Here is a 57671-nt window from a genome sequence, read left to right as displayed (position 1 = left end):
GCGGGCTGAAGCAGGTCTGGGAGTACAAGAACGCGAACGTGGACGGCTTCCCGAAGTTCATGGGGGACCGTGAGGCCGCCGAACGCCTCCGGCAGCAGATGACGGTCTACATCGGCGAGGTCAAGGGCAACCCCACCCCCGGCTACCTGGGCACACACCCCGGCAAGTGACGGACGAGGCTCACCGCGAGGAAGCTCGGCTGGTGGTGTGTCTTACCGTAGCGGCGTGGGTCGAGGGAGCGTGCCGCCTCGACTGCGCGCGGCTCCACCAGGCGTTCCAGCATGAACCCGGCGTCGAGGAGTTCGGTCAGGAAGGACTCCAGGGTCGTGCGACGGTAGCTGAGGGCGAACCGTTCGGTGAAGGGGAGTTCGACGCGTTCGGCGGAGAAGTAGGAGCCGCCGAAGTACAGCCAGTCGGCGGTCGGGTGGGTCGTGGAGACGAGGAGTCTGCCGCCGGGGCGCAGGACGCGGCGGATCTCGGCGAGGAGCTGTCCGCGCGCTTCGATGTGGTGGTGGACGAGCGCCATCACGACGAGGTCCCACGTCTCGTCGTCCAGGAAGGACAGGGGCTCCTCCAGATCGTGGCGGCGCAGCACGGCCCGGTCGCCGAGGCGGGCCGACGCGGCGCTCAGCAGTGATGCGCTGCCGTCGACGCCCATCGCGGTCGCGGCGCCGCGTGCCAGCAGTTCCGCGAGGAGGTGGCCGGCGCCGCAGCCGAGGTCCAGTACGTCCCTCCCCCGTACGTCTCCGGCGAGTTCCAGCATGGCGGGGCGGTCGGTGTGGGCGTTGTAGACGCTGTCCGTGGCCCAGGCCGCGAACAGTTCGCCCATCTCTCCGTGATATGCGGTTTCGGCGCTCATCCGGCCGATGCTCCCAGCGGCGGCGCCCGGTGTGCCAGGGGGTTTCAGGTGCCAGGGTGTTTCAGGTGCCCGCGGGCACCGGTCGCTGGTCCGGGCCGTCGTAGGAGGCCAGGGGGCGGATCAGTGCGTTGTGCGCGAGCTGTTCGGTGATGTGGGCGGTCCAGCCGGTGATGCGGCTCATGACGAAGAGGGGGGTGAAGACGGGGGTGTCGAAACCCATGAGGTGGTAGGCGAGGCCCGCCGGGTAGTCGAGGTTGGGGTGGATGCCCTTGCGGGAGGCCATCGCGTGCCGCAGGGCCGCGTGGAGGGTGGCCTTGCGGGTGACCTCGGGGTCGGCGGCGCGGGCGACGAGGCGGTCGAGGGCCTCCTGCATGACCGGGACCCGGGAGTCGCCGTGCTTGTAGACGCGGTGGCCGAACCCCATGATCTTCCGCCGGGCGGCGAGCGCCTCGTCCAGCCACTCCTGCGCGCGGGCGGGATCGCCGATCTCCTCCAGCATGTGCATCACGGCTTCGTTGGCGCCGCCGTGCAGCGGCCCCTTGAGCGCGCCGATCGCGGCGGTGACCGCGCTGTAGAGGTCGGAGAGGGTGGAGGTGACGACGCGTGCGGTGAACGTCGAGGCGTTGAAGCTGTGTTCGGCGTACAGGACGAGGGAGATCTCGAAGCAGCGGACGACGTCCGGGGCGGGGACGCGGCCGAAGCACATGTGGAAGACGTTCTCCGCGTACCCGAGTTCGGGGTCCGGCGGGATCGGTGCGAGACCCTGGCGGCGGCGCTGGTCGGCGGCGACCACGGTCGGCAGTTTCGCCAGCAGGTTCAGGGACTTGACGACACCACCGACCTCTTCCGTGGGGTCCTGCGCGCCGAAGAGGCTGACGGCGGTCCGCAGGACGTCCATCGGGTGGCAGGTCTCGGGGAGGCGGGCGAGGAGTTCGGAGGTGGTGCGGTCCAGGGGGCGCAGCGCGCGTTCACGGGCCCGGAACTCCGACAGCTGCCGGGCGTCGGGGAGTTCGCCGTACCAGAGCAGGTGGGCGACCTCCTCGAAGGAGCGGTGTGCGGCCAGGTCCTGGACCGGATAGCCGCGGTAGGTGAGGGAGTTGGTGGCCTGGATGACGGTGGAGATCTCGGTGGTGTCGACGACGACACCGGCGAGGCCGCGGTGGATCGCGGGGGCGGTGGTCATTGAGTGCCTGCCTTCAGTGATCAGGTGCCGGGTGGGAGGGTGAAGTCGAAGACGGCCGAGTCGAAGGCCGAGTACGCCTCGTAGCCGAGGAGTTGGTACAGCCGGGAGCGGGTCTGCATACGCGGGAGCAGGGCCTCCTGGGTGCCGTCGGCGGCGAGCGTGCGCAGGCCGTCCTCCACCGCGCCCATGGCCAGGCGCAGCAGGGTGACGGGGTAGAGGGCGATGTCGTAGCCGAGGTTCTCCAGGGTGCGCGCGTCGAGGAGGGGGCTCCTGCCGAACTCGGTCATGTTGGCGAGCAGGGGTACGTCGACGGCTTTGCGGAACGCCTCGAACTCGGCCTCGTCGGCGAGGGCTTCGGGGAAGACGGCGTCGGCTCCGGCGTCGACGTACGCCTTCGCGCGGTCGATCGCCGCCGTGAGGCCCTCGACCGCGCGGGCGTCGGTGCGGGCCATCAGCAGGAAGTCCGGGTCGCGACGGGCGTCCACCGCCGCGCGCACTCTGCGGACCATCTCCTCGCACGACACGACCGACTTGCCGTCGAGGTGGCCGCAGCGTTTGGGGTTGACCTGGTCCTCCAGGTGGAGCCCGGCGAGGCCCGCGTCCTCCATCAGCTGGACCGTGCGGGCCGCGTTCATCGGCTCGCCGAAGCCGGTGTCGGCGTCGATGAGGATCGGCAAATCCGTGACGCGGGTGGTCTGTTGGGCGCGTGCGGCGATCTCGGTGGACGTCGTCAGGCCGATGTCCGGGAGGCCGAGGTCGGCGGCGAGGACGGCGCCGGAGAGGTAGGCGGCCTCGAAGCCGGCGTCCTGGACGAGGCGCGCGGAGAGCGGGTTGAGGGCACCGGGCATCGTCAACAGCCTTGGCTGTGCGAGGCGTTGCCGTAGAGCCCGGCGGCGTTCGGCGGGGGTGGTGCGGGTGTGGAGCATCAGAACAGGCCCTTCGGGAGCTGTGCGTCGTACGCGTGCACGGCCTCGGTGTCGACGGACGGGAAGAGGCCGTCAAGGTCGGCCGCGCCGAGTTCGGGGAGGTGTTCGGCGGTGGTCAGGAAGGTGTCCTGGTCGGCGGGGGTGACGAGGTTCTCGGTGAGGGTGCGGAACTTGCCCATGTAGTCCGGGCGTTGGAAGGGGCGGGCGCCTGCCGGGTGGGCGTCGGCGACGGCGAGTTCGTCCTCGATCACCGTGCCGTCGTCCAGGGTGACGACCGCGCGTCCGCCGAAGGCGTGCCCCTGTTGGTAGCGGCGCGTCCACTCGGGGTCCTCGACGGTGGTGATGCGCCGCCACAGTCCGACGGTCTCCGGGCGGCCGGCCCGCTCGGGCGCGTAGGAGCGCTCGTGGTGCCAGGCGCCGTCCTCCAGGGCGACGGCGAGGATGTACGGGACGGAGTGGTCGAGGGTCTCGCGGCTGGCCGAAGGGTCGTACTTCTGGGGGTCGTTGGCGCCGGAGCCGATGACGTGGTGGGTGTGGTGGCTGGTGTGCAGGACCACCGAGCGGACCTTCTCCAGCGGGCCGGTCTTCTCACGCAGCCGCCGCGCCAGGTCGATGACCGCCTGGGCCTGGTACTCGGCGGAGTGTTCCTTGGTGTACGTGTCAAGGATGGCGCGGCGCGGTTCGCCGGGCTCCGGGAGCAGGACGGTGTAGTCGGCGTCCGGACCGTCCAGCATCCAGGCCAGGAACCCGTCCTCGCCCTCGTAGACCGGGGACGGGGAGGTCTCGCCGCGCATCGCCCGGTCGACGGCCTCGATCGCGGCCTTCCCGGCGAAGGCGGGCGCGTACGCCTTCCAGCTGGAGATCTCCCCCTTGCGGGACTGCCGGGTCGCGGTCGTGGTGTGCACGGTCTGCTGGACCGCCTGGTACACGGTCTCCGTCGGCAGCCGCAGCAGTGCGCCGAGGCCGCACGCGGTCGCCGCGCCGAGGTGGGCCACGTGGTCGATGCGGTGGGCGTGCAGGCAGATCCCCTTCACCAGGGCGACGTGGACCTCGTACGCGGCGACGACGGCGCGCAGCAGGTCGGCGCCGGTGCGGCCGGTGTGCTGGGCGACCGCGAGGAGGGGTGGGATGTTGTCGCCGGGGTGGGAGTAGTCGGCGGCCAAGTAGGTGTCGTGGAAGTCGAGTTCGCGGACGGCGGTGCCGTTGGCCCAGGCCGCCCACTCGGGGGAGACACGGGTGGGGGTGCCGAAGACCGAGGCTCCGGGGGCGGTGGCGGGGTGGGCGGTCGCCTGGGATCGGGCCACGGCGACCGGGCGGCGCAGGAGGGAGGCGACGGCGACCGCGGCGTTGTCGATGACGCGGTTGACGGCCATCGCGGCGCTCTCCGGGTCCGGTTCCCCGGTGGTGGTGGCGACGGACGCCAGCTTCCAGGCGAGCTGGTCCTCGCGCGGGAGGCGGGCGGCGCTGGGGTGGACTCGGACGCGGTGCTCGATCACGGGGCTCCTCGGGAGGCGGGCCTGCTGACGTGACCGAGCCTTCCCGTCCGGTGCGCCCGGGACCACCGCTCCAACCTGCGGAATCCGTACAGGCCGGGCCTGTGGATCTGCGAATGTTGCGGATTCTGCGGATGCTAGGTTCGCAAGGGTCGGGTCGTTCGGCGGAAGGTGCGTCATGGCGGGCAGGCAGTCCGGCCGCAAGGTCTACGCGCACGCCAAGCTGCGCCGTCTGCGGCGTGAGCACGGTATGAACCAGGTCGACATGGCCGGCGCGCTGGGCATCTCGACGAGCTACGCGAACCAGCTCGAACAGAACCAGCGTCCGCTCACGGCGTCCGTACTGGTGCGGATCGCGGAGGTCTTCGGCGTCGACGCCGAGTTCTTCTCCGAGGCGGACGAGGACCGGCTCGCCGCCGATCTGCGGGCCGCGCTCGCGGACGAGGCGTGCGGGGTGGCGCCGCCGTCCGTCGAGGAGATCACCGAGGCGGCCCGCGACCATCCCGAGGTGGCCCGCGCGCTCGTCGCCCTGCACCGGCGTTACCGCGACACGGCCGAGCGGGCCGCCGTGCTCGCCTCGCCCGGCGACGGCGTCCCGCTGCCGCCGTCCGAACCGCACGACGAGGTCCGGGACTTCTTCTACACGCACCACAACCACTTCGAACCGCTCGACACCCTGGCCGAACACACCGCCGAGGCACTGGAGTTGCGGCCGGGACGGTCCGCCGACCCGCTCACCGCGCGCCTCGCCGACCGCCACGGAGTGCGGGTCGTCCAGGCCGGACCGGGCCGCTCGGCCGACGCGCGCCGCTACGACCCCGACGCCGGACTCCTCTTCCTCTCGCCCTGGCTCAGGGACGGCCAGCGTGCCTTCCAACTCGCCACCCAGCTCGCCCTGTTGGAGCACGGCCCGCTCCTCGACGCGCTTTCCGGCACCGCCTCCTCCCCCGAATCGGCGGCCCTGACCCGCATCGGTCTCGCCAACTACTTCGCCGGCGCGCTCCTCATGCCGTACACGGCCTTCCACACCGCCGCCGAGGAGGTCCGCTACGACATCGAGCTGCTGTCCGCGCGCTACGGCGTCGGCTTCGAGACCGTCTGCCACCGCCTCAGCACCCTCCAGCGCACCGGCCGGCGCGGCGTCCCCTTCTCCTTCCTGCGCGTCGACCGGGCCGGGAACATCTCCAAACGCCAGTCCGCGACGGACTTCCACTTCTCCCGCCTCGGCGGCACCTGTCCTCTGTGGACGGTGTACGACGCGTTCTCCGCGCCCGGCCGCATCCTCACCCAGGTCGCCGAAATGCCCGACGGCAGACGCTACTTCTGGATCGCCCGCACCATCACCCGCGGCGGATTCGGCCACCACGCCCCCCGCGCGGAATTCGCCGTCGCCCTCGGCTGCGAACTCCGCCACGCCCACCGGCTCGTCTACACGGAGGGCATCGCCCTCGCCGACCCCCACGCGGCGACCCCCATCGGCCTCGGCTGCCGCATCTGCGAACGCCGCGACTGCGCCCAGCGCGCCCGTCCCCCGGCGGGCGGCCGGCTCACCATCGACCCCGACCGGCGTACGTACGTGCCGTATCCGGTGGAGACGCGCCCCTCATGACGACCACCGCCGCGCGGAGGCCGCATCCGGCTCACCGTCCTGGCCGGGGAGAGCCTGTATCCGGGCGGGGACGTGCTTGTGCCAGGGGGTGCCGGCGATGGGGTCGCGCCAGGTGAGGGTGTTGAGAGCGACGCCGGCGCGTTCGGTGGCGCCGTCGTCGGTGGTGCGCAGCAGGGCCGGCCGGAGTGGTCGGTGAGGGTCTCTTCGGCGAGCGATGACGTTGCAGGCACCAGCCCGCCGGGCATCCGCGCGCCCGTGACGGGGGTGGTGCGGGCCTTGTCGCCTCACGCGTGGAGGGATGTGGACGGCGCGGCCCGAACCGGTGACGCGGTCAGCCGAGCGGATTCGCGGTGTCGCGCAGGGCGGCGAGAGCCGGGCCGTACATGCGGGCCTTGATGGTGCCGAGCGTGGCGCCGTCCTTGCCCGCCTGTGCCCGGGCGATCTCGATGGCGGTCGTGCGCACCGCGTCCTCGGTGACGGCCTGGTCCACGATGCCGGCGGTCGCCGCGTCCACGCCCCCGTAGCGGCGGGCGGTGAGCATGGCCTCGTGGGCGGTCCGGGGCGTGAGCCGGGACTGGATGAGGGCGGCCATGCCGGGGGTGAAGGGGATGTTGATGTCCGCTTCGGGCAGGCACCAGTAGCCGCGGTCGGCACGCATCACACGGAAGTCGTGGGCGAGGGAGAACATCGCACCGGCGGCGAAGGTGTGCCCCTGGAGCGCGGCCACGGTGACGAGCGGCAGCGAGAGCATCCGCGCGAACAGTTCGTGGACGGAGACCACGTAGTCCTGGTGCCGGTCGGAGTGCGCGAACACCCAGTCCAGGTCGAGGCCGTTGGAGTAGAACTTCCCGGTGGCCGCGGTGACCAGGGCGCGGGGGCCTTCCGTCTTCTCGACCTGGTCGAGAGCGGTGTGGACGGCGGCGATCCAGTCGGGGTGGAAGCGGTTCTCTCCGTCTCCGAGGTCGAGGACGAAGACGTCGTCGTGGCGGTCGAGCGAGGGCATGGCGGCTCCTTGGTTTCGGTGGGGGAAACGGCGAACGGTCAGTTCTGGTGATCCGTGGTGGGGCGGTCACGCAGGGCGTGGACGAGCAGGTCGTGGATCTCTTCGGCGGCGGCCTCCAGCGGGGCGGTGCTCTGTTCGGCCCGGCACATGATCACCGCGCCTTCGACGGCGGCGATGACGAACGCGCCCAACCTCCGGCCGCGTTCCTCGGTCAGACCGTGCCGGACGAACAGGGCCGCGAGCGCCTCCCGCCACCGGGTGAAGACGGTGGCCGCGGAGCGGGCCGGCTGAGGCGCGTCGTCGTTGGTCTCCACGGCCACCGCCACGATCGGGCAGCCCGCCCGGAACCCGCTCTCCACGAGCCGGTCGCGCCACAGCGCGAAGAACGCGTCGACGGCCGCGACCGGATCGTCCGCCTGTGCCGCGGCGTCGATCAGGTCTCCGATGTAGTCCCCCGCCAGCGCCACCGCCTCGTCGATCAGCTGCGCCCTTCCGCCGGGGAAGTGGTGGTAGACCGACCCGCGCGGGGCGCCGCTGTGCGCCAGCACCCGGTCGATGCTCGTCGCGCTCGCGCCGTACTCGCGCAGCAGCGCGGCGGCGCTGAGAACCATGCGGTCACGACTGTCGCTCCTGCGCGGACTCACCCGCCCACCAGCCTTCCCGGAAATGGAGGCACGAGGCCGCCCCAGCGGCCTACCTGCCAGTAACTTATGCCATCTGACATAGAAAACACAACGGCCGGGGCGAGCGTTCCGCAACAGTCGCCACATCTCGACGGGCGAGGTCACGACCCGGTTAACCCGAGGGATATGCATTGCCTGTTGTACATCACTCGCTATACATTCGCCGTCAGCTTGGCTCGAAAGCGGCCAGAGGCTGCGACGAAGGGGTGTCCCGATGTCTGCACGACACATCCGAGGGGCCGCGGTGCTCGGTCTCGCGCTGGCCGCGTCCACGCTCACAGCGTGTTCCGGCGGCGCGTCGGACGATCGCCGGCAGGTGTCCGCCGGCGATCTGGTCTCCTCGCTCCCCGCCGCACAGGGCGACGTCGAACGGATCACCTGGAACCTCACCGGCGGTGAGCCGGAAACGCTCGACCCGGCGAACGCGGCGACCCCCCAGAGCGGTCAGGTGGTCCGCAACCTCTGCGACTCCCTGCTGACCCTGGACGCGAAGTTCGACCTCAGGCCCAACCTGGCGAGTTACGAGCAGCGGTCACCGACCGAGCTCGTCCTCACGATCCGCCCGGGCACCACGTTCTGGGACGGTTCCGCCGTCACCGCCGAGGACGTCGCCTTCAGCCTGCGCTGGGGAGCGGAGCCGTCGAAGATCACCAGCTATCTCTTCGCGAGTGTCGACTCCATCAAGGCGACGTCCGCCGACAAGGTCACCGTCACCTTCAAGCGGCCGGACGAGATGTTCACCAGCGAGCTGGCCAACATGGTGGTCATGAAGAAGTCGTTCGCCGAGAAGGCGGGCGCCGAGCTCGGCACTCCGGCCGGCGGCCTGATGTGCAGCGGGCCGTTCAAGCTCGACAAGTGGGTCAGCGGCGACAGCATCGTGATGAGCCGCAACGACGCCTACTGGAACCGCGACCGGCGCCCCTTCGCCAGATCGGTGAAGTTCACGTTCATCACCGACGCCACGTCCCTCGCCCAGTCGCTGAACGCCGGCGAGATCGACGGCGCCTACGAACTGTCCGCCTCCTCGGTACCGGCTCTGCGGAAGTCCTCGGCGGGACGGCTGGTCCTCGGGCCGTCTCCCCAGTCCATGAACATCTACGTCGCACGCCCGGACGGCGTCATGGCCGACGGCGGACTGCGTACCGCCCTGCAACGGATGATCGACCGCGAAGCCCTCGCCGCAGCGGTCTACCACGGGGCGGCCACTCCCCTGTACACCATGACGACGCCCGCGACCTGGCCCAACGCGCAGCGCGCGGCGTACGAGAAGGCGTACAAGTCCTTCGAGACCACCCGGTCCTACGACATGGACGCGGCGAAGAAGCTGGTCGGGCAGTCCTCCTACAAGGGCCAGGAGATCGTCCTGGCCGTCTCCGCCGGCGACGACGCCCAGGCGCGCACCGCGCAGTTGCTCCAGCAGCAGGGCCGGCAGGCCGGTCTCAAGATCAAGATCCAGAGCATGCAGCCACTGGTCTACGCCCAGGCGGGCTACGACGCGTCCAAGCGGCAAGGCATCGATCTGATGCTGTCGTCGAACTTCAGCGCCGCCCCCGACCCTCTGGAGACGATCGGCTTCACCTACCTGCCCGAGGAGACCTACAACTACACCGGATACGACGACCCTCGGGCCACCAAGCTCTTCGACCAGGCCCGAGGCACCTTCGACGCCGCACGCCGGGCCACGACGATCATCGAGATGCAGGCCCTGTACGAGAAGGCGGACGCGGTGATCCCCCTGGTCTCCACGAACACGACCACCTTCCTCAACAACCGCCTGACCGGGGCCGTCACCTCGTTCGCCTACTGGTCCATGCCGCAGATGGCCTACGTCGGCGCCGCGAAGAAGTAGAGGGGACGACATGTCTCTGTCCTCATCCGTCGGCGAGGTCCCCGCCCGACCCCGCGTCTTCCGGCGCCGTCCCCTGCTGTCCCTCGCGGCGACCTACCTCGTCGCTCCGGCCGCCACCGTCCTGTGCGCCTCCTTCCTGCTGTTCGCCGTGCTCGCCCTGGCCCCCGGCGACCCCGTCGCCCAACTGCTGGGACCGCACGCCTCGGACTCCTCGCGCGCCGCGATGCGGGCCAGGCTCGGTCTGGACGACCCGATGCCGGAGCGCTACTGGCACTGGCTCACGGGCGCCCTGCACGGAGACTTCGGCACCTCGCTGACCTACCGGCAGTCGGTCTCGGATCTGCTCGCGCCACGGCTGCTCACCACGCTTCTGCTCGTCGGCATGGCCGCCGTCCTCATCCTCCTCGCCGGCCTGGTCCTCGGCGGGATCGGCGGGACCAGCCTCCGCTGGCGCCCCCTGGTCAACGCCTTGACCGGGCTGGGCATCGCCGTTCCGGCGTTCATCGCCACGACCATCCTCATCAGCGTGTTCGCGGTGAACCTCGGCTGGTTCCCGACGAGCGGCGCGGGCAACGGCTTCACCGACCGGCTCTGGCATCTCACGCTGCCCGCGGTCGCCCTGTCCATCGGATACGCCGCCTATCTGGCCCAGTTGACCTCCAGCGCGATCGGCGAGGAGGCGCGGGCCGACCACGTCCTGACGGGCCGGGGCCGGGGTCTGCCCCGCTTCTGGGTCTTCCGGCGGCACATCCTGCGCAACGCCGCCCTGCCGATCATGACCGCGTCGGGGCTGACCGTCGCCGGTCTGGTCGCCGGTTCGGTGGTGGTGGAGCCCGCCTTCGGCATCGACGGCATCGGCTCCCTGCTGATCAAGAGCGTCTCCGCCAAGGACTACCCCGTGGTGACCGCCGTCAGCGTGCTGATCGTCACGGTCTTCGTCGTCGTCACCACGCTGCTGGACGCCGGTCAGCACCTCCTCGACCCGCGCCTGAGGAAAGGACGCTGACGGATGGTCACACTCACCACCACGCTCCGCGTCAGAAGCACCGGCCACCGGCGGTTCGGTGACCCACTGCTCCTGGTCTCCGCCGCGCTGGCCGCCGGGCTGGTGCTCCTCGCGGTGATCGGCCCCTGGATCGCGCCCTACGATCCGGCGGCCACGGACGTCCTCGCCGCGAGTCAGGGGCCGAGCGGCGCGCACCTGTTCGGGACGGACTCGCTGGGCCGCGACATCTTCTCCCGCGTGCTCACCGGAGCCCGGCTGAGCTTCGCGGGCCCCGGCATCGTCGTCCTGGGGAGCGCCGGTCTCGGCACGCTGCTGGCGCTCGCGGCGGCCTGGTACGGCGGCTGGGTCGACCGGTTGCTGAACCGGGCGCTGACCCTGCTGTTCGCGATCCCCGGTGTGCTGGTGGCCGTCATCGCCGCGGCGGTGTTCGGCGCCGGCTTCTGGGCACCGGTCCTGGCGCTGACCGTCGTCTACACGCCCTACGTGGCCCGAGTGGTGCGCAGTGTCGCGGTGCGGCAGCGTCAACTGCCGTACATCGAATCGCTGGAGCTCGCCGGTCTGTCGACCTGGCGGATCTGTGGTCGGCACCTGCTGCCCAACGTGGCGCCGATGGTGCTGGCCCAGGCGACGGTCGGCTTCGGGTCGGCGCTGATGGACTTCGGCGCGGTCTCGTTCCTGGGGCTCGGCATCCAGCCGCCGACCGCGGAGTGGGGCGTCATGGTGGCCGACGGCCGGTCCGAGATCCTGGACGGCGCCGTGCAGCAGAGCATGGCGGCGGGCCTGTGCATCGTCGTCTCCGTGGTCGCGTTCAACCTGCTGGGCGAGCGCCTCGCCCGGCGATTCGGAGGTACACGATGAACAGCGCGCCCCTGCTTCGGATGCGGGACGTCGGCATCACCACCGGAGGCCGCGGGAATCCGCGCGCGCTGGTCCGCGACGTGAATCTGACCGTGGCGGCCGGGGAGACCGTGGGGCTGGTCGGCGAGTCGGGCTCGGGCAAGTCGATGCTGGTCAAGTCCGCGATGCGGCTGCTGCCCCGGCACACCGAGGCGCACGGGCACCTCGACTTCGAGGGGCGTTCCGTGTTCGGCTTCTCGCCGCGTGAACTCGCCGCCTACCGCTCACGCGACGTCGCGCTCATCCATCAGGACCCGCGGGCCCACACCAACCCGCTGCGGACGATCGGCGACTTCCTCATCGAAGGCGTCGTGGCGGGCGGACTGTTCAGCCCCCGTGAGGCCCGGCGGCGTGCGTGCGAGACCATGGCGAGCATCGGTGTCACCGACCCCGAGCACCGTCTGACGCAGTACCCGCACCAGCTCTCCGGTGGCCTGCTGCAACGCATGATGATCGTGGCGGCCCTGCTGCACTCCCCCAAGCTGGTCTTCGCCGACGAACCCACCACCGCCCTGGACGTGACCGTGCAGTCGGAGGTGATGGCGATCCTCCAGGAACAGATCCGCGAACGAGGGCTCGGTCTGCTGTTCATCTCCCACGACCTGGATCTCGCCGCCGCCGTGACCGACTCCCTGGCGGTCATGTACGCGGGGACGGTCGTCGAACGAGGGGCCACCGCGGAGGTCCACTCCCGTCCCCTGCATCCGTACACGGCCGGGCTGCTCGCCTGCCGGCCCAGCGCGACGGCGGTCACCCGGCTCCAGCCGATCCCCGGCCGGCCGATCTCGGCGTACGAGGCGGGACCCGGTTGCGCGTTCGCCGCACGCTGTCGCTTCGCCACCGAGGAATGCCGTACGGACCGGCCGCACCTGCGCACGGTGGAGGACCGCCTGGTCGCCTGTCACCGCGTGGAGCGGATCGGCGCCGAACTCACCCGGGCGGTGCACTCATGATCCGGGCAGCCGTACCGGCCGACGGCGACGATCCCGTGCTCGTCGTGGATCGGCTGCGCAAGGAGTTCCCGGCACAGTCCCGTGGCGGCAGCGCCTCCGTCGCCGTCGACGACGTCAGTTTCACCCTGGAACGCGGAGGCTCGCTGGCCGTCGTGGGCGAGTCCGGTTCGGGCAAGACCACCACCGCGCGCGTCGTCGCCGGTCTGGAGCGGGCCACCAGCGGCACGGTCACCGTCACGAGCGGCGGCCGGCCGGTCGTCCGCCCCGTGCAGATGGTCTTCCAGGACCCCTTCGCCTCCCTGGACCCGCGCCAGCGCATCGGCTCCGGCCTGACGGAACTGCTGCGCGTGCGCTGCGGGTTGGGACGGGCGGCGGCTCTCGAACGGACGGCGGGTCTGCTGGCCGAGGTCGGACTGGACGAGCAGCACGCGTCCCGGCTCCCGCGCGAGCTGTCCGGCGGTCAGCGCCAGCGCGTGGCCATCGCGCGGGCGCTGGCCCTGCGACCGGAGATCCTGATCCTCGACGAGGCCGTCGCCGCCCTGGACGTGAGCGTGCAGGCGCAGGTGCTGAATCTGCTCCGTGGGATACGCGAACGTTCCTCGGTGGCGTTCCTGTTCGTCTCGCACGACCTGGCCGTGGTGCGCCAGGTCACCGACCACTGCCTGGTCATGCGGCACGGTCGCGTCGTGGAGCAGGGCCGCACCGCCGACGTGCTGGACCACCCCCAGAACCCTTATACGCAGGAGCTGCTGGACGCGGTACCCGGCCCCGGGTGGAAACCCCGGCGCCGAAGCGTCTGACGTCAAAACCGCCGTGAGAGGCCGAGAACATGGAACTGAACGCACATCACCGGTACCTCGTCGACAAGACCATCCCCGAGGCACTGGACTACGCCGCCCACCAGTGGCCGGACAACCTGGCGCTCACTCATGTCGAGGGCGGCGGCCCCACTCTGACGTGGGCGGAGCTGCGTGAGCGGATCGCCCGGGTGCGCACCGGGCTCGAACGCCTCGGCGTCTCCCCCGGTGACAAGGTCGGCATCATGCTGCGCAACCAGGTGGAGTTCCCGCTGACCTGGCTCGCGGTCATCGAGGCGGGCGCGGTCGCCGTGCCGATGAACCCCAGGTACACGCCGCGGGAGATCGACTTCGTGCTGAGCGACGCGGGCGCCCGCTGGCTCGTCGCCGCCGACGACGTCGTCACCGCCGCACCGGCCGAGGGGCACATCGGTCCCGTGCCGAGCGAGCGGATCGTCGCCGTCGGCGGACCGGTCGAGGGCGTGCACGGCTTCGCGACGCTCGCGGCGCAGGAGCCGGCGCCGCGTACTCACCGGGCCGATCCCGCAGAGGTGGTCAACATCCAGTTCACGTCCGGCACGACCGGGCTGCCCAAGGGGTGCCTGCTCACCCACACCTACTGGACGCAGCTCGGCGTCCACGGCGCGGCGATCGGCGGCGCACCCCAGCGGATACTGGCGGACCACCCCTTCTACTACATGCAGAACCAGGCGTACCTGATGATGGCGCTCACCGGAGGGGGCGGTCTGTACGTCACCGCAGGGCTCAGCCGGCGCAAGTTCATGAACTGGCTCGTCGACCACCGGATCGACATGGCGTGGATCGACGAGGGCATGCTCGACTTCCCGGAGAGCGAGGCCGACGGGCGCCTCGCCCTGAAGCAGGCGCCCGTGTCGGCCCTGCCGCCCGCCCTCCACCAGCCGCTGGAGGAGCGCTTCGGCCTGCGGGCGCGCGAGCTGTACGCCAGCACCGAGGTCGGCAACGGCACGTACGTCCCGTACGAGCGGACCGACACGGTCGGCACCGGCTCCATGGGGTGGTGCTTCCCGCACCGTGAGTCGAAGGTCATCGACGGCAAGGGCGACGAGGTCGCACCCGGCGGTTCGGGCGAACTGTGTCTGCGGGGCCCCGGCATGATGCTCGGCTACCACAACCGGCCCGAGGCCAACGCCGAACTCTTCCTGCCCGGCGGCTGGTTCCGCACCGGCGACATCGTCCGCAAGGAGACCGACGGACAGCACTTCTACGAAGGCCGCGTGCGCGACGTCATCCGCCGCAGTGGGGAGAACATCGCCGCCGCCGAGGTCGAACTCCAGATCATGGCCCTGCCCCAGGTGGACGAGGTCGGTGTGATCCCCGTTCCCGATGCGCAGCGGGACGAGGAGGTCAAAGCCGTCATCGTGCTCAAGCCGGGGGCGAGCCTCACCGCGAAGGAGGTCGAGACGTGGTGTCTCCAGGGGCTGGCGCGCTTCAAGGTCCCCCGTTACATCGAGTTCCGGGACGCCTTGCCGCACACGTCCAGCGGCAAGATCGCGAAGGCGGAACTCCGTGCCGAACCGCACGGCGACAGCGTCGTCGACCTGCGTGCCGACTGAATCGGGCCGGTCCGCCTCTGCGGCAACCGCGTTCAGCGCGCGGGGAGTTGTGCGGCGGGCAGTACCCCGAGGAACCGTTCGAGCGCGGCCTTCTGGCGCTCGGGCGTCCAGATCTCCGGGTGCTCGACCACGGACAGGGCCATGCCGGAGACCCACACGCGCACCATGTCCACGGTGCCGCCGAGTTCGTCGGCCGGTACCAGTTCCTCGACTCCCCGCACCAGGACCGCTCGCATCGCCGACTCCATGCGGTCGAGGTTCCGCCGGATGACGGGCTCGGCGACCTGGCGCGTCAGCAGCGCCACCCGTGCGCGCTCCTGCATCAGCGCCTCCTCGGTGTCGGGCAGGAACCACTCCAGGGCGGCCCTCAGCCGCTCACGAGGGTCGGTGATCTCCGCCAGCTCGTCCAAGGCGGTGTCGGCGTCCGCCCGCACATGGGCGAGCAGGGCGTCGAGAAGGGCCTCGCGGTTGGCGAAGTAGTGTGTGATCAGCGTGATGGACCCGCCCATCCGCCGCGCGATCTTCCGCAGCGTCAGCTCGGCCAGTCCCCCTTCGCTCAAAGCGTGCACAGAGACCGCCACAATGTCGCGCACGCGCTCTTCCGGGTCCACATACCGCGGCACCCGAACCTCCCCACCGCTCAGCCCGGACCACGGTCCGGCACACCCTGCCCACCCTGTTGTATAACAAGCGCATCATATCCTGGAGGCAAGCCGTGAGTTTCACCGTCGTCGAAACCATGACGCCCGAGCCACCGTCCGAGTACGCCCAAGAGCACATGGTCCCCATGCGCGACGGGGTCGAACTCGCCACCGACGTGTACCTTCCGCAGGACGCGACGGCCCACTCTGCCATCCTGGTGCGGACCTGCTACGACAAGTCGAGTCGCTACACCGCCCTCACCGCGGAGGCCGAGTACTACCGCGCGCGAGGCTTCGTGTTCGTCACCCAGGACGTGCGGGGCAAGTTCCGCTCGGCCGGCGACACCCTCCCCTACGCCCATGACGTCGCCGACGGCTACGACACGGTCGAGTGGATCACCGGGCAGCCCTGGTCCAACGGCCGTGTCGGCGTGACCGGCCAGTCGTACTACGGCTTCACGACGTGGGCCGCCGTGGCGAGCGGTCACCCGGCCATCGGGGCGGCCGTCCCGATGGTGACGGGCATCGACATGGGCGCCGGGCACGTGGGAGCGCAGTGGGGCGGGCGTGTCCCGTCCCTCGCGGGGCTCAACGACCTCCTCCAGATCTGGACCGACCACAACGGCTACCTCGCCGAGATCGACTGGAGCGCGGACACCGTCGAGAACGTCATCGCCGCGGCCCGCGACCGGATCGGCGCGTGCGGGGCGGCGACGGACATGCTGGAGCGTTCCGTCGGCCAGGGCTGGTACAACCCGTTCGGAGACAGGCACCCCCACCACACGACGTCCGTTCCGATCCTGCACTGGCAGAACTGGTACGACCCCGGCCTGGCGCCGCTGGGGCTGAGCGACTGGCGGTACTTCCGCTCCCTGGCCGGCCGGCGCGACCTGCACTTCCTGCGCGTCGGATCGGCCGACCACTCGGGCTACCTGCTCGAAGACGTGGGCGCCGGGGACGAGCGCAACCCGTACCTCAGCGAGACCGCGCTCGCCGAGAAGATCGAGTCCGAGTGCGGCGAGGTGGCGGACTTCTTCGACGAGCACCTCAACGGCGTACGGCCGGCCCGGCCCAGGCCGCGCGCCCGGTGGCACGTCGGGCACGTCGGCTGGCAGACCTCGCAGGAGTATCCGCCCCCGAGCGAGCCGCTCACCTTCCATCTCTCCGCCCACGGCACGGGGACGCACGCCCTCGCCCCGCGGCCGGACGAAGAGGCCACATCGCTGACGTGGACCCACGACCCCGACCACCCGGTCCCCTCGACCACCGACATCGAGTCGATCTGGTACCTGCTCGCGGCGTACCCCGACGAACGCGCCCTCGCCGACCGGGCCGACGTGCTGACCTTCCGGACGGAACCGCTCACCGCGCACGTCGACTTCGCGGGCCAACCGGTCCTCACCGGACAGTTCTCGTACTCGGCACCGTCGACGCACGTCTTCGCGAAGCTCCAGGACGTCCACCCCGACGGCACCACCCACCCGATCTCGTGGGGCCGGGCGGTCCTGTCCGAGCGGGCGGGGAACACCCTGACGCTGGCCATGGACGACAACGCCTACCGGCTCCGCCGGGGACACCGCCTCCAGTTGCAGATCCAGTCGAGCGACTTTCCGCACCACGCCGTCCACCCGGGCAGCGACGCGAACCCGTGGCTCGACACGAAGAAGTCGTCCAGCACGCAGAGCCTGCGCGTCGGAGGCGACGGGGGCGCCCGACTCGTCCTGCCCACCGTCACCGTCGTCGCGCCGGGAGACGGCCGTCAGGCGTAGGGCGATGAACTCCCGTGCCGGGTCGGCACGGCAACCACACTGGAAGCAGGAAGAGGGGCGCACGATGACGCAGGATCTGATCTGGCACAGCGCACAGGAACTCGGGGAGCTCTACCGGGCCCGGAAGGTGTCCCCGGTCGAGGTGGTGGAGGCCGCGCTGGCCCGGATCGAGCAGGTGGAGCCCGCTCTCAACGCCATGGTCACGGTGACGGCGGAAGCCGCCCGCGTGCGGGCTCGCGAGGCGGAACGCCGATTCGCGGCCGGTGAGGACCTGCCCCCGCTCTACGGCGTGCCCATCACCGTGAAGGACCTCACCGACACCGCAGGTGTCCTCACCACCTACGGCTGCAAGGCCTTCGCCGAGCACGTTCCGCAGGAGGACGCGCTCGCGTGGGCGCGGCTGAAGCAGGCCGGCACGATCCTGCTGGGCAAGACGACCACACCGGAGTTCGGGCTCCTCGGCGTCACCGAGAGCAAGCTGACCGGCACGACGGGCACGCCCTGGGACACTCGCCGCGCGGCCGGCGGCTCCAGCGGAGGCGCCGCGGCCTCGACCGTGGCCGGCTACGCCCCCGTCGCCTGGGGTTCCGACGGCGGCGGTTCCATCCGGGTGCCGTCCTCCCTGTGCGGGGCGGTGGGCATCAAGCCGACGACCGGGCGCATCCCCCACGCGGACAACACCGAGCCCGACGCGACCGAGGGCCCGATCACGCGCCGCGTCGTGGACGCCGCCCTGCTGCTGGACGCCACGGTCGGACCGCACCCCCGCGACCGGTTCGCCCTCCCCTCCACCGGGGACCGGTACGCCGACGCCGCCACCGCGGCCGGTGACCTCACGGGCATCCGCATCGCGGCCAGCTTCGATCTCGGCCAGGGACCGATCGATCCCGAGACCCGCCGTGTCTTCGCCGCCGCCCTGGAGGACCTGCGCGCCGCCGGCGCCGTCGTCGAGGAAGTCGCCGTCGAACTGCCCGACCCGCTCGACTACTTCATCGCGTACTGGGGGCCGGAGTACCTCACGTACGTCGACCAGATGCGCGAGTACGGCCTGGAGATCTGGCCGACGATCGAAGCCATCGCCGACAGCGCGCGCTCTCTCGGTGTCCTTGAGATCAATGCCGCCGTACGGCAGACCAAGACGCAGATCTACGACGCGTACGCCGGAGTGCTCGAACTCTTCGACCTCTTCGTCTGCCCCACCACTCCCGTACCCGCGTTCCCTCACGCGGGTGACCTGGGAGGCCCCTCCGTCGTGGACGGCACCACCCTGAAGAACCCCGGTCTCCACCTGCACAGCATGACCGAGTCACCGAGCCACGCCGGCCTGCCGGCCATGTCGGTACCCTGCGGATTCACCGCCGAAGGGCTCCCCGTGGGACTCCAGTTCGTCGCACCGCTCTACGCCGACGCCGCCATGATCTCGGCCGCCGCCCGGTACGAACGGTCCACCGCCTGGTGGACCCGTCACCCGCAACTCTGAACACGCGGACGTCCCTCCCGGCGGCCGAGTCCGGGCCGGGAGGGACGTCGTGTGCGGAGCGGTGACGCGGGAGCGGCTACGAGTCGAAGCCGAGGCCGAGCCGGTCCAGTACCCGCAGCCACAGGTTGCGGCGGCCGTGTCGGTCCTCCGCCGCCATCGAGCGGCGGGTGATCTGGATGCCGATCCAGGCGACCGGTTCCGGCGGGAAAGGAAGCGGCTTGCGCCGGACCATGGCCGTCCGCGTCCTTTCGGTCTCCTCGCCGTCGAGGAGATCCAGCATCACGTCCGCCGCGAACCGTGAGGCGGCCACTCCGAGCCCCGTGAAGCCGAGCGCGTAGGCCACCCTGTTCTTCCTCGCCGTGCCGAAGAACGCGCAGAAGCGGGTGCAGGTGTCGACGACTCCGCCCCATCGATGGGTGAAACGCACGTCCTGGAGCTGCGGGAAGGTCTCGTAGAACTGCCGGGCCAGCAGGTGGTGCGTCGCCCGGCGGTCCTCCAGGTCCGGGTGTGTCCGGCGGCCGTAGTGGTAGATCGCGTCGTAGCCGCCCCACAGAATCCGGTTGTCCGGGGTGAGCCGGTAGTAGTGGAACTGGTTGCCCGAGTCGGACACCCCCTGCCGTCCCGACCAGCCGACGGCCTTCAGCTGAGCGGGGGTGAGCGGCTCGGTCGCCAGGACGTAGTCGTAGACCGGCACGGTGGACAGTCTCAGACGACGCAGCAGCGGCCGGAACGCGTTCGTCGCCAGCACCACCTTGTCGTCCACGACCTGGCCTTTCGACGTCTCCACCCGCAGCGTCGAGCCCCGTTCCCCGATCCCGGTCACCGGAGTGTTCTCCGCGATGCGCACGCCGAGCCCTTCGGCCGCCTCGGCGAGCCCCCGGACCAGCCGGGCGGGGTCGATGAGGACACAGTCCCCCGTGGTGACGCGCCCTGCCAGGTAGGTCGGGGAATCCACCAGCGCGCGTACGTCGTTCCGGTCGAGGAAACCCGGGGTCCCGGGCTCCAGTCCCTCCACTTGGTGGGGCCGCGTGGCCACCCTCAGCATGCCCGTGCTCTCAAGACGGCAGTCGATGCCGTACCGCTCGACCGTCTCGATCAGCTCCGCCAGGTTCTTGCGCCCCAGCCGCTCCAGCTCCGCGAACTCGTCCGGCCAGCGGGCCATGCCGTTGTGCTCGCCGTGCGTGAGGCTCGCCTCGCAGAACCCCCCGTTGCGGCCGCTCGCCGCGTCACCGATCCGGCCGCCCTCCAGCAGGAGGACGTCCCGATCCGGCTGCCGCTCCTTGGCCCGCAAGGCGGTCCACAGGCCGGTGAAGCCACCACCCACCACGACCAGAGAGGCCCGGTGCCCGCCGGACAGGGAACTCCTCGGTGCGAGCCCGTCTCCGGTGTCGAGCCACAGCGGCACGGGGCGTGCCGCGTCGAGGATCGCGTCGATGTGCTGATCATCCATGGTTGTTGCCTCCTGGCCCTCGGACAGGCGCGACGGCACCCGGCGGCGCAGGCCGGACGAGCGCAGAAAAACGATCGATATACATCACATGCAACTTAAAAAGCGCCCACGTCGCCCCGGGAATCGGCCTGCCGAGGCCGGCCCGGTGAGAGCCGGATCTGCGGGTCAGGCTCGGATTCGGTCGCTGGGCATCGCGGCCAGGTGGTCGATGATGTCGGCGAACGCCCGGGCGACAGGGGCGAGGTCCGGCTTGTACACCTTGTCGAGGGTGTCGGCCCTGTCGTAGAGGTACAGGGGGCCGCTGATGAGGTTGATGACCGGGACGCCTGCCTGGTAGACGAGGTCGGCGTCGGTGGGGAGTTCGCCGACGAGGGGGAACAGTTTGTCGGCGGGCAGGCGGATGGTGCGTTCCAGGCCGTGGGTGGTGACGGCGTTCTCGATCACGGTCTTGAGGGGCGGGCTGACGTTCTCGAAGATGCCGCGGTATTCGGGGCGGTCGTGGATCTGGAGCCGGCCGTCCGGGCCGATCTCGGCCTGTTTGGCGATGTGTTCCAGAGTGACGTTGGCGACGATCCGGCGCGGGCCGACCGGATGGGTGATGAAGGTGTCGACGAACTTCTCGTGGGCCTGGTAGCCGGTCCAGTGGCTGTCCATCAGGACGAACATCAGGGTCTTGGGCCGCTCGGCCTGCGGAACCTGGCTGAAGTAGGAGGCCAGAGCGAGGACTTCGGCGGTTCCGGAGGCGTCCTCGACCCCGCCGGCCCAGGCCGAGTCGTGGTGGGACTGGATCATGACGGTGTCGGTACCGCGTCCGGGCAGGTAGCCGATGACGGTCCGCGCGGGGGTCGGGACCCGCTCTCCTTCGAGGCGCAGAGTCGCCGTCGTGGCGCCGGACGCCAGCAGGTCGCGGAGCCGGGCTCCCGTCGTCCTGGTCACCCACAGCCCGGGGACAGTGACGCCCTCCGTGTACTCGGGGCGGATGTCGTGGGAGTCGAAGTAGTCGGCCAGAACGCCGACGAACCCGGCGGCACCCGCGGCCATCGCCCGTTCGAGAACGGCGGCGTAGGTGCTGAGATACGGGTTGGCGGTCTCCATGTCGGCCGGGTCCACGCCGCCGTGGGGATCGTAGAAGAACTCGCCGACGGCCAGCAGCGCGCTGCGGGGCAGTACGAACCGCAGATCGAACAGCACGATCCCGCCCTTGGCGTCCACTCGGGCGAAGTCCTCCTCCTCGCCGTCACCGACATCGACGATCGGTGCCGTGAGGCCGTCGGGACCGGTCGAGAACGGGCCGTTGCCGCCCTCGGTCTCGAAGGAGAACACCACCGGTGAGTGCGGGATCGACGTCCCGCCGACCGTCAGTTCCGATCGGACGGCACTCCAGTGGAAGGACTCCGCCTCCTGCACCTGGACGTCGGTGAGCCCGAAGCCCCGGAAGGCGTCGAGCAGGTAGTCCGCGGACCTGCGATCGTCGACAGTCTGGGTACCGCGTCCCGAGAACGCCGTGAGGTCCTCGACCCACGAGAAGATCGTCTCGTTGTCGGGCATGATCGCGGAGCGCGATGTGCCGTCGGATGCGCTGCCCGAGTTCCGCATGGTCATGTGCGCTCTTCCTTTCGGTGGTCGCCTCCAGGTGGGCAGCGGTGGCCACCAGCACCCTCCGGCCAACATATATCAGTCGCTACACAACGAACAGGGTCTCGGTCGGGTATTCGACCCGGGGCTCGACCGGGCGAGATCACGGAGCGCTTGTTTCGGCTTCGATGTCTGCATAATGTGAAGCGATCGATGTACAACGGCATGCCGGGGTGCGCCGATCACCGCTTGCGCGTGACGGTTTCCCCTGCGCTCTTCCGCCGGCTCCCGGGCGGATCGATTCCCGGCGCTCCTCTTCCCCTGTGACCGGTGCTCGCGAGAAAAGAGCCCTGATGACAAATCAGTCTCCACCCCCGGTGAGGGCGGTCGGCATCGGCGTGGGTGCCGCGCTGGTGACGGGCGTCTCTCTGGGCAACCTCGGAGCCAACGTGATGCCCGTGGTGCTGCCGGGCGTGGCCGACCGGTTCCAGCTGTCGAACACTGCCGTGGGCCTCATCGCCACCATGCAGTTGCTCGCGACAGCGTTGGCGACGCTCACTTTCGCTTCGCGAGCGGCCCGCCCCGGGCGGGTGCGCGTCGCCAGACTCGGGATCACCACCACCGCGGTGGGATTCGCCCTGGCGTTCTCCGCATCCGACCTCGCCGTTCTGTCCCTGGGCAACATCCTCGCCGGCGCCGGTCTCGGCGTGGCCTACGCCGCCGGAACAGCAGCGATCGCCGTGACGGGCGACAGCGACCGCTCCTCGGCCGTCGCCGTGGTGGGCGGCACCATCGTGCTCGCGGCACTGGTCATCGCCCTGCCCGAAGCCAACGCCGCCTGGGGTGATCAAGCGGGCTTCGCGGTCATGGCCGTCTGCTGCGTCCCGGCGTTCTGGCTGGTTCGTTTCCTGCCGGACGCGGCCGAGCAGGGCGCGGAGCCGACGTCGAGGGCGCCGGTCTCCGTGATGTTCCTGCTGGCGGTGGCGCTGCTGGGGGCGAGCGACCAAGGTGCCTGGTCATACAGCGCGATCCTCGGGGAGAGAGAGGCCGGCATGTCGGCCGACAGCGTCTCGGTCGTGCTGTCGATCGCGTCCGTCGTGTCCCTGGCAGGCGTGGGGATAGGCGCCTTCACCGTCCGCAGGGCGGGACGGCTGTCCTCCGTCGCCGTATTGATCGGTGTGGAGGCCCTCGCCAAGCTGGTGATCGCCGCCGTCCCGTGGTGGCCGAGCTATGTCGCCGCCGCGATGATCTGGCAGATCTGCTTCGTGGGCCTGCTCGTCCAGCTCCTCGCCGTCGCGGCTTCCGCGGACAGCAGCGGCCGTTGGGTGGCGGCCTCGGGCGGCGCGCTGGCGATCGGCACCGGGCTGGGCCCGGCACCTTCCGGCTGGTTCCTCGACGTACTCGGAGCCGAGGCGTTCGGCCTCGTGCTGGCCGTGACCACCGCCGTGGCAGCCGTTCCGGTGCTGCGGACCATCCGTCAACTGGAACTCGGTTGCGATCGGCCCTTGAAGGTCGGGGTCCGACAATGAGCGCTGCCGGGACGGCATCGCTATCCGACCCATCCCCGTGAAGGCGGCTTCGAGCAGTGCCTTCCGGACCTGCTGCCCACGTCGCGAGCCCGGTGCACCACCGAGCAGCCTGCCGGACGGCGTGCCGGAGGCCGTCGGTGATCCGGGAGACCGGCCTTCCCACCATGTGTGCCGAGCACTCCGTGAGGATCGCGCGCTCCGGCACTTGCTCCATCGCCGCCTTGGCACGGTCGGCTTCGTGTCCCGACTGCGACGGTGCGTCGACTTGCTCCCGACGCGTGAATCCGGCCCGCTCGCCAGACCTCGAAGGTCCGCGAGAACCGGCCCCCGCCCCACCAGGCCGGACCCCTGCGAACCGCCTGGCTGAAGTGGCCGGAGCGCGGGAGTCATCAGGCGGACAGGCGTTCGAGCACCTCGGACGCCGTCTGCCGGCCGCTCTCGTAGGACAGGTCGATCTGAGGGGTCACGACGCCGGCCCAGAACAGCTTGTCCTGGACGGGCTTGTAGATCTCGTCCTCGTCGGGGACGTCGAGCGGGTAGGCGCCCCGGGAGAACGGGTCCTTGACCCAGTCGTGCTCGATGACCCTGCGGTACGTCAGCCCCGGCTGGTCCGCCGCGATCCGTACCGCCTTCAGGACCTGCGCGTGACGGGCCTCGGCGGGCATGGCCAGCAGCTCACGTGCCGGGTCCCCTTCCGACCACCCCGCGACGATCTGCCCGGCGAACCCGGGGACGTCCGCCGAGGCGTTCCAGAGAGTGGCCGGGTTGGCGGGAACCCGTTCGACGTAGTCCGCGTCCATCGGCAGGACCGGGGCCGCGAACTCCATCAGGACCTTGCACGCGGGGTGGTACTCGGCGGTGCGCATCGCCTCGGTCTTCGCGGCGGGAAGCTCGGGCGAGAACTCCACGTCACCGCCGCGCAGCACCCCCAGCGGCAGAGTGATCACCGCTGTCCGCGCCTCGAAGGCCACGGCCTTGCCGTCCTTCTCCGCACGCACCGTCACCCCGTCCCCGCCGTACTCGACCTTCCGGACCACCGTGTTCAACTGGATCGACAGGCCCTTGGACAGGGGCCGCAGGATCTGGTCGTACCCGCCGATCACACGGAAATCACCCTCGGGTTCCGGAGTGATCCGCCGCCAGGGGGCGCTCGCGCCGCGGTACTCCACCGCGATCTTCATCTCGTGGGTGGCGACCTTCTCGCCCCGGATGAGCGGCCACGTACTGACATCGGGACCGTGCACGAGTTCCGCACCCCGCTCCACAGGGATACTCGCCGCCTTCCGGTCCGTCCACATACGCCCGCCGATCCGGTCCCGCGCCTCGACCACGACGACCCTCTTCCCGCGGTCGGTCAACTCTCGGGCGGCGGTCAGGCCGGACACTCCAGCCCCGATGACGACGACGTCGAACCCGTCCGTTCCTCCGGCTGTCTGCCCGGAGCCCTTGCCGCACGACGTGATCGTCAGCGGGACGGCGACAGCAGCACCGCCGATGAAGATCTGTCGCCTCGTCAGCCCACGAGCATTCCTCTGCACGACTTCTCCGTTCCTGGTGACCACACGATCTTCGACCAGCCTGGAACACGGAACGGCCGTCCGCACCCCGCCAGGTAGCCGGATCTACTCCCCCGGTCGGCGGGGTACTTCGAGATCGGCGCACCATCCAGGCCGGCGGCATGGCAGAACCTGCGGGCAGCCACCGGCGGTCCTTCTTCGATCCGCTGCTCCGGCATCTGGCATCCCCTCGCTCCTGGGCCATTGGTCGCTTTCAAGCCACAGCGGACCAAGCTCCTGACATGAACACGACTCCATGCGAGGCTTCCGCACAGCCGCCGCACAGCCGCACCACAGTCTCGGCCGGCATCTCCACGCCGTCCGGAACCCCCCACTTCTCAAGGAGCTTGTGTGATCTCCCGCTACGCGCGTCACAAGCGCACCACCCTGGTCATCGCCACCGCTGTCGCCGCCGGGGCCCTGGTCACCACCGGGCTGACCTCGGGCGCGGTCGCCGCGCCGACCCCCTCGGACCTGACCGCGAAGCCCGCGGCGGCCCCCCTGGCGCTGACCGTCTCCGCCCGCACCACCCTCATCCAGGGCAAGCAGGCCGAGGCCGGCACCACCGCGCAGGAGATAGGTCTCGACACCCAGGAGAAACTGGTCGTCCGCGACGTCGTCAAGGACATCGACGGCACGCTGCACACCCGCTACGAGCGCACCTACGCGGGCCTGCCGGTGCTCGGCGGCGACCTGGTCGTCCACGAGTCGGCCGCAGGCGTCACCAAGGGCGTCACCAAGGCGACGAACACCACCATCAAGGTGGCCTCGCTCGCTCCCGCCGTGGCCCCGGCCACGGCCGAGAAGCAGGCCGTGACCCTCGCGAAGGCGGCCGGCTCCGAGCAGACCACCGCCTCCGAGGCGCCCCGCAAGGTGATCTGGGCGGGCAACGGCAGCAAGCCCACCCTCGCCTACGAGACGGTCGTCGGCGGCCTCCAGGACGACGGCACCCCGAGCCGACTGCACGTCATCACCGACGCGGCCACCGGCCGGCAGCTCTACCAGTACCAGGGCATCGAGACCGGCACCGGCAGGACCCTCTACTCGGGCACCGTCACGCTGAACACGACCCTGTCGGGCTCGACGTACCAACTGACCGACGGCACCCGCGGCGGCCACAAGACGTACAACAAGGCCCGCAGCAGCAGTTCCTCCCAAGGCACCCTGTTCACCGACGCCGACGACGTGTGGGGCACCGGCACCGCATCGAGTTCCAGCTCCGACCAGACCGCCGCGGCCGACGCCGCCTACGGCGCCCAGGCCACCTGGGACTTCTACAAGAGCGCCTTCGGCCGCAGCGGGATCAGGAACGACGGAAAGGCCGCGTACTCGCGAGTCCACTTCGGCAACGCCTACGTCAACGCGTTCTGGGACGACGACTGCTTCTGCATGACCTACGGCGACGGCTCCGGCAACACCCGCCCGCTCACCTCGCTCGATGTGGCCGGGCACGAGATGAGCCACGGCCTGACCTCGGCCACCGCGAACCTCGACTACAGCGACGAAGCCGGCGGCCTCAACGAGGCGACCTCCGATATCTTCGGCACCGGCGTCGAGTTCTTCACCAACAACGCCTCCGACAAGGGTGACTACCTCATCGGCGAGAAGATCAACATCAACGGAAACGGCACCCCGCTGCGCTACATGGACAAGCCCAGCAAGGACGGCCAGTCCCGTGACTACTGGTCCTCCTCGGTGGCCGGCCTCGACCCGCACTACTCCTCCGGACCCGCCAACCACTTCTTCTACCTGCTGTCCGAAGGCAGCGGCACGAAGACCATCAACGGCGTGACCTACAACTCCCCCACGTCCAACGGCTCCACCGTCACCGGCATCGGCCGCGACAAGGCGCTCCAGATCTGGTACAAGGCGCTCACCACCTACTTCACCTCCACCACGACCTACAAGGGCGCCCGGACCGGCACCCTCTCGGCGGCGACCGACCTCTACGGCGCCAACAGCGCCGAGCGGCAGGCCGTGGCTACCGCCTGGTCCGCGATCAACGTCAACTGATCGGCACCTGAGCGACTCGAAGGGCGGTGCCAGGAGCGTCGACGTCCCTGGCACCGCCTCGGGTGCCGGCAGGTCAGTAGGTCGCCCGTCCTCCGCTGATGTCGTAGACAGCGCCGGTGGAGAAGCTGACTCGGTCCGAGGCGAGGAACGCCACCAACTCGGCCACTTCCTGTGGGCGTCCGATGCGCCGCATGGGGATGAGTCCGGTGATCTGCTCCAGCACGTCGGGCGCCGTGCTGTCGTTCATGGGAGTGGCGATGACCGCGGGAGTGATGACATTGACCAGGACCCCGGTGGTGGCCAGTTCCTTGCCCGCCGACTTGGTGAGGGCGATCACCGCGGCCTTGGAGGCGGAGTAGGCGGACAGGCCGGGGTTGCCGTCCTTCCCGGCCATGCTGGCGAAGTTGACGACGCGTCCCCAGCCCCGGTCACACATCCCCGGGACGAAGGTGCGCATGGTGTTCACGGTCCCGAGGACGTTGACGTCGAGGACGTGGCGCCACTCTTCGGTGGTGGTCTCGGTGAGCGGCTTGCCCGGTCCGACGACACCCGCCGAGTTGACCAGGACATCCACCGGCCCGACCTCGTCCTTGACGTGACGCAGTCTCTGTTCGTCCGTCACGTCCGCACTGATGTCGGCGCCCTCGATGTCCAGGGTGACCACTCTCATGCCCTCGGCCCTGAGCCGATCAGCGGTGGCTGCCCCGAGTCCGCGGGCGCCTCCGGTCACGAGGGCGGACCTGATGATCGTCATGGTTCTCCATCGCCGTACGAAGGGGTGGCCGGTGGCCCGCGTCACGCCGAGTTCGCGGGTGCGGTTCACCGAGACGTGCGCTGTCGCGCGTACTCCCCGCGGGGAGCGGGCCTCGGCAGCCGCCGCGGAGGCCGTTAGCTCCGGCCGGGTCGAGGCCGAGCTCGCGGCCGTACCGGGCCGGACCGGTGTTCACCGCCCGCACGGTGGCACCGGGCTGGACGCGCACGCGGGCGGGCGGGCAGCGTGGCGTCGGAGGTGGGGAGACGGTCAGTGCGACTCACGGCTCACCTCGGAGCCGGTGGTGCCGATCAGGAAGTCGAGGTCGGCTCCGGTGTCGGCTTGCAGCACGTGGTCGACGTAGAGCCGTTCCCAGCCGCGTCGGGGGCTGGCGAACGCCGAGGTGGTGGCTTTGTCCGGGGTCCGGCGGGCGAGTTCCTCGGCGGGGACGTCGATGTCGATGCGCCGGGCGGCGACGTCGAGTTCGATGATGTCGCCGGTGCGGACGAGGGCGAGGGGGCCGCCGGCGGCGGCTTCGGGGGCGACGTGCAGGACGACGGTGCCGTACGCGGTTCCGCTCATCCGGCCGTCACAGACGCGGACCATGTCCCGGACGCCCTGCTCCAGCAGCTTCTTCGGCAGGGGCATGTTGGAGACCTCGGGCATGCCCGGATAGCCCTTGGGGCCGCAGCCGCGCAGGACGAGGACGGAGTCGGCGTCCACGTCGAGATCCGGGTCGTCGATACGGGCGTGGAAGTCCTCGACGGAGTCGAAGACCAGGGCCCGGCCCCGGTGGCGCAGGAGGTGCGGGGAGGCCGCGGCCGGTTTCAGCAGGGCGCCGTCCGGGGCGAGGTTGCCGCGCAGGACGGCGATCCCGCCCTCGGCGACGAGGGGTTCGGCCCGGGTGCGGATCACCTCGGGGTCCCAGACCGCGGCGTCGTCGAGATACGACACCAGCGGCTCACCGGTGACGGTCAGCGCGTCCGGGTCCAGGAGGTCGCGCACCTCGCGCAGTACCGCGAGCAGTCCCCCGGCCCGGTAGAGGTCCTCCATCAAGTACCGCCCGGCGGGCTGGAGATCGACCAGCACCGGCACCCGCGACCCGATCCGGTCGAAGTCGTCGAGCGTCAACTCGATCCCCAACCGCCCGGCGATGGCGAGGAGATGGACGACGGCGTTGGTGGACCCGCCGATCGCGGCGAGGGCGACGATCGCGTTGTGGAAGCTCCCCTTCGTCAGGAACGTCCCCGGACGCCGGTCCGCCGCGACCATCCCGACCGCCAACTTCCCTGTCCCGTGGGCGGCTTGGAGGAGCCGACTGTCCGGGGCCGGTGTCCCCGCGACCCCGGGCAGGACGGTGCCGAGCGCCTCGGCGACCAATGCCATCGTCGAGGCCGTACCCATCGTGTTGCAGTGGCCCTTGCTGCGGATCATCGCCGACTCCGAGCGGGTGAAGTCGGCTTGGGAGAGGGTGCCGGCGCGGACCTCCTCCGAGAGTTTCCACACGCCGGTCCCGCAGCCCAGCAGGGCGCCCTGGAAAGTGCCGTTGAGCATGGGGCCGCCGGGGACGACGACGGCGGGCAGGTCGACAGAGGCCGCCGCCATGAGCAGGGAGGGGATCGTCTTGTCGCAGCCGCCCAGCAGGACGACGCCGTCGATGGGGTTGGCGCGCAGCATCTCCTCCGTCGCCATCGCGGCCATGTTGCGCCACAGCATCGCCGTGGGCCGCACGTTGGTCTCGCCGAGCGACACGACGGGCAGGTCCAGCGGGATGCCGCCCGCCTCGTAGACGCCGTTGCGGACGGAGGCGGCGACCTCGTCGAGGTGGGCGTTGCAGGGGGTGAGGTCGGAGGCGGTATTGGCGATCGCGATCTGGGGGCGGCCGGTGAACGCGTCGTCCGGGACTCCCCGGCGCATCCACGCCCGGTGGATGTAGGAGTTGCGGTCCTGTCCCTCGTACCACTGAGCGCTGCGAAGCGTCACCATGGGGTGCCTTCCAATAATCGACACGCAGGTCTAATCTTTGGAACGTCATGGAGCATACGCAGACGGACGACGTGCCGACAGACCCCGGAGCCGATCGGCTCGTGGGGTCGGACCGGGTGCTCGCCGTTCTCAGGGAACTCGCCCGCCACCCCGAGGGGGCCGGGCTCGAAGAGCTGACGCGCGCGATCGGCAGCCCGAAGCCCACCGTGCACCGGGCGCTGGGCGCGCTGCGCCGGGCGGGCCTGGCCGACCAGGACGCGAGCAGCCGGTACGTCCTGGGGGACGAGTTCCTGCGCATGGCGTTCGCCCATCACGAGGCCCGCCCCGACCACGTCCGCGTCCGCCCGGTCCTCGAAGCGCTCGCCCACCGCTTCGGCGAGACCGCGCACTACGCCGTCCTCGACGGGCGCGAGGTCGTCTACCGTGCGAAGGTCGACCCGCCGTCCGGCGCCGTCCGCCTCACCTCGACGATCGGCGGACGCAACCCCGCCCACACCACGGCCGTCGGAAAGCTGCTGCTGGCAAGGGAGTTGACCACTCTCGCGGACGTCGAGGCGTGGATCGGCGACCGCACGCTGGAGCGCCGCACCCCCAGGACCCGCTGTACGGCGGAAGAGCTGCACGCCGAGCTGACCGTGACCCGGCAGCGCGGCTACGGCATCGACGACCAGGAGAACGAGACCGGCATCCACTGCCTCGCCCTCCCCGTGTACCTGACCTCGCCGTCCACCCCCTCGGGCGCGGTCAGCGTCAGCGCGCTCGCCTACCGCTCGCCGCTGGCGGCGATGGTCGACGCCCTCGACGACATCCGTGCCCTGCTGCCGAGTTGACCTCTCAGGAGACGAACCCCCATGTACCTCATGCGCATCGGCGCCCCCGGCGCGGAGAAGCCCGTCGCCCGTATCGACGACGACACGTACGTCGAACTCTCCGACGTCGTCACCGACTTCGGCGAGGGTTTCTTCGGCGGCGGCGGAATCGACCGTATCCGCCCCGTGGTCGCCGAGCGCGTGGCGGCCGGACAGGTCTCCCGGTTCGCCGGGGAGCGGATCGGCGCCCCCATCGCCCGCCCGCACCAGATCCTCTGCATCGGCCTCAACTACCGTGACCACGCGGCCGAGTCGGGCATGGCCGTCCCCGACGAGCCGATCCTCTTCACCAAGTCCCCCAACACCCTGATCGGCCCGAACGACGACGTCCGCATCCCGCGCGGCTCCACCAAGACCGACTGGGAGGTGGAACTGGGCATCGTCATCGGCAAGCGCACCAGCTACCTGGACTCGGTGGACGACGCGCGCGACGCGATCGCCGGGTACGTCGTCGTCAACGACGTCAGCGAGCGCGCCTTCCAGCTGGAGCGGGGCGGGCAGTGGGCCAAGGGCAAGTCCGCCGAGACCTTCAACCCGGCCGGCCCCTGGCTCGCCACCACCGACGAGATCGACGACGTCCTCGCCCTCGACATGTGGCTCGACGTCAGCGGGCAACGCCGGCAGACCGGCAACACCAAGACGATGATCTTCGACCCCTACTTCATCGTCCACTACCTCAGCCAATTCCTCACCCTCGAACCCGGCGACCTCATCAACACCGGCACCCCGCCCGGCGTCGGCATGGGCCTCAGCCCTCAGGTGTGGCTACAGCCCGGCGACACCATGGAACTCGGCATCACCGGCCTCGGTACGCAGCGCCAGCACGTCATCGCGCCCCGCTGATGCGCGCGTTCGTCCTCACCGCCCCGGGCGCCCACGAGGTCGTCGACCTCCCCGCGCCCGAGGCGGCACCCGGCGAGGTCGTCGTGGACGTCGAACGCGCCGGGGTCTGCGGCACCGACGTCGAGTTCTACACCGGCCACATGGCCTACCTCCACCAGGGTCACGCCGCCTACCCGCTGCGCCCCGGCCACGAGTGGTGCGGACGCGTCTCGCGGGTCGGCCCCGGCGTCGACCGCGCCTGGCTCGGCCGCCGCGTCATGGGCGACACGATGCTCGGCTGCGGCGACTGCCGCCGCTGCCGACGCGGCCGTCAGCACGTGTGCGACCGGCGCCAGGAAGTCGGCGTCCGGGGCGGGCGCGCGGGCGCCCTCGCGGAACAACTCGCGGTGCCCGCGGGCTCGTTGCACGCCCTGCCGGAAGAAGTGGACGCCGAGCTGGGCGCGTTGGTCGAGCCCGGCGGCAACGCGCTGCGCGCCGCCCGCGCCACCGGGGCCGGGCCCGAGGACCGGGTCCTGGTCCTCGGTCCGGGGACGATCGGCCTGCTCACCGCCCTGTTCCTGCGGGCCCAGGGCGCCGAGGTCCACCTCCTGGGCCTCACCCCCGCCTCCCTCGCCTTCGCCCGCACCCTCGGCTTCACCCACGTCTGGCAGTCCGTCCCGGACCTGCCCTACGACGCCGTCGTGGACGCCTCGACCGCCGTCGAACTCCCCGCGCACGCACTGGAGTCGGTGGAGCCGTCCGGGAGGCTCGTCTACATCGGGCTGGCCCGCGAACCCAGCCTGATCGACACCCGGACGCTCGTCCTCAAGGACGTCACGGTGACCGGGATTCTGTCCGCGTCACCGGGACTCGACGCGGCGATCCGGGCGTACGCGGAGGGAGTCGTGGACCCACGGCCGCTGGTCGCGGCGACCGTGGGGCTGGACGGTGTGGGGGCCGTCCTCGCGGGCGGGCGCCCCGCCGGGAGCGGCCCCGGCCCCAAGATCCTTGTCGACCCCCGCCCCGACGGAACGAGGACAGCCCCATGAACGACTTCGACGGCGTCGGCGCGCTCGTCACCGGCGGCGCCGGAGGCATCGGCGCCGCCACGGCCGCCCTCCTGCGGGCCCGGGGTGCCCAAGTGGCCGTCCTCGACCTCAACACCGACGGAGCACCGGACGGCGTGCACGCCGTGCGGTGCGACATCACCGACCCGACGGAGGTCGACCGGGCCGTCGGCGTCGCCGTCGGTCTGCTGGGTTCCCTGGACGTCCTGGTGAACAACGCGGGGATCGGGGCGGTCGGCGACATCGCGGGGAACGGGGACGCCGAGTGGGCCCTGTACAGCGCCAGCAAGGGGGCCGTGCACGCGCTCAGCGGTCCGCCGGGGACTGCGCCGTTGTCGAGTGTGGCTGCAAGCTGATGGCGAGAGACGCAGTCGGGGGTCTGGGCATTGGCACCGGCGGAAGTGTCGCGATCATGTGCCAGAAGGTCCTGGTGTAGGCAGGCAGAATCACTCCTCACACCGACTGAGGCCACACCGCGCATCCAGGCCCGGGCTGCGCCGGCAGCATGGTCGCCGCACGTGACCCAGCCGACAGGCGGTGACCTACATCCCGGTCTTTCAAGAGAGGCTGCTCGCCGCCAGATCGATGAGGGACAGTGGGGTCGTAGACCTGCAAGGGTCGGCTGTTTATAAACGGTTTGGGGGCTCCACTGCCCGGTCCAAGAGTGGCTCCACACCGTACGAAGTTGATCTGGCTCCACCGTGCAAGTGTGACCCATCAACTCCGAGTGAGACGCTGTCGCTGTGGTGGAACGGAAGACATTTCAGACGCATCCACGGCAGGCTGCCACCGGCATCCTGGGGCGCGTCCCCGAGCAGCTGAAGCGTGAGATATACGTCCTAGCCTTCAGCATCTAGCGCATCGATGCCGACAATCGCCGCCCGTGCGTGGACATCGGCTACAACACGGAGAGTCAGTACGAGGAGGAGGCCAGGAACCTCGGCATCTGGTACGACGGCGAACTCGATCTCGGTCGGATGCTGGAGGACGATGAGTTTCGCGCCAAGTCCCGCCTTCTCGAACTCCACTTCCACGACGCCGTTGTCGACCTCTCCCCTCACCTCCATGCGAGCGGCACCATCGAGAGGATATTCGGCCGCCCAATTCCCGTGGTCGTGTTCGACATGGACTGCCCAGGCTGGGAGGAGGAGGCCACCCAAGCCGCCAACCCGGCCGAACTGATCGAGGACTTCCTGGCGTGAATCCCGGTATCCCGACACTCTCGCGACCGCGCTGTACGGTCGACTCCCACCGAGTCGCTCCCTTGAAGCTGCGTTTCGCGGGGCGGGGGAACCGATCCAGGCTCCCCCGCAGCCCTGGCGGGTACGACAGCACCTCCTTTCAGGTTGCGTAGGCGATCAGATGCCGTGCGCGGCGAAGGCGATGACCTGGGTCACCTGGCGTGCGGCGAAATTGTTGTCGGAGACCAGGACGACAGTGCGGCTGCCGTCCGGGAGGCGGGGGCCGAGGGTGACGCCCTCCACGTTGTCGACACGGGACAGCCCGGGGACGTCGGACAGGTCGGTCACGAGCGCCTTGCGGGCCGGCTTGAGCGACCGGGTCGATGCTCCAGTGAGGGAGTCCCGGCCCAGCACGTCGGTGGCGCCGTGTAGATCGACCAGGTAGATGCGGGCCTTCCAGTCGTTGTCGCTGTAGATCGAGGCGCGCTCCAGGACCAGGAAACGATCGCGGCCGAGGGCCGCGATGTCGCTGACGCCGTTGGTGTCGGTGCTGCCCGCCGGGGGCGTGGCGAACAGCGGTTCCAGTGGGTAGGCGTACTGGGCCAGCGGCAGCCCGGTGCGTGCGTCGTGGACGGTGATGCGGGTGAGGGCGCCGTGCTCGGGGGTGGGGTCCTCGCCATCCTGGTAAAGGGGGTCCTCCATGGCGGTGACGATCCGCCGGCCGTCCGGGGTGAAGGTGACCCCTTCCAGGGTCTGGTTCTGGCGCGGGCCGAACTGCTGCGCGTTCATGTGCAGTTGCGGGGGCAGCGGAAGCTGACCGGTGTAGGCGCCGGTTGTGGTGGCACGGCGGATCCAGGGATCCCCGAGGAGAGCCGGCGCACCGGAGGGGACGATGCGCTCCCCCTCGCTCGTCCAGACCAGGCTGCCGTCGTGCGGGTCGACGGCGATGCCCTCCGGATCGGGTGCCACGGTGGAGGTGGCGGTCGAGGTCGGCGGGAAGGTGGTGCCGTCCACGCGGAGCCACGGGTGGGTCCCAGTAAGTTCGACGTCCCCGAGGGCACCGTGGGCGAAACCGATGCGAGCGGTGTAGAAGCGGGCAGGGTCGGTCTGCGACCGGTCGTCGCTGATGAGGTAGTACGTGCCCGACGTCGAGTCGTAGCTGATCGCGGACAGACCACCGACGGTGGTGTCCTGGAAGGGCATCGCGTTCGGTAGTTCCCGCTCGCCGAGGAAGGCCAGCCTGACGCCGTTGTCGTGGGCCGCAGCCGGTGTGGCGACGAGGGCGGGCAGGGAGGCGAGGACGAGAGCGGTGGCGGTGGCCGTGATCCGTGCGCGGGTGGCGCGGATGGTCATGGGGTCTCCGTACGATGTCGAATGGTTCGCGGTGAGCACGGGGGGCCTTGGGGGGTCTGGGGAATCGGCTTCCACGGACCGGCGCTCCGGGCCGCCGGCCGACCGCCGTCTCTTGCCGAAGACGGATACGACGGCCGGGTGTTCGCCCTTGTTACGCGCCTCTCCGGTCACACAGGCCGCCAGGCATTGTCATGGGGTCTTGAGAGCGGGCAGGTCGGTGAGCGGAGCGGGAGCGGCGGCGGTTCGTGATGTGCGGCGGCGGCGCCAGGCGAAGAACGCGAGGGCCAGGAGGGTGAACACGTACGGGATGGCGGAGACGAGCTGGGAGGGGATCGAGAGGTTTCCGAGCTGGACGGCGAGCGCCTCGGCGGTGCCGAAACCGAGGGCGGCGAGGAACACGCCCCAGGGGCGCAGCGCGCCGAGGAAGACGGCGGCCAGGGCGATGTAGCCGCGGCCCGCGGTCATGCCGGTGACGAAGAAGGACACGGCGCCCATACTCAGGAACACTCCCGCCGCCCCGGCCAGCGCGCCGCTCAGCGCGAGGGCACGGAACTGGACCCGGTGGACGTCGATGCCGACCGAGCGTGCTGCCTCGGGGTGCTCGCCGACCGCGCGCAGGTGGAAGCCGAGCCGGGTCCGGTACAGCAGCCAGGCGACCACCGGGGTGGCCGCGAGGGCGGCCCAGGTCAGCACGTTCTGCCCGCTGAGCACCGCGCCGAGGCCGGGTATGTCCTCGACCAGCGGTATGCGGACCGAGGGCAGCGCGCCGCTGTGCAGCCGACTGGTACCGCCCTTGTCCCCGAGCAGCGCGTACACGGTGTACGAGGTCGCGCCCGCCGCCAGGAGGTTGAGGCCGATGCCCGCGATGATGGCGTCGGCGCCGAGGTACAGGTGCAGGACGCCGAGCAGCAGCGCGAGTGCCGCGCCGGCGGCGATGCCGCAGGCCGCGCCGGCCCAGACCGAGCCGCTGTATCCGGCGACCAGCGCGCCGGTGCAGGCGGCGGCCAGCATCGAGCCCTCCAGGGCGATGTTGGGCACTCCGGCCCGCTCGGCGAGGAGCCCGCCGAGGGCGGCGAGGACGTACGGGGTGGACACCCCGAGGATCGCCGCGAGGAATGCCGTACTGAGGACGGCGTCGAGGACGGGACCCATCAGCGGGCCTCCCTTCGGGCGAGGTACCGCTTGACGAGTTCGGGCAGCGCGCGGGCGGTCACGAGCAGCACGATGACCGCCTGGATGATGGTCACGGCGTCGGAGCCGACGTCGGTCTGCTGCTCCATCACGTCGCCGCCGACCCGCAGGTAGGAGTAGAGCAGCGCCGCGGCGACAACTCCGATCGGGTTGTTGCGGCCCAGCAGGGCGACGACGATGCCCTCGAAGGCGAGGCCGCCGGCCATGTCGGGCTGCAGCCCGCCGTAGACGCCCAGCGCGAGGTGTGCTCCGGCGAGACCGGCCAGCGCGCCGCCGATGACGAAGCTCCACTCGATGGTGCGCGGTACGTCGAGACCGCCGTACCGGGCGAAGTCCGGGTTGGAGCCGGTGATCCGGATGCGGTAGCCGAGCGGTGTCCTGGCGAGCACGAACCACACAGCCGCGGCGACGGCGAGCATGCCGAAGAACCCGATGTTCGCCTGGTCGAGGGGGACACCGAAGAAGTCGGACAGGAGCGGGAGCGCCGAGTCGGGGCGCACCGGGGCGGACTGCACGGCGGTGCTGTCGGGCGCCTTGAGGTGGTCGGTGAGGAGGTAGTCGAAGACCCGTACGACGACGGCGTTGAGCATCAGCGTGGCGACGATCTCGTTGGCGCCGAGGCGGGCCTTCATCACCCCCGGGACCGCGCCCAGCGCGCCCCCGGCGAGGGCGGCGACGGCGAGCGGCACCAGGACTGCGGCGACGGGCGGCAGGTGCAGGTTGATCGCTACCAGGGCGCTCGCCAGGGCGCCAGCGTAGACCTGGCCCTCCGCGCCGAGGCTGATCTGCCGGGCCCGGAAGGGGATCGCGACGGACAGGCCGAGCAGCGCCAAGGTGGTGGCGTCGGCGAGCCAGCGGCCGATCCGGGGCGTGCGTTCCAGCGGGCCGGTGAGCAGGGCGTTCAGGGCGCCGGTGGCGTCCTTGCCGGTGGCCAGGACCACCAGGAAGGCGATGAGGACGGCGACCGCGACGGTCAGTACGGTCATCGTCAGCTCGACGGCCACGGTACGGCGTCGGGTGGCCAGGAACTCCCTGCGGCCCGCTGTCGCCTCGGGCCGGCCCTGCTGTTCGGCGGCCGGTCCCAGGGTCGAGGTCATCGGACACCTGCCATGAGCCGCTCGTCCGGATGCCGCTCCACGCCGAGCATGTACAGGCCCACTTTCTCCTCGGTGAGTCCGGCCGGGTCGTCGAAGCGTGCGGCGAGACGGCCGTCCTTGATGACCAGCAACCGGTCGGAGAGCGCGAGGAGTTCGCCGAGGTCGGCGGAGACCAGCAGCACCGCCGCGCCCGCGTCCCGGGCCTCGATGAGCCGCTCGTACATGAAGTGCATGGCGCCGATGTCGACGCCCCGGGTCAGTTGTGCGGCGAGCAGCAGGCGGGGCCCGGCGGACAGTTCGCGGGCGACGACGACCTTCTGCAGGTTGCCGCCGGACAGTGCTCCGGCCGCCGTGTCGGGATGCGGGGCGCGGATCGCGTAACGCCCGATCAGGTCCTCGGCGAGCTCACGTACGCGCCGGGTGCGCAGGACGCCGCGGCGGGCGACGGGAAGCCGGTCGTGGCGGTCGACGATCAGGTTGTCGGCGATGGAGCGGTCCAGGGCCGCCCCGTTGGACAGCCGGTCCTCGGGCACGTGGGCGACACCGGCCCGGCGGTGGCCGGCCGCATCGAGGCGGGTGACGTCGGCGTCGTCCACGGTGACCGATCCGGCGGTGGGGCGGCGCAGCCCGGCGAGGAGTTCGACCAGTTCGGTCTGGCCGTTGCCCTCGACGCCCGCGAGGCCGACGATCTCCCCGGCCGCGATGTCGAAGGAGACACCGTGGACCGAGGGACCCGACAGTCCGCGTACCCGCAGCACTCCCTCCCCCGGGCGCGCCGGGGGTTTCGGCACGTCGAGGGACATCTCCCGGCCGACCATCATGGACGCCAGCTGCTCGGCCGTCGCTTCCTCGGTGCGCACGGTGCCGATCACCGACCCGGCGCGCATGACGGTGACACGGTCGCTGATCTCACGTACTTCCTTGAGCTTGTGCGAGATGAACAGCACGGTCATGCCCAAGTCGCGCAGCCGGCGGACCGCGGTGAACAGGTCGGTGGTCTCCTGAGGGGTGAGCACGGCGGTGGGCTCGTCGAGGATCAGGATGCGGGCGCCCCGGTGCAGGGCCTTGAGGATCTCGGCGCGCTGGCGCATCCCCACCGACACCGCGTCGACCCTGGCTTCCGGGTCGACGGCGAGTCCCGACTCCGCGGCCAGTGCGGCTGTGCGTTCGGCGGCGGCCGCGCGGTCGACGCGGCCCGCCCGGCCCGGCTCGACACCGAGGACGACGTTCTCGGCGATCGTGAACGACGGGACCAGCATGAGGTTCTGGTGGACCATGCCCACGCCGAGGGCGATGGCGTCCTGGGGCCCGGTGAACCTGACCGGCACGCCGTGCACGCCGATCTGCCCGGCCGACGGCTGTTCGAGTCCGTACAACAGCTTCATCAGCGTGGACTTGCCGGCCCCGTTCTGGCCGACGATCGCCCTGATCTCCCCCGCGGGTACCGAGAGGTCGACGTCGCTGACGGCGCGGGTGCCGTTGGGGTAGGTCTTGCCGAGGCCCGTGGCCTGCAGGGCGGGCGGTGGGTCGTCCCCGGTTCTGTCGTCTCTGTCCACGGTTCTGCCCATGGTTTCCACCAGCGTTCCTCGAAGGTCGGAAGAAGGTCAGAAGGCCGAAGGGACCTTGACGGCACCGGACTTGACCTTCGCGGCCTGGTCCTTGAGCTCGGCGCGCACGGCGGCGGGGACGAGCTTGTCGAAGTTGGCGTTGTCGACGTAGCCCACGCCGTCCTCGGCCAGGCCCACCGCGGCGGGCTTCCCGTAGTCCAGCGTGCCGGCCTTGTTCGCCTTGGCCGCGAGGTAGAGGGCGTTGCCCGCGTTCTTGAGGATCGAGGTGACGACGGTCTGCTGCTGAGCCGCGTCGGTGAGCGTCTTGTACTGGTCGGAGTCGACACCGAAGGTGTAGCGCTTGGCGGCGACCGCCGACTCGAAGACACCGAGACCGGAGGAACCGGCGACCGGCCACACCAGTTCGGCTCCCTGCCCGTACATGGCCGAGGCGATCTGCTTGCCTTTGGCCGGGTCACCGAACGGGTTGTCGCCGCCGACGTACTGCACGAGGACACCGGAGGACGGGTTTCCGCCCGCCGCCGCGAAGCCCGCCTTGAAGCCGACGACGAAGTCCTCGATGACCGGAATCTTCACTCCGCCGATCACGCCCACCTTTCCGTTTCCGGCACTGCCGGGAAGGGGCTTGGCGGCGACGAGTTTGTCGGCGAGGAATCCGGCGAGATACGCGGCCTCGTTCTGCTTGAAGGTGACGGAGTAAACGTTTGCGCACTTGTTGGAACAGCCGCTCTTGCCCGTGTAGTCGACGGATCCGTCGAAGATCCAGAACTTCTTGTCCGGGTACTCCGGGGCCAGTTTCGATACGAAGCCGACGGTGTCGACGGTGCCCGCGGCGAGCACGTCGTAGTCGTCGCCGGCGGCGGCGTCCTCGAACCCGGAGGACCACTTGGTGCGGTCACTTCCCAGTTCGACGACCTTCAGGCTGTACCCGAGGTCCTGCTCCGTCTTCTTCAGGCCCGCGTACGCCGAGTCGAAGAAGGAGCGGTCGCCGAGGTTCCCGTTGATGACGAACTTGATTCTCAGCTTTCCGGATTTCCCGGACTGAGCGGAGTCGGAGTCCGTGTCCGTCGAGGCGCCGCATGCGGCAAGTGTCAGGGAGAGCGCCGCGACAGCACCCAGAATTCTGATCTTGTTCATTGTTCCGATCTCTTTCTCACGCTGGGACCGTTCTTCGCCATTGGCCGAAAGTTATGCAATGCAAAACGTTTTGGCTATGAGCCCCGTGTTAGGAAATTGTTTCCGTAAGCGCCGTGGCCGCGATGGTGACGGCACGGTCGAAGTCCGTCTCCCGCTCGGTCGCGGTGAGGGCCTCCGGGTGACGCACGTGATCGCTGACCGTCAGCACGGCGAGGGCTCGACCTCCCTCGGCCGCGGCGGTCGCGTACAGGCCGGCGGCCTCCATCTCCACGGCCAGGGTGCCGTGCGCCTCCAGCCGCTCGAACAGCGCCGGACGCTCCAGGTAGAAGTGGTCGGTGGTGAACACGGGCCCGATGTGCACGCGCGGTCCCGACCCGCCGCCGCCCGCAGCGGCCCGCGCGGCGGCCGCGGTGAGGTCGAAGGAGGCCGTGTGGCTCAGGTGCACTCCGTCGATACGGCGGCTGCCCATCGCCGAGTCGGTGTGGGCGGCGGTGGCCACGACGACGTCACGCAGGCCCACCGAGGCGGGCAGACCGGCCGCGGTACCCACCCGGGCGATGGCGCGCACGCCGTAGAAGCGGAAGAGTTCGGTGGCGTAGATCGTGACCGAGGGCATTCCCATGCCAGAGGCCAGCACCGACAGCGGCGCGCCTCGGTAGGTTCCGGTGTACCCCTCGATGCCGCGTACGTCGGTGACCAGCCGGGCGTCCTGAAGGATCGTTTCCGCGATACGGCGTGCCCGGCGCGGGTCGCCGGGCATCAGCACGTCCGGCGCGAAGTCACCGGGGGCGGCGGAGATGTGCGGGGTGGCCATCAGGCACCCTCCCCCGCCGGCGTGCCGGTCTGCCCCGCCACGGTGCCGCTCTCCCCCGCCGGGGTCCCGGCCAGCCAGTGGACCAGCCGGTCCCACAGCTCGGGGTAGCCCTTCCAGCCCAGGAACGCGGGCGGGGCCCAGTGCGGTGCCAGATCCGACATGAAGGCCGCCGACCTGCCCGCGCCGTAGCCGCCCACGGCCAGCAGCGGATGACCCGCGCACTCGGCGAGCAGGTCCGCGCCGTCCCGTACCGTCACCTCGTTGAGCCCGAGCAGATCCGGCCAGGTCTGATCCAGCCCGTCGACCACCTGGTGCCGGGCGACGACCCTGGGCGCGGCTCCGGCGGGCAGTTCGACCCGGTCGTCCCGGTCGTACAGACCGACCGGGAGCGCCGCCGCCAGCGGGGTACGTCCCCACCGGGCCTTGCCGTCGATTCCGGTGAAGGTGAGGTAGCCGCCCACCATCAGCAGACCGCCGCCGCGCTCGACGTAGGCCCGCAGCGCCTCCGTACGGTCCGGCACGGGCACCGAGCGGGCGAAGGTCTCCGGCACGAGCTGGAAGCTGTTGGCCCCCACGTCACTGATCACGACGACGTCGTAGGCCTCCAGGCCCTCGGCCGTGGTGGGCACGCGGCTCGGTATCTCGTGCGCCGGTACGTACGTCACCGTGTGGCCACGGTCGCGCAGGGCGTCGAGGAAGACCTGGGCTCCCTCGACGTACTCGGAGGTGAAGAAGGAGTCGAACCCCTTCTGGTGGACGGAGTGGGTGAACCAGGACTCACCCACGACGAGGACATGGGGCATCGCCGCACGACCTTTCCTGTGGTGTTCGGGTTGTGTTGTGCCGACGGGGCTTCGTCGCCCCGGTCAGCGCGCGGGACTCATGGGCGCCGTGCTGGCGCGGACCTTCAGCCGGACCGGCAGGATGTGCCGGGAGGCCGGGGGCACCTCGTCACGGTGGACGTAGCTCAGCAGTTGGGCGCCCGCCGTACGGCCGATGTCGTAGGCGGGCTGGTGGACCGTGGTGAGGCGGGGGTGGACCCGGGAGGCGAGCATGATGTCGTCGAAGCCCGCCACCGAGACGTCGTCCGGGACGCGCAGGCCCGCGTCCTCCAGGGCCGCGACCGCACCGAGCGCCATCAGGTCGTTGGCGGCGAACACCGCGGTGAAGCGACGGGGGCCGCCGCTCTCCAGTGCCGCCGCGACCAGGTTGTAGCCGGACCGCTCGACGAAGGCACCCTCGGCCTCGATGACACCGGCGTCACCGAATGCCTCCCGGAAACCCGCGATCCGCTCCAGGCTGCTGACCAGGTCCCCCGGGCCGCTGAGCGCGAGCACCCGGCGATGGCCCAGCTCCCGCAGGTGCTGCCCGATCAGCCGACCGCCCGCCCGGTGGTCGGCGGTGACCAGGATGGTCTGCTCCAGCAGCCCGGGAACCACCTCGTCGGCCAGGGCAATGGGAAACCGTCCGAGCAGCGACGCCAGCCGGCCACGGGAGGGCGGCGAACCGGAGGCGTACACCATGCCGTCGATGAACCGGCCGCGGAGCATCTCCAGATAGCGGTCCTCGCGGTCCGGGTCGAACTCGGTGTTGCACAGGATGACGCCGTAGCCGAGGTCGTGGGCGGCGTCGTCGACGCCCTTGGCGAGTTCGGCGAAGAACTGGTTGGTGATGTCGGGCACCAGCAGACCGATGACACTGGTCGAACCGGACTGCAGGTTGCGGGCCGTCGAGGCCGGCACGTAGCCGAGCCGGGCGACCACCGTACGAACCCGCTCGGCAGTGTCCTCCGCGACCGGCCGGTTGCCGCTCAGCACGTGCGAGACGGTGGTCGGGCTCACCCGGGCCGCGGCGGCCACGTCCTTGATGGACGCGGGCCGCCGCACCCGACGGCGATCGTCGTCCGGCTCAGGGGTCATAGTGCTGCACCGCCCTGCCGTGCGAGGTGTCCAACAGCGCGGGCACGCGTGCCTCGATCTCGGCCAGCAGCGCCGGCAGGTCCAGCGTCAGCAGCCTGCCGTCCCGCACCACGACCCGCCCGTCCACCACGACCGTGCGTACATCGCTCGCGCGGGCGCTGTAGACGAGGGCCGCCACCGGGTCGTGCAACGGCCGGCAGTGGGCGCCGCTCAGGTCCATCAGCACGATGTCGCCGGCCCGGCCCGGTTCGAGAGCGCCGATCCGGTCGCCGAGTCCCAGCGCCCGCGCCCCGCCCCGCGTGGCCAGCCGTACCGTTTCGGAGACCGTCATCCAGGTCGCGTCCCGCTCCGCCTGCTTCTGGGTCAGCGCCACCAGCCGCATCGCCTCCCACACGTCCAGCGTGTTGTGCCCGGCGGCCCCGTCCGTCCCGGCCCCGACGGCGACCCCGGCGTCCAGCAGGCTCCGCACCGGGGTGAGCGGACGCAGGGCATGCTTCAGATAGACCTTCGGACAGCAGGCCACGCCGGTACGGTCGCGGTGCGCCGCCAGCGTCGGCAGGTCCTCGGGAACGATGCCGCACCCGTGCGCGATCAGCGCGCCGGCCTCCAGCACGCCGGTCCGCTCCAGCACCGTGATGGGGGTCACGCCTCGCCGAGCCAGGCTCGACTCGGTCTGCTCCAGGTGCTCGGCGGCGTGGATATGGATCCGCAGGCCGTTCTCCCGGGCCAGCTCCGCGAGCCGGACCAGGTCGGCGTCCGCCACGGTGTAGGGCGCGTGCGGGCCGAGCGACGCGGTAACCCGTCCGGCGCCCGTGCCGTGCAGGGCGACGGCGGTCTCGGCGCTCTCCTCCAAGGTCGCTCGGCCCCGGCTGCTGAAGCAGGTCGGCGCGATGTCGGCCCGGATTCCGCTCCGTACGACGGCGTCGGCGATCCGCTCGGCGTGGAAGTAGTGGTCGGCGAACGTGGTCACCCCGCTGAGCAGCATCTCCGCACAGGCCAGCGCCGCCCCCAGACCGACGTCGGCAGGGGTGAGGTTGACCTCCATGGGCCACACCCGCTCGTTGAACCACGCCTCGACGCTCACGTCCTCGGCGGCGCCGCGCATCAGCGTCATCGGGCCGTGCGTGTGGGCGTTCACCAGGCCCGGTACGGCGACCAGTCCCGAACCGTCCACGGTCTCCGCCCCGGCACTGTCGGGCCCCGAGCCGGACGCGCCCACCCAGACGATCACCCCGTCCTCGACGAGGATGTCCTGGTCCGGTACCACCCGGCACGGCCCCTGCTCGGGCACGTCCAGCACCGAGCAGGAGGTCACGATCAGTCGGCGCATGATGTGGATCCTTCCGTTTGAAACCGGACGCTATGGACCCAAAACGTTTTGCACAACCCCCGTCTCGCGGGGCTCCGCGAGGTTCGCCGGCCGGCCGCCACGTGGTCCAGCGGTTCGATCGAGGCTCCCGGCGAGCCGGCTGTCCGGCCCACCAGCCGTCAGACATGTGTTCGGTATGTTGTGATCAGAAATGTCGACCACAAGGAGACCGCCGAGAATGCGACCGGACGTTTCCGAGGCCTTCCGGCACGCCGCGGGCCGCCTGGCCGGACCGGACCCCGATGTGCACCTGCCCGCGTTGCGGGAGTTGGAGGCGCTGGCCCGGAAGCATCCCGCGCGGCGGCTGGCCGTGGCCGACGTCGTCTGCCGCTACCTGCGCGGCTTCACCGCGCAAGCCGCTGACGACTGCGTGGGGGTGAGGGTGGAGGCAGCCGCGGTGCTCGCCGTTCTGGCGCGCCGGCATCCCGCCACCGGCGATGTACCCGCAGGTGTCACGGCGGGCGCCGGGTGCGGCACCGGCTGCGGGGAGTGTCTCGACATCGACTTGACCGGTGCCGTGCTGCCGGACGTCGACTTCAGCGGCTGCCGTTTCGGCCGGGCCCGCTTTGTGGACGCGCACTTTCGTGACGGGTGCGTGTTCGACGGTGCCCGCTTCGCCGGGGAGGCGCTGTTCCAGCGGGCGGTCTTCGAGAAGGAGGCATGCTTCCCGGGTGTCCGGTTCGGCGACGCGGCCGAGTTCGGGCGGGCCAGGTTCCGGGCGTGCGCCGACTTCTCGGGCGCCTGTTTCCAGGATGTCGCGTGGTTCGGACGGGGCGAGGACGAGCTCGCCGGGGACGAACTCCTCGAGAACGGGTCGGCGTGGGAAGGGGCCGAGGCACGGCGTCCGGTCGCCTGGGACGAACCGAACGAGGATGATCCGCACTGGCCCCTGGCCGTCGACTACGAGACCTGGGAGGAAGGCGGCGACGGGGCGCGCTTCAACGACCGCGTGTCCTTCGCGGACGCCCGGTTCGCGAGGGCCGCCTGGTTCTGGAAGGCGCGCTTCGGCGGCCAGGCGCTGTTCCAGCGGGCCGTCTTCGGCGGACGTGTCCATCTCACGCAGCCTGCGGCTGACCTCACCGGTGCCCGGCTTTCCGACGCGAACGGCGCCGAGAGACAGGACTGGCCCCTTGGCTGGACCGCGGCCACGCCGGGCGCCGGCCGGGAGGGTCACCGGCGGCTGGTCCCCGATGTGTCCGTCGCGCCGTACCATCGTCAACTCGCCGACCCCGACCCCGAGGTCCGCCTCGACGGCCTGCGTGTCCTCGGTGAGCTCGGGGACAGCCGGCCCGATCTCAGGCAGCGTGTGATCGACACTGTCTGCGCGTACCTGCGGACGCCGCTGGCTTTCGAGGTCACCGCCGACATCTTCGCGCTCACCCCTTCCCAGTTCGCCGACGTGCGGATGCGACGTGCCGCTCAGCGGCTGCTCGCCGACCGTACGCGTCCCTCCGCCGACCGACCGTTCTGGGAGGACATGCGCCTACGGCTCTCCGGGGCCACACTGATCGACTTCGACGTCAGTGGATGCCGACTGGCTCACGGAGACTTCACCGGGACCCAGTTCCACGGGAGCACGACGTTCGCGGACGCCTCGTTCGGCACCGGGGCGTCCGGCTCCGGCGTCGTCTTCTGCCTGGAGGGTTCACGCGGCGGGCGCGCTTCCTTCCACGGACGTGCCGATTTCTCCGGCGCCTCGCTCTTCTGGTGTGAGGGGCTGCGGCACTGCCTCTTCCACACCGACGACGCCGTACGCGCGACCGGAACCGGCCAGGACCTCATCCGGATGCTGCTGGGAGCCAGAGGCACCGGGGCCTCCACCGACATCACCACCGGATTCCGCAATGCCCTGCTGACGGCGTCCTCGGAGAGCCCCGACAACCTTGCCTGTGCCGAGCACCTGGAGTACGGCTCTGTGCCGGGGCCCTCGTATGCCCCCGAGCGGGAGAGATCCGGGCTGAGGATCACCGGCACCGGCATACTCGTCTCCGACGTGGCGTGTCGTATGGAGGACATTCCCGTCCCGGCCTCCGTCGCCGAGGACTACCCCGAACTCAGCCCGGGACAGTGGTCCGCGGTCACCCGCGTCGTCACCCTGCTGCTGGGCGCGCTCGAAACACCGTGACCCATGGACGGCACAGTGCCGCTACGGGGGGCGCCGTGGTCCGGCGCCCCCCGTTGTCAGCAGCAGCGTCCCTGCGGGTGGGTCTCCCGGTGCCGGGTGCGCAGCCGCTTCGTCGAGGATGACGACCCGGTCCGGTGAGGCGAAGGCCCGTGCGCGGACCAGCAGTTGTCGCTCTCCGGCCTCCGGCGGACAACGAGGTCGCCGGGTCGCCGAGTTCGGCGTCCTGGCCGCCGAGAGGTCCGATCACGGTGTCGGCGCCCGCCTCCCTTGCCGCGCGGGCGAGTTCGGCACCGGTCGTGCGGTGTCGGGCCGGGCCAGGAAGTCTGTGATCTCACGCGCCTGCGGGGCGCTCGCGAGGGCGCCGGAAGCGATGTGGCCCCGGTCGGCGGGTTCCCGGTAGGTGACATGGCCGTGTCCCGCGTCGATCAGGTGGTGCGCCAGCGCGCGCGTGTGGGACACGGGGCCGGTCTCGTCGAGCCGTCCGTGCAGGAGGAGCATCCTCGTGCGGACGCGCGGGGCCAGCCGTAGCAGGTCGCGTGGTCCGAGCGCGTCGTCCATGTCACCGTGGCCTGCCAGTCGGTCGATGAGACGGCGGGTCGACGGACAGCCGTCCGCGTACAGCGCCGGTACCGAGCTGAACGGCGCCACAGCCACGCAGCCCGACCAGCCCTCGGGGTCGGCGACCGTCGCCAGCACGGCCAGGAAGGCGCCGTAGCCGGTGCCGTACACCGCCGGCCGGGGCACGCCCGGTCCACGCGTTCTGTCGACGAAGGCACGCAGGGCACGGATGTCGGCGAGATCGGGTCCGCCCCATGCGCCCCGGATGGCATCGGCGTGTTCGCGTCCGTAGCCCGTGCTGCCCCGCTGGTTGGGCGCGATCACGGCGAGGCCGGCGTCGGCGAACAGCTGGAACAGGGCGTCGTAGCCGAGCGTCCAGTGCCGGTCGGGTCCGCCGTGCAACGCGATCACCACCGGAGCGCCGCCACGCCAGTCCGGTCCGTAGACCACGGCTTCGACGGAACCCACCGCGCCGGGCAGTGTCTCCAGACGGGCGGGGTGCCGTTTGGGCAGGGCGGCGACCCACCATAGTTCGCTCTCCCCTGGTCCCACCCAGCCGAAGACGGTGGGCCTGGTCGGGCCGGAGAACGGCAGCCGCAGTCCCCGGTCGGTCCAGGCCGCCTCGGGCCCGAGAACGCCAGGGGGCGAGGCAACCTGGCGAGCGGTACCGGACTCCAGGTCGTACGGGGCGAGTTCGGAGCGCGCGCCCCGGTCCACCGCGGCGGCGAGGACGCCTCCCGTCGGGTCCAGAGCCAGCGGAGTGACGGTCGCATCCGCGGTCCACGGCCCGTCCAGGAGACGTACGGCGGTGCCGGTCGCCCATCCCAGGCGCGAACCGGCGTCGGTGTCCATGGCCAGCAGCACCCGGCCCGCGCGGGACAGTAGGACGCGGGCTGCGGTACCCGCGCCGGTGAGCGGGGTGACCCGGCAGCCCTCGGGTGCGGTGGGGTCGATCCGCAGGAGAGTCGGTGTCCCGTCGACCACCGCGGTGACCGCCAGGCAGCCGCCGGCCACCGCCGCGCCCCACAGCGGTTCTGGTACCCGGGTGACGGGGGTGAGCCAGGGCTCGTGGTCCCCGACCCGGAACACCGTGGAGTGGTCGTCGGCACCGTACGCGATGGCCGTGGCGACCCAGCCGGGCAGGTCCGGGGCCGACAGCAGACGCAGTGGTGCCGGGCAGGGGCCGAGCGGGCGGCGTCCGCCTGCCTGGTCGAACAGGTCGACGTACTGGACTCCGTCAGGCTCCCGCCAGGAGAGCAGGGCCCGGCCGTCGTCGAGCGCCACACACTGGGTGAGGGGCAGGTCCGGGTCCAGGGCGACCCGCAGTCTTCTGCGCGGGCCGGCCACGGTGAGCTCCCACGTCTCCAGATGGCGGGCGCCGGCCTCGTCGTTGGCGACGCAGGCCGCCCGCAGCCCGTTCGGGGAGAACGCGCTGTAGTCGCGGTGCATGGTTCGGGGTGTCATGCGGGCACCCCTTCGAACGCGGTGGCCTGTGCGGGCTCTCCGGCGTCGTCGAGCAGCGGGCGCGGACCGCCCTCCCTCATGCGCAACAGGACGGAGACGGCCCCGGCCGGCCCGACACCGTAGTCGACGGTGACACCCGTCCCGCTGCCGTCGGGGGCCCGGAGCCTGGCCTGGTGCACGCCCTCATTGGTCAGGTGGGGTACGCCACGGAACACGCCGTCGCGATAGTGGACCAGACTGCCCGTGCGGTAAGGGCGGTCGGACGGGATGCGGGGAACCGGCAGCCCGGCCGTGGCCCGGTCGAGTTCCCCGGCCAGGGTCCGGAACTCGTCGTCGTCACGGGGGTAGGCGGTGATGAACTTGCCGCACTGGGCACGGTCGTACCGGGTGTCCGTCAGTTCCTCGACGTGCTCGGCACGAGCGGAGAACTTGAACGGACACCGACGACGCACCAGCACTCGCGCGGCCCGGAACAGGACCTCGGGGGCCGAGAGCGCAGTCACGGAGACGTGCAGCTTCCAGCCCTGCACCCGGAACTTCCGCTCCACGGGCCCAGCCTGGCGCCAGAAGCCGCCCTCGGCCGTCTCCCGGTCCGGCACGCCCGAGTCGTCGACCACGGATCGCACCAACGCCCACAGCGAAAAACCGGTCTCTCCAGCCCCAGGGCTGCCCACCACCACAAGAAACTCCAGGATCGAGCATGCGCGGAACTCCGGAGGAAGGGTGGGAGCCGTCCCACGGCCGCCCCTTCCCGCGAACACGGTCGATTCTTCGCATCGCCGCTTCCCGCAGCATTGGGGAAACCCCATCGATTGCGCCGGGATGACGGTGCTCGATGGCCTGTCCGGCGTCGGGTAAGGCCGTGCCGGCCGCCGCAGTGAGGATCAGCTCTGTTTCGCAGGGGAGGATCCTGTCCCCCCCTCAGCGCTCGTCCAGGGCATCGCCTGCGGTGCCGATCAGGGCGTCGGCACCCGGATGAACGGCGTGTGTGCTCGGTTCGGCGAAACCCGACCCACCGGGCCCCTGACCCCGTGCACCTACCCGGTCCGACGCACGAGGTCGGACAGCGCGAGCCGGGACGAGACGTCGAGTTTGCGGTAGATGCGGGACAGGTGTGTCTCCACCGTACGGGGGCTGAGGAAGAGCCGTTCGGCGATCTCGCGGGTGCGCAACCCCGCGGTGGCCAGGTCGACGATCTCCCGTTCGCGGTCGCTGAGCCGGCCGAGGGGGTGTGCGCCGCGGGCGTCTTCCGACAGCTCGGCGCGCATGCGGGTGACGCGCTCCCGTACGAGCAGTGCGGTGCGGGAGCGTGCGATCGCCTCGGCGGCGTCGAGGCGGCCGAGAGCCTCGGCCGGTCCGTGTGCCTCGTGGACGGCGGGGGCGCTGATCACGAGAGTCCAGGCGTACTGCACCGGCATGCCCGCGGATTGGAACGCCTCCGCGGCGAGTGCGAAGAGTTTGGCCGCCGCGTCGTGTTCGCCGTCGCTCATGTGGAGCTGAGCGCGGGCGCACCGTGCGTGGGCGTCCTGGACTGGCAGTCCGAGCCGCCGGGCCTCCGCTTCGGCGGTTGCGACCAGACGCTCTGCCTCCTCGCGGTCCCCGCACTCCAGTGTGGCCGTGGCCAGAAGGGCCAGCAGGAAGGGCCGGGAGAAGGGCCGGACTTGAGGCAATCGCCTGCTGCCCGCGCTGTCCAGCAGGGTCCGCCGGCAGCCCGCGGCGTCACCGGCGAGGAACCGGGCCTGTGCCAGCAGTCCCGTCGCCGAGGCCGTCCACCAACTGTGGCCGGGCGGGGTGGCGCCGGTGGCCTCCTCGACGAGCGCTACGGCCTCGTCGGCGTACTCCCCGCCACGGGCCCAGACGAGGGTCGTCGCGCGGATCGCCTGTGCCAGGGCGATCGCGGGCCGCACCCCCATGGAGCGGGCGAGGTTCTCGGCCTCCCTGGCGTAGCGCTGGGAGGCGTCCAGGTGACCGGTCCACTGCTCAGCCATGGCGAGCCCGAGGAGCCGGTGGAGCAGGATGGGCCGCTGGGGACCGCCGTGGTCGGCTGTCAGCCCGCGGCCGAGATGGCGGGCCGCGTCGGTGAATCTCTCCAGGTAGAGCTCGGCGCTGCCCAGCAGGGCGAGGGTCTCCGGCGTTCGGTCGGCGAGCGGATCCGGAAGCGCGTCCACGAGCCTGGCGCAGTGCGTGACCTTTTCGATGGCCTCGTCCAGGTCACCGGCGTGAGTGACGCAGAGGGCGTCGAGGACTCGCAGTACGGTGCGATCCGCCTCGCTCGTCCCATCCGCCTCGCTCGGCGTCCCTACGGCTTCCCGGAGCAGGGCCCGTGCCTGGTCGTGGGTACCGCGCAGGACATGGACCAGTCCGTGCTCGATGATCAGTTCGGCGACTTCGGCCGGCAGTGGATCGGGCAGTGGTCTGGGCAGCAGGCTGAGGGCGGCGTCGGCGATGGCCGCCGCCTCCGCGTATCGGCCGAGCTGTCGCTCGGCGCCCACGCAGACGGCGTGGGCCTGGAGCAGTTGCCGCTCGCTGAGGGCCGCGGGCCGGCGCCCCAGCAGTTCGTGCGCGCGGGTGCGGGCCTCGTCCAGCTGGCCCGCGGCGATCAGCGCACGACAGCAGGCGAGTTCCAGCTCGTTACGGGCGGTGGAATCCGCTCCCCCGTCGGGCAAAGACTCCAGGGCCAGCCGAAGCCAGCGCGCGGCGGTCGCCGGCTCCTGTGCGGCGATCTCCGCGGCCCCGTCCGCCAGGGTGCGCGCGGCAAGTGCGGCGTCGGCGCCCAGCAGGTGCTCGGCGTGCCGGGCCCGTTCGCGGACCCGCCCGCCCCGTCGGGTGATGAGTTCCAGGGCACGGCGGTGGCCGCGCAGCCGGAAGGACAGGCCGGCTCGCTCGTGCGCGACGTGGCCGACGACGGGATGCCGGAAGGCCAGGCCGCCCTTCCAGTCGGCCGCGCGCACCAGGTCCGTCCGCTCCAGTTCGGCGAGCGCGTCGAGAGTGCTGTCCATCCCCAGGCCGGAGATGTGGGCGATGTCCTCGGGCCGGAACGGGCTGCCGGTCACGGCCGCCGCCGACACTGTGGTCGCCGCCTGCGGCGAAAGCGCGTCGAACTCGGCGATCAGTGGTTTCGCCTCGCACAGCAGTCCGGCGGTGTCGGTGCCCGGGCGATCGGGCCAGTGTCCGGGGTGCCAGTCCGCCGCGACGAGCAGGCGTACGTAGCGCGGATTGCCCTCGGCCGCGGCGCACAACCGGATCGCGAACTCCTGGAGCGCGGCCGGGGTGCGCGCTCCCGAGTCTCCCGGGGCGCTCCGGTCGGCCAGCAGCGCGGCCACGGCTTCGGGGTCGAGAGGGCTCGGTTCGATACGCGTCACCGTGCCCGCCCGCGCTCCGTCGTCCAGCGCTTCCCGTAGCTCGGGGGCGGTCTGCGCGGGGCGATAGGCGAGAGTGAGCAGGAAGGGTGCGGGCACCACGGAACGAACCAGCCGCACGAGCAGCGCCGTCGATGCCGGATCGCACAGATGGACGTCGTCGAGGACCACGACGCAGCCCGCGGCCCAGTCGGCGGGCCGGTCACCGACCTCGTCGAACGGCTGCCGGGCTCCGCCGGCCGCCCGCCGTGACTCCCAGGCGTCACGGAACACCTGCAACGAGGCGGTGTCACCGCGCAGGGCGTGGGCGCGGACCGCGGGGATTCCCCTCTGCGCGGCCAGGTCCACGAGCGTCCTGGTCAGGCAGGTCTTCCCGATGCCCGGTTCGCCGGAGATCTCGACGACCGAGCCCCGACCCCGTGTCAGCGCCTCCAGGGTTCGCGTGAGCAAGGAGAGTTCGGTCTCCCGTCCGACGAGGCGCTCTCCGGCAGCCGACATGGGCACTACGGCCATGAGCGCCGTCCTCCCGGTCACAGGGCGCTGAATGCGACAACCATACAGTTGCAAAACACTTTGCTCGACTTCCGTTTCTGAAGCAACACACGCATCTGTGCGTCGATTCCATCGCCACCTAGGCGTTCCGCTGTCGCTTCAGTCAGGGATGTCCCACGTGAACCGGTGCACATGGATTCCGAAGTACGGGAAGGACTCCACGGCGCGCACCCCCGGAACGGTGCGGATCCGGTCGTTGATGATCGCGGACAGCTCGTCCATGGTCCGGCAGACGACCTCCGCGAACAGGTCGCAGGAGCCGGCCGTGGACACGAGATAGATCACGCCGTCGATCCCTTCCAGCGCATCGATGATGTCCGGGAGCCCACCGTCGATCTTGATGCCGAGCAGCGCCATGACGGGCAGTCCGAGTTTCAGCGGATCCGTGACCGCGGCGAACTCCAGCAGACCCCGCTCCGTCAGGCGCTGCACACGGGCCCGCACGGCCGGAGCGGACAGCCCCACCTCCCTCCCCAGGTCGGTGTAGGAGGCGCGGCCGTCCTGCTGGAGCAGCCGGATCAGACTCTTGTCGAATGCGTCCAGCTCGATACGGGCCGTCACGTGGTCCTCTTTCCTCTCCCCGGGCGTCCGGACGCGACCGTAGCAACTCGGCGGCGGCGGGCCGGATGTGCGCCCGCATCGACGGCGCGGGGGATTACGTGCCGCGATTACGTGCTCCTCCTGACGTATTCGCATCCATGTTCGATGAAGCTGGGTCTCGCAGCTGACCGCTGTGGAGAGGGAGGCACTGTTGGGCACGCTCTTGGACCAAGCGCTGTCATCCATCGGCGAAGATCCCCTGATCGGCCGTGAGCGGGAGACCGGACGGCTACGGACGGTAGTCGCCACTCGAACGCACCCGGGCCCTGGCTGCTGGAGATCACCGGAGACCCCGGCATCGGCAAGACCCGGCTGCTGACGGAATGGAGCGGGCTGGCGGAACGGGCCGGTCTGACCGTCCTGTCGGGGAGGGCGGCGGGAGCGGACCGGCAGCTGTTCGGGGTCGTCCGGGCCCTGGAACTTCCCGGCGTGGCCGAAGCGATCTGCGCGGATGACCGGGCGTTACTGCTCCGCTGCTTCGCGACCGCACACGGGAAAGAGGCGGGCGATGGAGGGGAACCGGGACCGGGAGAGGGCCCGGACCGACCGGCGCCCGGTCCCCCGGACCGGGACAGGGCACGGCTGCGTCGATGTATCGCGGATCTCCTGTGGGCGGCGGCCGGTGACGGTCGTCGTCTGGCCCTCAGCCTCGACGACCTCCAGTGGGCCGACGACGAGTCCGTCGAGCTGCTGAGCGACCTCCTGCGTCATCCCCGACCCGGGACCTCGCTGATCCTCGCGTGCTCCGTACGCCCGAGGCAGCGGTCTTCGGCGCTGACGGCGTGCCTGGCCGATCCGGACGACGCCTTCAGGGTGGAACGGCTGCGACTGGGGCCACTGCCGCGCGGCACGGCCGGTGAGCTGTCCGGCCTCGATGCGACCGCAGAACAGCAGAGGTTCCTGTACGAGGCCGCCGACGGCAATCCGCTCTACCTGCGGGTGCTGTCCCGGTCACCGGGACCGCTCGTGCCACCAGGTGGGATCGCTCCATGGGTCCTGTCGGACGAGGCGGTCATGGCGGCGGCGACCGTGGTGGCCCGTGAACTCGCCCCGGTGGACGCCGTGGAGCAGGACGTCCTGAGGGCCGCCGCCGTGCTGGGCGAGGAGTTCGACCCTGCACACCTGGCCGAACTGGCAGACCGGAATCCGGTGAGCACTACGCGCGCGCTCGACCGGCTGATCGCCCTGGACCTGGTCCGTGCCGACCACACCCAGGTACGGCGGTGCCGCCTGCGGCATCCGGTGCTGCGCGCCGTCGTCCACCGGGGCGCGCCGCACGGTTGGCGCAGGGCCGCGCACGCGCGGGCCGACCGCGTCGTCCGAGAAGCGGGCGCCGACCCGGTACACCGCGCTCCGCACGTCGCCCGGTGCGCCGAACCGGGCGACCAGGACGCGGTCCGCCTGCTGACGGAGGCGGCCGAGCAGGTGTGTGACACGGATCCCGTGGCGGCCGCGTCCTGGCTGAGATTGGCACTGAGCCTGATCCGTGAGGACGGAGAGGGGCTGCGGGTGCGGCTGACGACGTCCCTGGCACGCTCGCTCGGAGCCATCGGACAGTTGCGCGAATGCCGGGAACTGCCGCGTCGCATCCCACGGCCGCCCGACGCACCCCCCACCAGGGTGGACACGGAACTCGTGGCGTTCCACGCCATGGTCGAACGCCATCTCGGCGACTACAGCCGGGCGGAGTCCCTGCTCACCGCCGAACTCGCCCTGCTGGCCGAAGGCGAGGGCGGCGGCGCCGAACTGAGCAGCCCGCTGCGTCTGGAACTGTCCACGGTCAGTCTTCTGCGCCGCGCGTTCCCCCGGTCACGGGCACTGGCCGAGGAGGTGCTGCGGCACGCGACCGAGGTCCACGACCGCCACCTGCGGATGGCGGCCACCGCCCGCCTCACTCACTGCAGCGCCTTCGCAGGAGACGTGCCCGCGCTGCTGCACCGGGCCCGGGAGGCCGGTGCGCTGGTGGACTCGACGGGAGACACCGAACTCACCCCGCACCTGGACACAGTCTCCCAACTCGGCTGGGCCGAGGCCCTCGCCGAGCGGCATCACGACGCGCTGCGCCACACGGCGCGCGGGATCCGGCTCGCCCGGACCACTGGGCAGCTGTTCGTCCTGCCGTACCTGGGGCTCGCGCACGCCTACGCCAGCGTCAGCGTCGGCCGGCTCACGGACGCGCTGCGGTCGGCCGAAGCCGCCGAGGAGGACGCCCACCGGATGGGGCGGCCGGCCCTGCTCGGCTTCGCCCCGGCCCTGCGCGCCTGGGCCACCGCGCTGCTGGACGGCCCGGACGTCGCCACCCCGATCGCGGAGCGGGCGGTGCAGGAACTCGGCGCGGGCGGCAGACTCTGGGCGGTCACCGCCGGCGTACTCGCCGATATCCGGCTCGACCAGGGCCGGCCCGGCGAGAGCCTGGAGCTGATCCGGTCGGCCATGGAGCACGACAGGCATCCCGGCACCGCCCGGTCCATCACACCGATCTGGTACTCCCACGCCGCCCGGTCCGCGGCAACTCTGGGCGACAGCGACCAGGCCGCCGAATGGGCGCGGCGGGCATCCTTCGACGCGGATCTGCTGGGCCTGCCCGGACAGCGTGGGTACGCCGCCCTGGCGCGGGCCCACAGCACCCCGGATCCCGTCGGCCCGCTGCGGGAGGCGGTCTCCGGTTTCCAGACCGGCGGACTGGTCCCGATGGAGTGCCGGGCCAGGCTGCTGCTCGCCACGGAACTCGCCTCACGCGGATCCCGCGACCAGACGCATGAGCTGGATCAGGCGCTGGAGCAGGCCAATCGCGCGAAATCGCTCGCGGATGCCTCGGTGGCGCGCCGCCTCTACCGGGATGCGGTGGACGTCCAGCGCCGACTGGGCGCCCGTCGACCGCGGCCGGCGCGGGAGGCGGAAACACCGCTGCCGGAGATGTCGGAGCGGGAGCCCGTCCGCATGGTGGCCCTCGGCATGTCCAACAACGACATCGCCCGCCTCCTCGTCGTCTCGCCCAAGACGGTCGAGGCCCACCTCACCCGCATCTTCCGCAAGGCAGGCGTACGCTCCCGGGTCGCACTGGTCGCCGCACTGCCGAACGCCGGTCCGGAGCCCGGCCTCTGACACCTCCGCCGGGTCACCGAGCGATGGTGACCTGGGCGGTGACCCGTACGCCTTGGCAGATCACCGTGAACCTCGATGCCGGCTACGCCAGCGACAGTAACGTGACCGATGAAGCCAGTAACTGCCCCGGCGGGCCCCGATGCACAGTCTTCCGCCTCTCACCAAATCGTGTGACTCCTACGTGGTGGGTCGCTCGGAGTCCTTCGGAGGCCAGACTCGACCTCCGGTTCAAAGGTACGGCTCCCGGTCATCGTTGAAGAGTGCCGCCGTGGCCCCTGGCAGGTCGATGATGTCAGTCAGGCTCCACAGGCCGCCGCCCGGCTGAGGATCGCCTCCATGCGGGGCCTTGGAGTGCTGCGAGGCCAGTGCCTTCACTTGCTGGGCGGGGTCCGGAAGGTAGGTAAGGCCCGCAACGCCGAAGCGGGCGCGAGCGCCTGCTCGGGCCGCCGGTCGGCCTGCCAGTTGTGCCATGGTGGGCGGGTGGCTGAAGGAGCCGGCGTAGAACTCGATCACCGGGAATTCGTTCGCGCCGTGCAGCTCGTGGACGAAGGCGGCGTGGAAGCGGCCGGTGAGCTGGATGGAGACAACGTCGCCGGGGCGTAGGAAGGTGACCGTTCTGGTATTTCGCGGTCGCCGCGTCAGCGGTGTCGGCGCCGACCGCAGCAATGCCTTGATCGCCGGGGACTGCCTTTCGAACGCGTCGGACAGGACGACGTGACGGTTGAGCTCGTCCACCGAGGTCAGGGCTTTCGCGGTGATGGCACTGTCATGGAATCCGTACTTGTGGAGCAATGTGGCCAGCGCCACCCACCCGACATCCTTGGCCGCCGCCGTGGCGTCAGCTGCGTCGAACAGGCAACGCCAACGGGCGAGAACCGGCGTTATCACCGCCTTCTCGACCTCTGCGTGCGACCGGCCGCGGTATGCCATCTGCTCGCCGGTCCACCGGGCCACATCCTCATTCATCGCCTGGACGATCTCCCGAGCCGCGAGCTTGTCCAGAATCTGCTGATGCCTCATCCCCCAAAGCATGACAGAGCGTAATGGCGCGTAGCTGACTCACCCCGGGCCAGGACGATGACGTGCCATCAGCGGCGAGCCAGCACCGCGAGCTCCCCGCCGTGGCCCACCACCAGCCGTCCACTCTGCGTCAGCGTCATCGAGTGCGGGGTCGACGGGAACCTCAGTGCACCGCCGTCGTACGACTGCCGGACAAGCCGAGGTCGCGCACCGGAATGCAAGCGGTTCAGTGGAAGCACCTAATCCCGTACCTAACCGGTGAGCAGATGTGGTGCTGCGTGATTTCCGCCGGTGAACCTCCCCCTATGCCTCTTACCGTTGACCAATTGTCCGGTTATATGGATAGCGATCTGGACGCCGATCTGTTGCGCTGGTTCCCCGATGAGCCTCGAGTCGAGTTCTCGGAGCCGGTACGCCCCGTGGAACCGTTCCTGGCCCGGCTCCCGCATGACGCCGCGACCGCGCTGGCCAATTTCGATCGCAGGGTCCGCTCGGGAGCCATGGCGGATCTCCTGGACATCGCCGACTGGTCGTACGGCTTCGAGTTCGAGGCCAACGACTGCGAGATCCTGGACTCCGACTACACGACGCGGTTTTCCGATGACGACGTGTGGTCCATCGGTTGCGACGGCGGCGGCAACTACTACGTCGTCCTGACCGACGGCCGGGTCGCGCTCTGGTTCCACGAAGAGCAGGTGATAGAAGCCCACACGCGGTACGAGAACCTCGACGTCTTCCTGTGGTCGGTCGTCCGGCACCGGGCCGTCCGTGCCGGTGTCCTCGACCTGGCGGCGGTCGAGGAGGACTTCCGGTCCCTCGGCCAGCCCGGAGCGCTGGCACCGGAGATCGGGCTCCTGGCCGACCTGTCCTGAAAGAAGGTGCCGCGCTTTCCCGTCAT

General features: G+C 70.8%; 46 protein-coding genes (1 of these 46 only partly in view). 20 read left to right on the top strand and 26 right to left on the bottom strand.

The window, feature by feature from the left end:
• Positions 1–170, top strand: partial view of an extracellular solute-binding protein gene (locus ABZX85_RS36740; protein ID WP_355878801.1) — the final stretch only. The gene continues 994 nt to the left of window position 1, outside the view; the window shows 170 of its 1164 coding nt (coding positions 995–1164); its start codon lies beyond the left edge, outside the window; the stop codon is at positions 168–170.
• Here ABZX85_RS36740 and ABZX85_RS36735 read toward each other — a convergent pair.
• The 4 genes from ABZX85_RS36735 to ABZX85_RS36720 all read right to left on the bottom strand — a co-directional run bounded on the left by ABZX85_RS36735 (position 143) and on the right by ABZX85_RS36720 (position 4464).
• The gene (locus tag ABZX85_RS36735; protein ID WP_355878798.1) at positions 143–859 is read right to left on the bottom strand and encodes a class I SAM-dependent methyltransferase; all 717 of its coding nucleotides are present in this window, start codon (positions 857–859) and stop codon (positions 143–145) included. The genes ABZX85_RS36740 and ABZX85_RS36735 overlap by 28 nt on opposite strands.
• A 61-nt stretch (positions 860–920) precedes the next feature.
• Positions 921–2042, bottom strand: coding sequence for a bifunctional 2-methylcitrate synthase/citrate synthase (locus ABZX85_RS36730; protein ID WP_355878795.1), 1122 nt, complete (start codon positions 2040–2042; stop codon positions 921–923).
• 20 nt (positions 2043–2062) lie between these two features.
• Positions 2063–2968 (bottom strand): methylisocitrate lyase, encoded by a 906-nt coding sequence (prpB, locus tag ABZX85_RS36725; protein WP_355878792.1) that lies wholly within the window; start codon positions 2966–2968, stop codon positions 2063–2065.
• Positions 2968–4464, bottom strand: coding sequence for an MmgE/PrpD family protein (locus tag ABZX85_RS36720; RefSeq protein ID WP_355878789.1), 1497 nt, complete (start codon positions 4462–4464; stop codon positions 2968–2970). Before ABZX85_RS36720 ends, prpB begins: the two co-directional genes overlap by 1 nt.
• Before the next feature lie 175 nt (positions 4465–4639).
• Here ABZX85_RS36720 and ABZX85_RS36715 point away from each other — a divergent pair, with 175 nt between their 5' ends.
• Positions 4640–6070, top strand: a complete 1431-nt coding sequence (locus ABZX85_RS36715) for a short-chain fatty acyl-CoA regulator family protein (protein WP_355878786.1) — start codon at positions 4640–4642, stop codon at positions 6068–6070.
• Positions 6071–6401: 331 nt separating this feature from the next.
• On the opposite strand, the gene ABZX85_RS36710 is transcribed toward ABZX85_RS36715, so the two are convergent.
• Together ABZX85_RS36710 and ABZX85_RS36705 are read right to left on the bottom strand one after the other, a co-directional pair.
• Entirely contained in the window at positions 6402–7073 is a 672-nt protein-coding gene (locus ABZX85_RS36710) for an enoyl-CoA hydratase-related protein (RefSeq protein WP_355878783.1), read from the bottom strand.
• Positions 7074–7111: 38 nt separating this feature from the next.
• Entirely contained in the window at positions 7112–7684 is a 573-nt protein-coding gene (locus ABZX85_RS36705) for a TetR/AcrR family transcriptional regulator (RefSeq protein ID WP_355878780.1), read from the bottom strand.
• Positions 7685–7970: 286 nt separating this feature from the next.
• Between ABZX85_RS36705 and ABZX85_RS36700 the strand changes: the two genes are divergently transcribed.
• From ABZX85_RS36700 to ABZX85_RS36675, 6 genes are read left to right on the top strand one after another with little or no spacing between them, the layout of a single operon-like run.
• Positions 7971–9605 (top strand): ABC transporter substrate-binding protein, encoded by a 1635-nt coding sequence (locus ABZX85_RS36700; protein ID WP_355878777.1) that lies wholly within the window; start codon positions 7971–7973, stop codon positions 9603–9605.
• A 10-nt stretch (positions 9606–9615) separates the two neighbouring features.
• A complete protein-coding gene (locus tag ABZX85_RS36695) occupies positions 9616–10611 on the top strand; it encodes an ABC transporter permease (RefSeq protein ID WP_355878774.1) in 996 nt (331 codons plus the stop codon).
• Positions 10612–10614: 3 nt separating this feature from the next.
• A complete protein-coding gene (locus tag ABZX85_RS36690; protein ID WP_355878771.1) occupies positions 10615–11469 on the top strand; it encodes an ABC transporter permease in 855 nt (284 codons plus the stop codon).
• Positions 11466–12461 (top strand): ABC transporter ATP-binding protein, encoded by a 996-nt coding sequence (locus ABZX85_RS36685; protein ID WP_355878768.1) that lies wholly within the window; start codon positions 11466–11468, stop codon positions 12459–12461. Before ABZX85_RS36690 ends, ABZX85_RS36685 begins: the two co-directional genes overlap by 4 nt.
• The gene (locus ABZX85_RS36680) at positions 12458–13261 is read left to right on the top strand and encodes an ATP-binding cassette domain-containing protein (protein ID WP_355878765.1); all 804 of its coding nucleotides are present in this window, start codon (positions 12458–12460) and stop codon (positions 13259–13261) included. The genes ABZX85_RS36685 and ABZX85_RS36680 overlap by 4 nt, the downstream gene beginning before the upstream one ends.
• Positions 13262–13290: 29 nt before the next feature.
• Positions 13291–14853 (top strand): class I adenylate-forming enzyme family protein, encoded by a 1563-nt coding sequence (locus tag ABZX85_RS36675; RefSeq protein WP_355878762.1) that lies wholly within the window; start codon positions 13291–13293, stop codon positions 14851–14853.
• A 32-nt stretch (positions 14854–14885) separates the two neighbouring features.
• On the opposite strand, the gene ABZX85_RS36670 is transcribed toward ABZX85_RS36675, so the two are convergent.
• Positions 14886–15434, bottom strand: a complete 549-nt coding sequence (locus ABZX85_RS36670) for a TetR/AcrR family transcriptional regulator (RefSeq protein ID WP_355878971.1) — start codon at positions 15432–15434, stop codon at positions 14886–14888.
• Positions 15435–15568: 134 nt separating this feature from the next.
• Between ABZX85_RS36670 and ABZX85_RS36665 the strand changes: the two genes are divergently transcribed.
• Together ABZX85_RS36665 and ABZX85_RS36660 are read left to right on the top strand one after the other, a co-directional pair.
• Entirely contained in the window at positions 15569–17263 is a 1695-nt protein-coding gene (locus tag ABZX85_RS36665) for a CocE/NonD family hydrolase (RefSeq protein WP_355878759.1), read from the top strand.
• Between the two features lie 64 nt (positions 17264–17327).
• Positions 17328–18743 carry an amidase gene (locus ABZX85_RS36660; protein WP_355878756.1) on the top strand — a complete coding sequence of 472 codons (1416 nt, stop codon included), beginning with the start codon at positions 17328–17330 and terminating at the stop codon, positions 18741–18743.
• 76 nt (positions 18744–18819) lie between these two features.
• Here the strand turns inward: ABZX85_RS36660 and ABZX85_RS36655 are convergent, their stop codons facing one another.
• Positions 18820–20193: an FAD-dependent oxidoreductase gene (locus ABZX85_RS36655; protein WP_355878753.1), complete on the bottom strand. Its 1374-nt coding sequence runs from the start codon at positions 20191–20193 to the stop codon at positions 18820–18822.
• A 165-nt stretch (positions 20194–20358) separates the two neighbouring features.
• Positions 20359–21795: a M28 family peptidase gene (locus ABZX85_RS36650; RefSeq protein ID WP_355878751.1), complete on the bottom strand. Its 1437-nt coding sequence runs from the start codon at positions 21793–21795 to the stop codon at positions 20359–20361.
• 326 nt (positions 21796–22121) lie between these two features.
• Between ABZX85_RS36650 and ABZX85_RS36645 the strand changes: the two genes are divergently transcribed.
• The gene (locus ABZX85_RS36645) at positions 22122–23297 is read left to right on the top strand and encodes an MFS transporter (protein ID WP_355878748.1); all 1176 of its coding nucleotides are present in this window, start codon (positions 22122–22124) and stop codon (positions 23295–23297) included.
• A 389-nt stretch (positions 23298–23686) separates the two neighbouring features.
• On the opposite strand, the gene ABZX85_RS36640 is transcribed toward ABZX85_RS36645, so the two are convergent.
• Positions 23687–24835 carry an FAD-dependent oxidoreductase gene (locus ABZX85_RS36640; RefSeq protein WP_355878745.1) on the bottom strand — a complete coding sequence of 383 codons (1149 nt, stop codon included), beginning with the start codon at positions 24833–24835 and terminating at the stop codon, positions 23687–23689.
• A gap of 369 nt (positions 24836–25204) precedes the next feature.
• Here ABZX85_RS36640 and ABZX85_RS36635 point away from each other — a divergent pair, with 369 nt between their 5' ends.
• Positions 25205–26866, top strand: coding sequence for a M4 family metallopeptidase (locus ABZX85_RS36635; RefSeq protein WP_355878742.1), 1662 nt, complete (start codon positions 25205–25207; stop codon positions 26864–26866).
• 73 nt (positions 26867–26939) lie between these two features.
• Here the strand turns inward: ABZX85_RS36635 and ABZX85_RS36630 are convergent, their stop codons facing one another.
• Both ABZX85_RS36630 and ABZX85_RS36625 read right to left on the bottom strand, forming a co-directional pair.
• A complete protein-coding gene (locus tag ABZX85_RS36630) occupies positions 26940–27620 on the bottom strand; it encodes an SDR family NAD(P)-dependent oxidoreductase (RefSeq protein WP_355878739.1) in 681 nt (226 codons plus the stop codon).
• Between the two features lie 267 nt (positions 27621–27887).
• Positions 27888–29603 carry an IlvD/Edd family dehydratase gene (locus tag ABZX85_RS36625; RefSeq protein ID WP_355878736.1) on the bottom strand — a complete coding sequence of 572 codons (1716 nt, stop codon included), beginning with the start codon at positions 29601–29603 and terminating at the stop codon, positions 27888–27890.
• 47 nt (positions 29604–29650) lie between these two features.
• On the opposite strand from ABZX85_RS36625, the gene ABZX85_RS36620 reads away from it, so the two are divergent.
• From ABZX85_RS36620 to ABZX85_RS36600, 5 genes are all read left to right on the top strand, one after another.
• The gene (locus ABZX85_RS36620; protein WP_355878734.1) at positions 29651–30433 is read left to right on the top strand and encodes an IclR family transcriptional regulator; all 783 of its coding nucleotides are present in this window, start codon (positions 29651–29653) and stop codon (positions 30431–30433) included.
• A 21-nt stretch (positions 30434–30454) separates the two neighbouring features.
• Positions 30455–31315, top strand: coding sequence for a fumarylacetoacetate hydrolase family protein (locus tag ABZX85_RS36615; protein WP_355878731.1), 861 nt, complete (start codon positions 30455–30457; stop codon positions 31313–31315).
• Positions 31315–32343, top strand: coding sequence for an alcohol dehydrogenase catalytic domain-containing protein (locus ABZX85_RS36610; RefSeq protein ID WP_355878728.1), 1029 nt, complete (start codon positions 31315–31317; stop codon positions 32341–32343). The genes ABZX85_RS36615 and ABZX85_RS36610 overlap by 1 nt, the downstream gene beginning before the upstream one ends.
• On the top strand, positions 32340–32717 hold the full coding sequence (locus ABZX85_RS36605; protein ID WP_355878725.1) for an SDR family NAD(P)-dependent oxidoreductase: 378 nt from the start codon (positions 32340–32342) through the stop codon (positions 32715–32717). Before ABZX85_RS36610 ends, ABZX85_RS36605 begins: the two co-directional genes overlap by 4 nt.
• A 531-nt stretch (positions 32718–33248) precedes the next feature.
• Positions 33249–33563 carry a hypothetical protein gene (locus ABZX85_RS36600; RefSeq protein WP_355878722.1) on the top strand — a complete coding sequence of 105 codons (315 nt, stop codon included), beginning with the start codon at positions 33249–33251 and terminating at the stop codon, positions 33561–33563.
• A gap of 156 nt (positions 33564–33719) precedes the next feature.
• On the opposite strand, the gene ABZX85_RS36595 is transcribed toward ABZX85_RS36600, so the two are convergent.
• The 9 genes from ABZX85_RS36595 to ABZX85_RS36555 form a co-directional block, all read right to left on the bottom strand.
• The gene (locus tag ABZX85_RS36595; protein WP_355878719.1) at positions 33720–34895 is read right to left on the bottom strand and encodes an esterase-like activity of phytase family protein; all 1176 of its coding nucleotides are present in this window, start codon (positions 34893–34895) and stop codon (positions 33720–33722) included.
• A gap of 189 nt (positions 34896–35084) precedes the next feature.
• On the bottom strand, positions 35085–36047 hold the full coding sequence (locus tag ABZX85_RS36590) for an ABC transporter permease (RefSeq protein WP_355878716.1): 963 nt from the start codon (positions 36045–36047) through the stop codon (positions 35085–35087).
• A complete protein-coding gene (locus ABZX85_RS36585) occupies positions 36047–37183 on the bottom strand; it encodes an ABC transporter permease (protein ID WP_355878713.1) in 1137 nt (378 codons plus the stop codon). The genes ABZX85_RS36590 and ABZX85_RS36585 overlap by 1 nt, the downstream gene beginning before the upstream one ends.
• Positions 37180–38739, bottom strand: a complete 1560-nt coding sequence (locus tag ABZX85_RS36580) for an ABC transporter ATP-binding protein (protein ID WP_355878710.1) — start codon at positions 38737–38739, stop codon at positions 37180–37182. Before ABZX85_RS36580 ends, ABZX85_RS36585 begins: the two co-directional genes overlap by 4 nt.
• Before the next feature lie 48 nt (positions 38740–38787).
• The gene (locus ABZX85_RS36575; RefSeq protein WP_355878707.1) at positions 38788–39888 is read right to left on the bottom strand and encodes a BMP family ABC transporter substrate-binding protein; all 1101 of its coding nucleotides are present in this window, start codon (positions 39886–39888) and stop codon (positions 38788–38790) included.
• A gap of 88 nt (positions 39889–39976) precedes the next feature.
• On the bottom strand, positions 39977–40702 hold the full coding sequence (gene deoD / locus ABZX85_RS36570) for a purine-nucleoside phosphorylase (RefSeq protein WP_355878704.1): 726 nt from the start codon (positions 40700–40702) through the stop codon (positions 39977–39979).
• The gene (locus tag ABZX85_RS36565) at positions 40702–41505 is read right to left on the bottom strand and encodes a glutamine amidotransferase (protein ID WP_355878701.1); all 804 of its coding nucleotides are present in this window, start codon (positions 41503–41505) and stop codon (positions 40702–40704) included. Before ABZX85_RS36565 ends, deoD begins: the two co-directional genes overlap by 1 nt.
• 63 nt (positions 41506–41568) lie before the next feature.
• On the bottom strand, positions 41569–42621 hold the full coding sequence (locus ABZX85_RS36560) for a LacI family DNA-binding transcriptional regulator (RefSeq protein WP_355878698.1): 1053 nt from the start codon (positions 42619–42621) through the stop codon (positions 41569–41571).
• A complete protein-coding gene (locus tag ABZX85_RS36555) occupies positions 42611–43951 on the bottom strand; it encodes an amidohydrolase (RefSeq protein ID WP_355878695.1) in 1341 nt (446 codons plus the stop codon). The genes ABZX85_RS36560 and ABZX85_RS36555 overlap by 11 nt, the downstream gene beginning before the upstream one ends.
• A gap of 217 nt (positions 43952–44168) precedes the next feature.
• Between ABZX85_RS36555 and ABZX85_RS36550 the strand changes: the two genes are divergently transcribed.
• On the top strand, positions 44169–46115 hold the full coding sequence (locus ABZX85_RS36550; RefSeq protein WP_355878692.1) for a pentapeptide repeat-containing protein: 1947 nt from the start codon (positions 44169–44171) through the stop codon (positions 46113–46115).
• A gap of 243 nt (positions 46116–46358) precedes the next feature.
• On the opposite strand, the gene ABZX85_RS36545 is transcribed toward ABZX85_RS36550, so the two are convergent.
• The 4 genes from ABZX85_RS36545 to ABZX85_RS36530 form a co-directional block, all read right to left on the bottom strand.
• Positions 46359–48137 carry a prolyl oligopeptidase family serine peptidase gene (locus ABZX85_RS36545; RefSeq protein ID WP_355878690.1) on the bottom strand — a complete coding sequence of 593 codons (1779 nt, stop codon included), beginning with the start codon at positions 48135–48137 and terminating at the stop codon, positions 46359–46361.
• Positions 48134–48766 (bottom strand): hypothetical protein, encoded by a 633-nt coding sequence (locus ABZX85_RS36540; protein WP_355878687.1) that lies wholly within the window; start codon positions 48764–48766, stop codon positions 48134–48136. Before ABZX85_RS36540 ends, ABZX85_RS36545 begins: the two co-directional genes overlap by 4 nt.
• A gap of 408 nt (positions 48767–49174) precedes the next feature.
• Complete coding sequence (locus ABZX85_RS36535) at positions 49175–52009, bottom strand: LuxR C-terminal-related transcriptional regulator (RefSeq protein ID WP_355878684.1); 2835 nt, start codon at positions 52007–52009, stop codon at positions 49175–49177.
• A gap of 138 nt (positions 52010–52147) precedes the next feature.
• The gene (locus tag ABZX85_RS36530; protein WP_355878682.1) at positions 52148–52609 is read right to left on the bottom strand and encodes an Lrp/AsnC family transcriptional regulator; all 462 of its coding nucleotides are present in this window, start codon (positions 52607–52609) and stop codon (positions 52148–52150) included.
• Between the two features lie 309 nt (positions 52610–52918).
• On the opposite strand from ABZX85_RS36530, the gene ABZX85_RS36525 reads away from it, so the two are divergent.
• Positions 52919–55753 (top strand): AAA family ATPase, encoded by a 2835-nt coding sequence (locus ABZX85_RS36525; protein WP_355878968.1) that lies wholly within the window; start codon positions 52919–52921, stop codon positions 55751–55753.
• Positions 55754–55981: 228 nt separating this feature from the next.
• Here ABZX85_RS36525 and ABZX85_RS36520 read toward each other — a convergent pair whose 3' ends face one another.
• Positions 55982–56773 (bottom strand): hypothetical protein, encoded by a 792-nt coding sequence (locus ABZX85_RS36520; RefSeq protein ID WP_355878680.1) that lies wholly within the window; start codon positions 56771–56773, stop codon positions 55982–55984.
• Between the two features lie 338 nt (positions 56774–57111).
• Between ABZX85_RS36520 and ABZX85_RS36515 the strand changes: the two genes are divergently transcribed.
• Entirely contained in the window at positions 57112–57645 is a 534-nt protein-coding gene (locus tag ABZX85_RS36515; protein WP_355878678.1) for a hypothetical protein, read from the top strand.
• Positions 57646–57671 lie beyond the last annotated feature (26 nt).

Source organism: Streptomyces sp. NPDC004539 (assembly GCF_040610055.1).
Taxonomy (GTDB): Bacteria; Actinomycetota; Actinomycetes; order Streptomycetales; family Streptomycetaceae; genus Streptomyces.
The sequence above is the reverse complement of the archived record's forward strand: the minus strand, read 5'-3'. Positions and strand labels throughout refer to the sequence as shown.

Coding starts and splice junctions, on each gene's coding strand:
- ABZX85_RS36605 (WP_355878725.1), top strand. CDS start 32,340: ATGAACGACTTCGACGGCGTCGGCGCGCTCGTCACCGGCGGCGCCGGA.
- ABZX85_RS36565 (WP_355878701.1), bottom strand. CDS start 41,505: ATGCCCCATGTCCTCGTCGTGGGTGAGTCCTGGTTCACCCACTCCGTC.
- ABZX85_RS36535 (WP_355878684.1), bottom strand. CDS start 52,009: ATGGCCGTAGTGCCCATGTCGGCTGCCGGAGAGCGCCTCGTCGGACGG.
- prpB (WP_355878792.1), bottom strand. CDS start 2,968: ATGCTCCACACCCGCACCACCCCCGCCGAACGCCGCCGGGCTCTACGG.
- ABZX85_RS36700 (WP_355878777.1), top strand. CDS start 7,971: ATGTCTGCACGACACATCCGAGGGGCCGCGGTGCTCGGTCTCGCGCTG.
- ABZX85_RS36625 (WP_355878736.1), bottom strand. CDS start 29,603: ATGGTGACGCTTCGCAGCGCTCAGTGGTACGAGGGACAGGACCGCAAC.
- ABZX85_RS36620 (WP_355878734.1), top strand. CDS start 29,651: ATGGAGCATACGCAGACGGACGACGTGCCGACAGACCCCGGAGCCGAT.
- ABZX85_RS36695 (WP_355878774.1), top strand. CDS start 9,616: ATGTCTCTGTCCTCATCCGTCGGCGAGGTCCCCGCCCGACCCCGCGTC.
- ABZX85_RS36690 (WP_355878771.1), top strand. CDS start 10,615: ATGGTCACACTCACCACCACGCTCCGCGTCAGAAGCACCGGCCACCGG.
- ABZX85_RS36545 (WP_355878690.1), bottom strand. CDS start 48,137: ATGACACCCCGAACCATGCACCGCGACTACAGCGCGTTCTCCCCGAAC.
- deoD (WP_355878704.1), bottom strand. CDS start 40,702: ATGGCCACCCCGCACATCTCCGCCGCCCCCGGTGACTTCGCGCCGGAC.
- ABZX85_RS36705 (WP_355878780.1), bottom strand. CDS start 7,684: ATGGTTCTCAGCGCCGCCGCGCTGCTGCGCGAGTACGGCGCGAGCGCG.
- ABZX85_RS36655 (WP_355878753.1), bottom strand. CDS start 20,193: ATGGATGATCAGCACATCGACGCGATCCTCGACGCGGCACGCCCCGTG.
- ABZX85_RS36735 (WP_355878798.1), bottom strand. CDS start 859: ATGAGCGCCGAAACCGCATATCACGGAGAGATGGGCGAACTGTTCGCG.
- ABZX85_RS36590 (WP_355878716.1), bottom strand. CDS start 36,047: ATGGGTCCCGTCCTCGACGCCGTCCTCAGTACGGCATTCCTCGCGGCG.
- ABZX85_RS36630 (WP_355878739.1), bottom strand. CDS start 27,620: ATGACGATCATCAGGTCCGCCCTCGTGACCGGAGGCGCCCGCGGACTC.
- ABZX85_RS36515 (WP_355878678.1), top strand. CDS start 57,112: ATGGATAGCGATCTGGACGCCGATCTGTTGCGCTGGTTCCCCGATGAG.
- ABZX85_RS36520 (WP_355878680.1), bottom strand. CDS start 56,773: ATGAGGCATCAGCAGATTCTGGACAAGCTCGCGGCTCGGGAGATCGTC.
- ABZX85_RS36550 (WP_355878692.1), top strand. CDS start 44,169: ATGCGACCGGACGTTTCCGAGGCCTTCCGGCACGCCGCGGGCCGCCTG.
- ABZX85_RS36730 (WP_355878795.1), bottom strand. CDS start 2,042: ATGACCACCGCCCCCGCGATCCACCGCGGCCTCGCCGGTGTCGTCGTC.
- ABZX85_RS36555 (WP_355878695.1), bottom strand. CDS start 43,951: ATGCGCCGACTGATCGTGACCTCCTGCTCGGTGCTGGACGTGCCCGAG.
- ABZX85_RS36710 (WP_355878783.1), bottom strand. CDS start 7,073: ATGCCCTCGCTCGACCGCCACGACGACGTCTTCGTCCTCGACCTCGGA.
- ABZX85_RS36675 (WP_355878762.1), top strand. CDS start 13,291: ATGGAACTGAACGCACATCACCGGTACCTCGTCGACAAGACCATCCCC.
- ABZX85_RS36610 (WP_355878728.1), top strand. CDS start 31,315: ATGCGCGCGTTCGTCCTCACCGCCCCGGGCGCCCACGAGGTCGTCGAC.
- ABZX85_RS36685 (WP_355878768.1), top strand. CDS start 11,466: ATGAACAGCGCGCCCCTGCTTCGGATGCGGGACGTCGGCATCACCACC.
- ABZX85_RS36715 (WP_355878786.1), top strand. CDS start 4,640: ATGGCGGGCAGGCAGTCCGGCCGCAAGGTCTACGCGCACGCCAAGCTG.
- ABZX85_RS36645 (WP_355878748.1), top strand. CDS start 22,122: ATGACAAATCAGTCTCCACCCCCGGTGAGGGCGGTCGGCATCGGCGTG.
- ABZX85_RS36680 (WP_355878765.1), top strand. CDS start 12,458: ATGATCCGGGCAGCCGTACCGGCCGACGGCGACGATCCCGTGCTCGTC.
- ABZX85_RS36575 (WP_355878707.1), bottom strand. CDS start 39,888: ATGAACAAGATCAGAATTCTGGGTGCTGTCGCGGCGCTCTCCCTGACA.
- ABZX85_RS36560 (WP_355878698.1), bottom strand. CDS start 42,621: ATGACCCCTGAGCCGGACGACGATCGCCGTCGGGTGCGGCGGCCCGCG.
- ABZX85_RS36595 (WP_355878719.1), bottom strand. CDS start 34,895: ATGACCATCCGCGCCACCCGCGCACGGATCACGGCCACCGCCACCGCT.
- ABZX85_RS36615 (WP_355878731.1), top strand. CDS start 30,455: ATGTACCTCATGCGCATCGGCGCCCCCGGCGCGGAGAAGCCCGTCGCC.
- ABZX85_RS36585 (WP_355878713.1), bottom strand. CDS start 37,183: ATGACCTCGACCCTGGGACCGGCCGCCGAACAGCAGGGCCGGCCCGAG.
- ABZX85_RS36660 (WP_355878756.1), top strand. CDS start 17,328: ATGACGCAGGATCTGATCTGGCACAGCGCACAGGAACTCGGGGAGCTC.
- ABZX85_RS36650 (WP_355878751.1), bottom strand. CDS start 21,795: ATGACCATGCGGAACTCGGGCAGCGCATCCGACGGCACATCGCGCTCC.